The sequence below is a fragment of the Paenibacillus sp. FSL R5-0486 genome (genome assembly GCF_037975155.1).
GTDB lineage: Bacteria > Bacillota > Bacilli > Paenibacillales > Paenibacillaceae > Paenibacillus > Paenibacillus amylolyticus.
The window spans coordinates 6,516,870-6,574,540 of record NZ_CP150237.1; the positions used below are offsets into that span (position 1 = coordinate 6,516,870).

A 57,671-nucleotide genomic window follows, 5' to 3' on the forward strand; every position below is an offset into this window, starting at 1 on the left:
TGTACTATCCTTATCCGGGGTCAATGGATAATTCGTACCACCTGGTGTACGTAGAATCCACTTGATGTTTGGATTATCCAACAGCTTGTAACTGATATTATTCAGGTTTACGCCAACTTTGACGTATTGCTTTTTATTTTCACCCGGATAAACTTTAATACCAGAGACTTTAACCTTGACGGCTGAATCACTCAAACGAACCGTCTTCGTTTTGCCTACAGGTGTAGTGATGCTATATGAAGCAGGAACATTGAATTTCCCCAACGTGCTTTCATAATTTGGTTTACTGAAATCCCATTTTACAATCAGGAAGTTCAGATCACTTAATTTCACTTCACGTCCAACCTTCATAACATATGTGAGATCCACCGTGGAACCAGGTGATACTGTCTTCTTCTCTTGATCCTTGGCGATCAGTTTCGGAGAGAAGCTTGTTCCACCTTTTGTTTTCACTTTGCTCCAATAATCGAGCATCATCATTGGTGTGCTGTCATTATTTTTATACGTCAGTGTATACGTCACCGTATTTCCGTCGTCTTGCGACAAGATATTGACGTCTGTTAACTTCACGGTACTACGTGCAGTTACTTTGACCGCAGGTACCTTAGCCAGGGTATGTACGACTTTATTCGTGGTTGTTGTCTGTTGCTTCTTTGTTGTTGCGCTGTTATTTGTAGCAGGTTTACCTGAGTTAGCTGGTGTACTTGCTGCAGCTACTAAGCCTCCACTTGAACTGATGAATAACATACTAGTTATCAAAGTCGTTATGACCTTTTTATGATCCACTTCCAAACCTCCCATAAGTTGCTTGTTGCTTTATAGTATAAACGTTTGGGAAGGAAAGAAAGTTACGATGTTGTTGGATTTATTACAAAGCAATAGTTGCTTTTTTATTACTCTATTACCTGAACATTTCTAGTTGTTGTGAAGACTTCTGACTGTGAAGCTGGGATTCCATTGGCACGAATGAAACTAGAATCCTTAACTTGAACCGCATATTCATCCGTGTAATCTGCTAGAAAAGTGACAATAATACTATTGCCCTCAACTACTGTGGTGTAATCGATCATTGGAATTAATATAGGAACGTTCAATTGGGACAGTTTCCTGATAATCAAGTCATTTGCATATAGTTCTTGATTAGTTGTATCAAGGTCTTGTGTAAATGGTATTTCGATCTGTTTGTTGATTTGGGGAATTTTTGTTCCAACTTCAAGGCTAACCTTCGGGAGCTCTGTATTCACATGTGTGTTTCGTGTTGTAATGTACGTCTCTGACTGTGATGCTGCGTTGCCATTTGCGCGAATAAATAGAGAATCTCTAACTTGTACAGCATATTCATCTGTATAATCTACTAAGAAAGATACAATAATTCTCTTTCCTTCAACAACTGTAGTGTAGTCGATCATTGGAATCAACGTTGGTGTATTTGTTTTTCCAAGTTGTCTGATCACTAGGTCATATGCATATTGTTCTTGATTAACTGTATCCAATGCTTGTGTAAATGGTATTTCTATCTGCTTATTAATTTGGGGAATTTTCGTTCCAATTTGGAGATTTACTTCTAATGCATCGACGTTAACATTTTCTGCATTTGGTTTATTCTTTGATGCGATCTTACTCACAGAATAGGTTCTTGCTATGTTCTCAGATATCCTCAAGGTTGTACAACTATGTAATGAATCGTCCAATACGCTATTCGTATTCGCAGCTGCTTCGATAACTCCACTTGAACTGATCAACAACATGCTTGCCAACAAAGTCGTCACGGCATTTTTATTATCCATTTCCAAACCTCCCATAAGTTGCTTGTTGCTTTATAGTATAAACGTTTGAGAGGGAAAGAAAGTTACGATATTGTTGGTTTTAGCGTATCTTCACTTGTGCTCCGTACTCGTCTGTATAACTAGATCTTGTTACCTTTAAGTCCAATTTGACCCTAGTCATATTAAAATCATATTCATAATTTACTATCACATCAGCTTCATAAGCTTCTCTTATTTAATGTGTATTTAGTAATTTCACTTTATAATTCATTTCTTATAACAACCTAATAACACAAAAAAACCAGAGAACTAGGTTCTCTGGTTTTACTTTGTGAAGATTAGTTATTGATGACAGTGTTGATTGTGTGAACTTTACCAGCTTTATCAGTCACAGAAACTACAGCTGCTGAACCACCAGTGATGGTGTCAGATCCCGTTTCTACTGCAAACATAACTACAGGGCTGTTATTTGTTGCACTAAAGTCACTAGTAACGGATACATTATAAGTTTTAGAACCGATAGTTACTTTAGGTGCCAATTCAGCTTCTGTAACCGCAGTTGAAGTATTGAACGCACTGCCATTGATTGTCAATTTAATTTTACCATCAATTGCAGCCGCACCATCAGCAAGGTTTACAGGTGTAGAAGCAGTTACTGTTGGAGCAACATATTGTGTAGTACCTGCATCAGCAGTTACATCAGTCAGAGTTGTGTTGATTGCAGCTTTGATAGCTTGAACAGCATCAGCATTTGCAACATCTTGAGCAACAGTTACTAAGATGGCATTGCCAGTTTTAACAGCAGTTACACCACCAGTTGCACCGCCTTGTACAAAGCTAACAGTGAAAGCATTTCCTGCAGTTCCACCAAGAACTGAAGTCAGTTTAACACCATTAGTATCAACAGTAGATTTTACTGCTGCTTTGTAAGGTGTAACTTGAGTTGCAGTTACAGCTGTAGCGGAAGTTGCGCTTGATGGAGCTGTAACATTGTAGACATCAGAGTTAGCAACTTTAACAGCTGCTCCACTAGTGTCTGTTCCAGTTCCAGTTCCTTTTGCTGCAAGGTATTTAGCATCTTTAACTTGAACAGAGATTGGCTTGTTAAGAACAGAATCCTTTTTCAGAACCACTTGAAGCACATTTTCTGTACCAGTTTTAATATTAACAGAATAATCAGCATTTGGTGTCAAAGCTGGAATATCGTCAGTTGACAGATCTTTAATAACGATATCGTTAGCAATATCTGTTGCCACTGCGCCAGTAACTACACCAAGTTGGCTGTTGAAAGCAATCTCAAACGTTTGAGTTGCAGGCGTTCCAGTGCTTGCAGGACGAACACTATCAACAGAAGTAACACGAGGAGCAACAGTATTGCTCACTGGCATATTAACATTGCTTGTCAAGTTACTTCTACCATTTGAATAAGTCTCAAGAGAGTTATTCGCAAACAATGTGATAAATCCACCATTAACTGCATCAGCAGTTTTCAGTGTAACTTTTGTATCATCGATGCTAACGGATGTTGGGTAAACACCGTTGATTTGGAAGTCACTGATATTAGCATTAGCTACTACTTGATTGAATTTCAATTCAAAAGTTTTAGCATCTTTTTGTACTGCACCAGTGAATTTAAGTTGATTGTCTGTAGCAGATTTCAAACCACTGCTAGAGAGAGATACAACTTGACCAGTTTTAGATTTCAAACCTGTAGTCCATACAGCTGACACAGAACCAGATGGTCCAAATGTCACCTTAGTTCCATCAATCGTTTCTGGGAATTGAAGAACCACGGATTTACCACCGTTTACTGGGTTAACAGTAACTTCACTTGGAATTGCAATATTTTGTGCATTTGCACCTGTTTTTGCAAAATTGATATAGTAGTTAGATTTAGTACCCAGTGTTGCCAGATCCATTTCACGTCCAAAATTCAATGTGAGTTTGCGTGAAACTTCATTGTAATCTGTGGAAGTGATTTCTGGATTTGTAACATCACTTGCTACGAAAGTACCATTGTACTCTACCAGAGTGTTTCTCAATGCAGTTAGATCCTCAATATCTGCCACTTTCAAGTTGTAAGTTCCAGTAGCAAGTGTGTTAAAGAATTTAACATCGAAGATTTTATTTGAAGAGTCCACTGCGACTACACTGCTCACAGGAATTACTACATCACCTTTTTTAACAGTGAAGTATTTTTTATCAGTTGCGTTTACTGCTTTGTCAAAACGTACAGTCAATGTGTTTGTACGATCACCGAAAGTTGTTTCAACCACTTGTGGACGAACCAAGTCAACTGTAGCGTTGATTTTGTGTTCTTTCACAGCGTTAACGTTACCGGAGTAGTCTTTCACTTCTACGAACAAAGTGGACTCATATCCTGGCAAACGATTAGCAGAAGAGAATTGAACTTCGTATACATTGGAAGCAATTTGTGTTACAGTACCAGTCTTTTTGCTATCACCATTCTTCCAGTAGAAGCTGTCGTTAGTTACAGAAGCTGGATCGATCTCTTCATCGAAAGTTACAGTTACTTTTTCCAAAGTAGCGGAGATTTCAGTCACTTTAGGACCTTCAGTGTCAACAGCTACAGTGAAATCAGTAGTCGCTGCCAAAGATTTCAAACCAGCGAAGTCTTCAACCAAAGAAGTTGTCAATTTGTGTGCACCTTCGGAGATTGTTCCTGTGTAATCACGCAGGATCACTTCACGTTGGTTAGCACCTGGAGTTACAGATCCAACAAACGCTTTGTCATCCAATTGGAAGTTGCTGCTTGTAGGAGCAACGATTGGCTCAGAGAAAGTTACTTTGATAACTTTAGTTCCCAAAGCTTTAACTTCTGTTACTGTAGGCAGTACATTGTCAGCAGATGTGAAGGAAACTTCACCTTGTGGCAATACAGTACCTGTAGAAGATTTCACGTTTTTAACAACTACTTTGTAAGTTGTTCCTTGCGTGAATTTGCTGGATTCGTTCAACAACAGGCGAGCTGTTTTACCGTCAGCCAACAAAGTGATGGATTTGATTCCTTTGGAATTGCTATCCACAGAGTAGTTGTTTTTGTCAGTTGCAGTAGCTTTATCTACTTTACCATCAAAAGCAACGTCAACTTCTTTCAAGTTAACAGAAGAAGCGGATTGTACTTTTGTTGCAGCTTCTACAACATAAGTAACTTTTTCAGTGAAAGATTTTTCTTTGTAAGTAAATTTCACTTCAGTTTCTTTGTTAGCTTCAAGAGCTTTATCCAAAGTAACTTTTACAGTTTCGCCGTCGCTGATTTTGAATTCAACAACTTTTCCACCCTCAGTTACTGTGTAAGAAGATACTTTCAAGCTTTGTGCTTCGTCAATTGCGTAAGCAGCGCCTACAAGCAATTCACGGGAAGCGTTAGCTGTGAAGTTAGTGTTCGCATCAACCAAACCAGCGTTGATTGCTGCTTGAACATAACCTTTAGCCCAAGCTGGAGCAGTGTTGTTTGTTTCAGCTGGGATTTCAAGATCCAATGCACGAGTCAGGATTGTAGCCATCTCGGACACAGTCACTTTACCGTTGAAGTCGAAGATTTTCTTCTCAACGTTTTTACCTTCCATGATACCAGCAGCAGTTACTGCTTCGATGTAAGGTACAGCCCAGTTTTTAGCTGTGTAGTTTTTGTCAGTGTAAGAAAGAGTTCCAGTGATCTCTTTCAGACCCAGCAATTTAGTGATAACTTTTGCAAACTCAGCGCGAGTCATGTCTTTGTCAAGACCTGCTGTACCATCCGGATAACCGTTGAAGATACCTTTTGCTTTCAATGCATCAAACTGTTGTTGCGGGGAAACTGCTGTGTCACCGAATGCTACAGATGCAAACATTGAGAATGCCATTGCTGTAGACAATGCTACGGATAAAATTTTCTTCATAACCTTTTTTTCTCCTCCTTGGGCGTTCATAACATTTGAATTTTCTTTTTTAATAGGGTCGCTCGTATTCCTCATATATTGTTGCACCCCCTTTCCAGAGTTGTGAGCAAGTTAATATAAATGATGTCTGTGAGCATATCACAGAAACTTGTAAACTAGTTTGTAAAACAGAATCACACGTAAATAGAGTAGTTTCCTAATCCTACCTTACGTATTATACAATGGGTCTCTCGTGCCGTAAAGCAATTTTTTCTAAAAAATAGACAAGATTCTTCACGAGGTCATTCTTGGTAACAGGCCCAATGTTTTCGACTCTACACTTTAAACGCAGTAGATTTCAAAAAGTTGCGGATTGCACAAAAAAAGTTTTGATTTTTTTTATGTATAGGTACAGTGCGGGTATTGAAGCCAATCAAAACCTTTTCAAACCATTGATACACCAGTGAATTTGGAATTGTGATCTCTGGTTTGTCTGTGCTACCAACGTTTATTTATACCCGCAACTTCAACCTATGAAGCGACAAAATTCACAAAAAATAAAATAAAAAAGCACCCCTTTTGGGATGCTTTTGGTGCAGTTCTGGAAATATAAGTTATTTAATCTTCATCGCGAGTTCAATAATCTGAGCACGCATATTTGGATCACTGTTCAATCTCAGATACATATCGTCAATTGGTTGTCTGTTCTCACGGTACGTTTTCTCATGCTTCATCGTCGTGTGAGACCATTCAATCAACTCATTCTCAGCCAGAACCAGATTGTTATACGCATCATGGAAGCCAGTGGACTGTACAAGCCCTTCCATAACTTCCTGAGAGATCTCCTGAGTCTTGCGTGTATCTTCCAACTTCTTCTCCAGAATGACTGCCTGCTTCTCAAACTGTGTCTTTGCCTTCATGTAGCCCAGCTGGGCTTTCGAATAAATCGGTTTCATTAGCTAACTTCACCCTCTAGATCATTGTGTATTTACCGTTATTGTATCTTAAACTCTAGCAAATTACAAAAATAGTTATTGGTAAAAATTCTGTTTCTTCTATTATAAAAGTACTCTATGTCAATTCATTGACAGCCATGAAAAGGACCTGCCCCTTTAGAGTAAGGGACAGGTCCTTCCTAAATTGATTCCATGTATCAAATGAATTAACTCAAAGTTTTAGGGAATAATCCTGTGCTCTTTTTGAGCAATTCCACAGCAATCTTCGCTGCTTCTGCGCGAGTCATGTTCCCCTTTGGATTGAATTGATACGAAGGTTTCTTAGCCCCTGGAACAGTCACAGGGCTTCCTTCCATGATCTTCGCTTTTGTCACTGCTTGTACAGCTGGACGAGCATAATACTCAATTGAAGATGAATCCAGGAACGACTTACCTAGCGCTGAAGATAACTTGCTATCATTGGCCGCAAGTTTCGCGTTCATTGCACGTGCAATCATAACAGCCGCTTCTTCTCTGGAAACTGGTAATTGTGGCTGGAAGAATCCATCACTGCGTCCTTGTACAATCCCCACACGCGCTGCTGTCTCAATGGCTTCATAGCTCCAAATCTCAGCTCCAGTGCCTTTCCCTACGTCACTGAACGTTTGTTTGGTTGGATTTATCAATGGAATATCCATTCCCTTAACCAACAATGTTGCGAATTCCCCACGTGTTGTTTGATCATCTGCACCGAATGAATTACTCTTCAACGGCTTCATCAGCCCTTTGGAATACATCGCATTTAGTACATTTCTTGCCCATGGATGATTCGTGATATCCGAATAACTTCTGCTCTGCTTCATGACTTTGTAATAACCAAACTCATTAAACGGTACAGTAATCGTATGCTTCTTCGTATCTACTTTACCACCAATGGATACCCAGTTACCTGGATTTGTTTTATCTGAGTATTTGTAAACCGTAATTGTAGATCCTACATCATCTACAATAGATGGATCATAATTCAGAGTTAATGTTCCCCGCTGTGAAGGTGTCAGGATACGTTCTGCAGCATAATTAGTAAATGTCCCTTCTACGCTATAAGGAGCTAGACCGTTTGTACCAGGTTTGTATCCATTGTCGCTTTTGTTACCTAGCTCTCCTAAGCCACCATTGATCCAGTAGATATCCGAAATCAGTGCAAAATCACCTGTACTTAAAGTAGATGCGAAATTACCAGAAATCGTTGGAGACACTTGTATTGGTGTTTTTTGAACATTGGTACCTCTTTCATCCGAATCAACGCCGATTGAATTTCCATAATCATTAATTCGCTCTACAATACCTTTTGCTGGTTCTGCAATACCAAACAAAAGTTTGTTGTTAGGATAAAATTTCGTGATTCCTATCGAGTTCTCCGACTGAAGAACCGTCCCTTTAGGGAAGGACAACGTTAATTCTTTATTGAACACCGTGTATTTATTGGCTACTTTAGGAGCCATATACTGCGAATCTGTTGTAACCGCACTGGTGTAATACACAGTTACCGTATCATTCGTAGTCCCACCAGCACGCGTAATGCTAATCTTGATTTTGTTTTCTTTGTCGGCCTTCAATCCCACATAATCCAGTATGAAACGATTGTTATAGTCAGGCCGTTTAACCGCTGCTTCTTTACCAATAAGAACCTCCGTTGCTCCCTCTGCCTCGATATCGAACCGGATAAAGTTTTTATTTACGACAATTTGATTACCTACTGTTGGCTGAGGTGCAACAATTCGATAGGACGCAGGTTCACGGACAATCTCGATTCTCTGTGTAGAGCGGGCACCTGTACTATTAATTAATTCGAGTGTATAAACTTGGGTTCCCGGTGCATCGAACTTCAAACCGCGAATCCTCGCAATAAACTGATCTTCATTACCCGCAAAGTCAGAGCCAGTTGTTTCTCCTCCAACTGATCCACTGTTGATGATATCCAGAACCGGTGTTGTATTAACGGTTTTGCTGAAGATCACTTTTGATCCAGATGTCACATTAATGTTCTGTGCACCACTACCTCGGAATACCAAATCATATTCTTTTTCACTTGTTACGTATTTGTTATCTTTGAGCACAAAGTCTGGAGTGACGGCAAAGATTTTAGTCAGTTCATCTTCCGAATATGTCGATACTGTGTTTTTATCAAAAACACTTCTGGAGTCTTTAGGAATCAATGTAGGCATGAATGTAGAAATCGTTGAATTATTCGTATCCACTACATTAATTTTCAAAATCGTGGATATCGTTCTCGGTAGCCCACCCGCATCTTCTTCAATAGCCCGTATTTCGATAGTGTTCTCTCCATAATAGATAGGACCATTTCTCTGAATCGGTAGACTGAAGTTGAAGTCTTTAGTTTTAGGGAAAGCAAGAACTGGATCTTTCACCATACTTACATCTGTCGTTGCCTTTAATTGACCATTTACAATCAACTCAGCCTTGAGATCAGTCAAGGACTTAAAACCAAGTAGTTCCCCTTTAAGAGTCAGGTTTTGTGTGCCTTTAGATGAGTCAAATGTATATGTTCTACCATTCTGTAGGCTCTCTACATAGATCGAACTGATTGTAGCATAAGTCAGCTCAACAACTTTTGAGAGTTCTGGTGAAACATTCGTTCCAAATGAGAAGCGGATCTGTTGTTTACCGCTCGCAAGCTTCTTAATAACGTATACTTTTTGATTGGACTCTAAGCCACTAGCAGCCGGAGTGCCAGTATATTCTGTAATATCAAGCTCATTAGCCCCTGAAGGCAGATATACAGCTTTTAGCGTCTTTGTGATTGGTCTGCTGGACTCAACTAATATAAATACTTCATCATCCTGCAACATTGTTCCGTTAATTGGAACCTTGGAGTCGATAACTCCACCCTTGTAATTAGGTAGGTAGTAAATGTTAGTAATATCCTGTGCATCCGATGAATATACGTAATTCGCTGCATATTCTGCACTGAATGTTCCTTGGGTTACGTTAACTTTAAGGATTTGATTTTTCGCTATTATGGAACCATCAGGTGTTAAATCATAGGTTGGAACCCCTTGAAACTTAACCATTCTGTATTTCACAGATTTCCCGTCGGGACCTGTAATTAGTTTCTCTTCAGTTACCGTAACATCATAATCGTCAAAGGTTGTTTTTCCTCCAGGTTGTATTGTTACTTTTCCATCTGTAGCAAAATTATTACTACCTTCCTCATACGGAATCAATACTTCACCAGATAATGTTGCAGTTGTCTTATCTGGATCTGTGAACGTTGCCGGTTCGCTTCTGCTCAATACCGATTTCGTCTCACTACCGATATTTACATTAAGTTGAACGAACGGCTTAGTTTTATCAAAATAATAAACCACACGCTCTGTTTCGATCTGATTTGCTTCACTTACAATTTTGAACTTCAATATATTTTTTCCTGGCAACAATTTCATTTGTGCCGCAAAAAAGCTTCCATCTGGCCGTACAGGTGTATCAATGTCGTCCTTACCATTAACAGACACGATAACTTGAGTTGCATTCTTTACATTACCTTGAAAATCTACCCGTTCTGTGTCAACTACAGTCTCTGTACCTTCATTTAAATTGTAAGCTACACTACCTCCCTCAGCTGAAGGATCTGTGAAAAGAGTGAAATTTTCAATGAATGGGGCAGGATCATACAAAACATAGAATGTGTCTGAGCTTTCCACGGTACTCTGTCCTTGTGTCCCGATAAATGTAACTTTGTTAAATCCGGAAAACAAACCTACACTATTTGCTGTAAAACGATTGTTACCATTGTCAGTTATTGCAGTCGTAGTTGTACGTGTTTCATCAACTTTCCATTCTTGGACAGCTCCAGTCTGAGCAAGATTCAACTGCTCCACCTTCACTTTAAGCGATGTTCCATTAACCATAGCAAATGTGCCTGTTATCGTTAATGATGACGTTGGGCTTTTATACACATTATCCCGAGTGATAAACTCACCTTTGTTAGAAACTAACGAAAGTCTAGAGCTTTCACGAATCGTTCGATCGGATGGCGTAAAATAAGTCGTAAATGAATCCGCAGCCGAAGCAACGGAACCACCGAATAGACCTTGTGGGAACAATGAGAACACCATGGTGACCAACATGATCCAGACCAACGGCCGTTTCTTTTGTTGCATTAAATATCATCTCTCCTCTTTTAAGTCAGTTACCTTTATATATCGGCAAAAGGTTCCAATTATTTAGTAAAAATCTCAAAATAAACAAAAAACCTTATCCACAAGGGATAAGGTTGGGTCTGGAATAATATTCAAGAATAACTGTAACCATTACATTTATCTATTTATGATTTCGAACGGGTCTCCGGATTCAGCTTAACGCGCATGCGCATCAGGAAGTTAATAACCGGTCTTCTCGTTTTGCTAACAAGTCCGATAACTTCTGCTCCCACTTGGAGGAAGAACATCATGATACAGATGACCACAAATGTTACCCAATTCGCTTCAAACATGGCAGCAGAAGATTGGATAATCGCCAGAACTCCGAAGAATGCGGCAATTCCATAAATGATCAGTACCGTCTGACGGTGACTGAATCCAAGTTCACGCAAGCAGTGATGCAGGTGACCTTTATCCGGTGCGAAAATCGGTTTCCGTTGTACCGCACGACGGATAATCGCGAAGAAGGTATCCGAGAGCGGCACACCGATAATGATCAGCGGTGTAATAAAGGACACGATAGCAATTTGTTTGAATCCCAGCATGGACAGCATTGCCAGAGAGAAACCAAGGAATAGTGATCCGGTATCCCCCATGAAGATCTTGGCCGGGTGGAAGTTGAAGAACAGGAATCCGATAATACTACCCAGCAATACAAGACACATCAAGGCAATCATCATGTTACCCATGAGGAATGACATTACGGCAATGGTACCAATTGCAATACCAGATACACCGGCTGCCAGACCATCCAGACCATCAATCAGGTTAATCGCATTCGTTACACCAACGATCCAGAAGATCGTCAGCGGTATGGATACCCAAGCTTCGAGTGAAGAGTAGGAATCCTGAAACGGAATGTTAACGAAATCTACCCGGATATTAAATCCGAATACAACGACAGAAGCAGCAACGATCTGACCAAGCAGCTTCACTTTGGCCGATAGTTCAAACCGATCATCGAGTGCGCCGATCAGTACAATAATTGTTCCACCAATCAGAAACGCGCTGACAAAACTCATATCCCGAGTCGTGAACCATGCCGATACAAACGGAAGCAATGCAGCCACTGTAATAATAAAGGCCAGGAATATCCCCAGACCACCAAGACGAGGCATGATCCGTGTGTGTACTTTACGTGCATTCGGCGTATCCATTGCGCCAATGCGGACTGCGAACTTTTTGACAAGTGGTGTCAGGGCAAGAGCCAGTCCCATTGACACGATAAATCCAATGATAAAGATCGCTACCATTTGAACATTCGACCCCCAATTATAATACCTGTACGAAATTATAAATCCCCTGATCTCTTTTTATATATAAAAATTATTTGTTAGTCACTTTTGATGAAAAATGCAATTTGCACCAGAACGGAGAGGGCAGAAATAACCTGTAGAAGCGAAGCGTTCGCCTTTATCGCGGGATTTCAACCTTGTAAAGGTGGATAAAAGAAATCCAGAGATAACAGCGATCAAAAGGTTATTCTGACATCGAAGTGGCCGTATGCAACAACTTCCGTTTTTCATGGAGTGGCACACATGTAATCCGGAATGAATTATACGCTCATCACACCCGAAAAGCCATCCTCAATTTCTAGCAAAAACACGCATTTATCTCGCAATTACCTGTTTTTAACGGACTTTCGTCACGTTTTCTTTGTCACGCATCACCTTAACAGCGAATTTCGGAAGCGCAAGCATCCGGCCAGCCCGGCTTGGTTCACGCAATAAGCGATAGAACCACTCCAGTCTTAACTTTTGGAACAGGACAGGCGCACGTTTGGTTTTACCCGAAATCACATCAAAGCTTCCGCCAACGCCCATGGTTACGGGAACCTGCAGTGCATCTTTGTGCTTGTGAATCCACGGTTCTTGGGTGTCCGCCCCACGTGCTACAAACAACAGATCAGGTGCCGCTTCCCGAATGGAAGCGATGACCTGTTCATCCTCAGCCGGACCAAAATAACCGTCGCGATAACCCACAATTCGAATCGCCGGATATTGCTGTTGTAACCGAACTGCCGTTTCTTGAATCACCTCAGGGGTGGAACCCAGCAGATATACGCCCCATCGATAGTTTTCTCCAACACGCAGCAATTCATGTAAAAGCTCAAAACCCGGCACTCGCTCAGCTACAGGATCTCCACAATAGTTTGCAGCCCATACGACACCTGTTCCATCAGGAACAATCAATTCCGCAGCTTGCATAACTTCCATAATTGCGGGATTTTCCAATGCGGCCATAACCATAATGGGATTGGCTGTAATGACCTGATGTGGTGTCTGTTTGGACAGCACAGCTTCCTGGAGAACCTTTACCGTTTCTTTCATCGTCAGTTTGGAAAAAGGAATGCCGTAGATCGAAACGGTAGGTATTGATCCGGTCTGACTCATCTTTATCTCATCCTTTGCGGCCTAAATAGTTAATAATCTGCTGTGCAGGCACTCTGGCTTCCTGCTTCAGTTGGGTGATGCCTTCTTCATGTTCCTTCAACCACTGTGAACGTTGATCCAGCAGTCCAACAACAGTCTTGGCGAGTTTATCTCCATCGAGTGTATCCGTATTTCCTGCTGGTTCACTGTCCAGACGAAGCAGGAATTGATCAATTTTCGGATCATACGAGATACCCACCGGAGGCACATATTGCGAAGCTGCATAGATCAGACTGTGCAGACGCATACCGATGACGAGATCACACTTGCTGACTTCCTCCAGCATAAGCTGAGGATCGGTCATATCCTGTGTGATGCTAATCTCACTGCCTTTACTGGTCACATCACCGAGCATTTCCATAAGGAATCGTGAAGCCTGTTCATCAACTGGCAAATGAAATGGTAGAAAACGCAAGTGCACGGCTCTTTTGGAGCACAGCTTTTTCAATCCGGCGGCAATAGCCGTAAGTTCCTTCCGGTCTGACTCCCAAAAACGTACCGAAACGCCGATCACAGGAAGCTTCGTATGTCCTCCAGTTGAAGGTTCCACTCGATTAGCCTGGTTAGCAGCATCTGCTGAAGTAGCGCCAGCTACAGCCTTCGAATTTGTTTCAGGTAATGGCAAGCCCATTACTGGGTCGGGTACAACATGGATCTGATTCCACTGTAACCCGAGCCCACGCAGGTAGTCTGCAGATTGTTCATCCCGAACGGATACATAGGTGCAGGCCTTAAAGACCGATTTGATCATCGGATTAAAAATTTTACGATTCACAGGACCAATCCCCTGTGCATAGATAAACGTTGGTTTTTTCAGCCACTGGGCCAGCTTGATTACACCCAGATAATAAGGAATGGATTTCAGTCCAGTTGCATCCTGCAATAGACTTCCTCCGCCACTGATTAACCCGTCGCTCTCCTTGAGTGCTTCACGGACTTCCTTCAATTTCATGCGATGCACGGAGCGCACACCGTACATGGCGGTTGTCGACTCGGGATCACCTGAGAGAACAATAGGTTCAATGGTTATGTTCGACCTTTGGCTTTCCTCTTCCAGCGCTGTCAAAATCGACTTTAGCACCGCTTCGTCTCCGCTATTGCGGAATCCGTAATACCCCGAGATGACTAACTTTTGAGAAGTGGTGACCATTTTTTCCAACATCCTTCCGCTACTTGCCACACACCCACAGCAATGATACCGAAGATTAAGCCAAGTCCCAATCCCATCACTCCACGAATGAGTGACAATACAGCCGGCGTATGGATATGCGCGAACGTATCCACCATGGACAACTGTCCAATCGCTGCAATAATGAGCACAAAGATGACTTTACGATATTTTAAAGCGGCGAACACGCCAACGATAAACAGCGGGTGTCCCAGCATAAATTCTTTGAATCTCGGACGTACACCGAACGTATCTTCCAACACAACACGAAGGAACATCTCGAATGGTGTTACCGAACCCGAGTTGCCTGTACGGCTCAAATAGTAATATCCAACAACGGCAGCAACAAGTCCCAGCACAACCATCACAACGGTAATCGGTGTACGAAGAATATTCTTAATTTGTTTAATAGAGAACGATCCCGCACCCCGGTAAAACACAATATAGATCGCCACCAGTGCCATCGGTGCAAAGTGCAACAGACTCACGCCGCGGAACTGGTTAATCACCAGACTGTACGTAATACTGTTAAGCAATGCGATGACAAAAGGTACCGCCAGGAATGACAGAATCGAAGTTCTTACATATAAAACTAATGTCTGTTTCAAACGACGACCCGCAGATGCGTCGGGTTGACGCTGTTGCTGATAGTTCACTGTACGAACGGCCAGCACCATCGCTATGGTCGGCGCGGCGATTGCCACAAGCAAGGCGATTCCTTGCTCCAGCAGCATTGGTTTCAAGAGGAACAATCCTGCACTGCCCACCAAAGCGACCACAAATGCGATCAAGGTCAGTAGCGGGATAAAATAAGAAACCATAAGTGCAATCATGGCAATTGCACCAACAAGAGCAACCAGCTTGGCATAACGCTGAATCGAAGAATCCTTAACTGTAAATGCCTCAGCTTGTCCTAGCTCGAATCCATGCTTCGCCATGCGTTCTACGGCATGACCCGGCTCACCCAGGCTATTGATCAGATTCTCAATTGGATCTGTAATCATGGCCTTTGCTGTATTCCGGCTTGGTGATGCATTCATATAGAGCATACGAATGTTGCGATCCTTGGTTGCGAGAACAAAACGGTCAGCAATCGTGTCTACGTCCAGATTGGCATCTCCATCACTAAGCGAGTACAGACGCGTAACGTTGTAATCCGTTTTATACGCAAGAGTCTGGAAACCAGACTGTGGTTTCTTCAAGTTCTCGATGGCTGCAAGACCAATATTGTGCTTGTTCAGCAACTGTGCGAATTGGTCGAGACTTTTCATCTCTGCATTATCATTGTACCCTTTCACAGCATCACCATCAAACAAGATGCGCTTTACGCCATTCTCTTCGAAGAAGGTAAGCAAGCGCTCCATCGATTCTTGGCTGTATGGCACACTGTCCGAGATCCGCGGCAAAATGTAGAAACCTTTATCACGCAGCATCTTCACGGCAACCGGATCGGGTTGCAAAGGCTGCATGTTGGCATTCTCCGGAGGAGTCTGCAATATTAAGCCGCTACGACCTTCATATTCCCATGGTACTACCGGAATCTGCCGATCAGCGAACGTTTGTTCAATAATAGGGGTATACGTCTGTGCGTTTTCCTCTGATGTAAATAACACATACGTGTAATTTGCATTAGAAGGGATCACATCTTTGGTCAGGTTCGCGAGATCCTGGCCGTTATATACCATTAGTCGGCGTGTCTTTCTCAGCTCGTCCAATGTACTTTCGAACACAGCCATCGTTGTTACGCCTGCGTCTTTTAGACGAGTCAATTGTTCATTCATGAAATCTTGCGGATGTGCCTGATAGGCGGAAATATCCAGCAGACCTCGATAGTTGAAGACAAGCTCCACCTTTTTGGCAGAAGATTCTGTCTGCACCCGATCACTGATTACAGGGATGGACGCAACCAGACCGATGATAACGACGAGCCACAACCACTTCCGAGAAGCGTTATTCCAATAAAGCCATTTTTGACGCACTACATGTACCTCCTCAAGTGTTGGAACCAAATGCACGTTCAGCTCAAGTAATTCGTTCATTTAACATTCATACAATAGGTTACAAACAGCTTGTGTCAACAAGCCTTCTTATATGCTATATAGATTGAACTAAAGCATTATTTACACTCGCCACTTCGATGGCAGAACAACCTTCCGATCGCTGTTATCCCCCGATTTTTTTGATTCACTTTTAATAAAGGTGAAAATCTGGTGATAAAGGCGAACGTTTCACTTCTTCAGGTTATTTCTGCCCTCTACGTTCTCGTGTAAATGTTCAGTTCAATTTATATAGATCCATCTGTAATATTATTTCAAAGAAAAACCCCTCCGCCAACCAACCTTACGGTGCGGAGAGGCCTTCTCATGTTCTTGCTCATTGTTGCATTCGTATTATTGTGCGTCTACACGCGACATCACTGTAGTCACCAGACGCTCGATCCGGCTTTCCGCATCTTCCAAATTCTCTCCACGCACGGCGAAGTATACTTTGATCTTCGGTTCTGTTCCCGAAGGGCGCAAGCAGAACCATGAACCGTCTGCCAAGATGAACTTCAGTACGTTCTCCTTCGGAAGACCGTCCAGACCAAGGGAGTAGTCCAGTACATCTTGTACCGCAATTCCCGCTACTTCTTGTGGCGGATTGGTACGCCAGTCCGTCATTTTGGCTTGAATCTGAGCCACGCCGTCTTTGCCTTTCAGCGTACGGGACTCCAGCTTCTCCAAGAAATATCCGAATTGGTTGTACAGCTCTTGCAAGACATCATACAACGTCTTGCCTTGGCTCTTATAATACGCAGCTGCTTCAGCAATCAGCATCGAGGCAAGGACAGCATCCTTGTCACGGGCATAGTTACCGGAAAGGTAGCCATAACTCTCTTCATATCCGAACAAGAATGTATTACTGCCTGTTGCTTCGAACTGGTTCATTTTTTCACCAATATATTTGAAGCCCGTCAGTGTGTTCATCACTTCTGCACCGTAATGTTCAGCAATAACAGCACCCATCTCACTTGTTACGATTGTTTTGACAACCGCACCATTGCTTGGCAGTGTACCTGTCTCTTGCAGGCGACTGAGCAGGTAATGTACCATAATGGCACCAGACTGGTTACCGGACAAGACGAAATATTTGCCATCGTTGTCTTTCACCACAGCACCCATACGGTCTGCATCCGGATCTGTTCCGATCAGAATATCAGCGCCCACGGATTCTCCCAGCTTCATTGCAAGCGTAAACGCTTCGCGTTCTTCCGGGTTAGGGGATTTCACGGTAGAGAACTCAGCATCCGGCTGTTCCTGTTCAGCCACAATGTGCACTTGCTCGAATCCGATCTGCTCCAGTACGCGACGTACAGGGATGTTGCCTGTTCCGTGCAGCGGTGTGTAAACGATTTTGAAATCACGGCCTATGCCGGATTGGATCAGTTCGCGGCTCAGACTGCGGCTTGCTACGGTATCCACAAACGCTTGATCTTGGTCTTCACCCAACCAGATCAGGAGCCCTTGAGCTTCTGCTTCTTCTTGCGTCAGTTTTTTCACATCAGCAAGGGAAGGTACTTCCTGAATGTACTGAATGACCTTTTCCGCTTCAGCCGGTACCAATTGACCGCCCTCATGATTGTAAACTTTATAGCCGTTATATTCCGGTGGGTTATGGCTCGCTGTTACAACGATCCCGCCAGTTGCCTTCTGATGACGCACTGCGAATGACAACTCAGGAGTTGAACGCAGGGATGGGAACAGCTTGGCTACAATGCCGTTTCCAGCCAGTACAAGCGCAGCATCCAGTGTGAATTCAGGTGAAAAATGGCGGGAATCATGAGCAATGACAACAGAAGGTTTGCCTTCTTGGTCACCATGCTGCTCAAGCAAATAACGCGCAAATCCTTGCGTTGCCCGACCTACGGTGTAACGGTTCATCCGGTTACTTCCCGCACCAATGACCCCGCGCAATCCACCTGTACCAAACTCCAGGTTTCTGTAAAAACGTTCCTCCAGCTCTTTCGGCTGATCCTGCAAGTCACGAAGCTCCTGTTTCGTTGCTTCATCAATCGAAGCATCCTCCAACCATTGCTGCAACGTCTCTGCTGCTGCTGTGCTTAACTGTTCCATTCCGATAAACCCCTTCCGTCTATATAAATTCAGGTGTGCTGAGTTACTTCAACATCTTGCATCATTCGGTCCGTCTACGTTCCTGCATGATGTCAATGCTCACGTATGTAATCAGCTTGGGTCAGACAGTGCAAACATGATCTCGCCTTCAGCGACCACTTTGTCGTTCACTCGGGCAGTTGCTTTACCTTTACCGATAGAACCTTTCAGACGTGTAATCTCCACTTCCAGAATCAACGTATCTCCGGGCACAACTTGTCCACGGAATCGGAAGTTGTCCAGTCCCGCCAAAAAGCCGATTTTGCCTTTGTTGCCTTCCAAATTCAGAATGGCTACCGCACCAACTTGAGCTAGCGCTTCTGTAATCAGTACACCCGGCATTACGGGATACTCTGGGAAATGACCAATGAAGAAAGGTTCGTTAATGGTTACGTTTTTCAAACCAACGGCACGTTTGCCATCCTCAATCTCTAGAATCTTGTCCACCAGCAGAAACGGGGGGCGGTGCGGGATGATTTCTTGAATCTGTTTGATATCGAGCACAGTGTAATCTCCTCTCGGGATGTTTATATGAGCGTTCTTCATCATGGATTTTTCATGTGCGCATAGGTGACCGTTACGGTTACGGATCGTTCTTTCGATCGCTGTTGTTTCCTAATGTTTCTGAACTATTTTTCAGATGGATAACATTAGGAAACAAAGGCGAGCGCTTCGCTTCTTTCGAACGATTCCGTTCCCTTCACTGACTTTAGTGCGGACATGGAAAACCTGATTATGACAAAGTCGAAGCTCATATAAAAGGTTTTTAATTTTAAATTTTGTATGGAAAGCATATTTTCGGTTAACACTAGTTATATCCTTCATGACTGCAGTAGTGAAGGTTAAGATAAGGGGTCTCTCTTCGCGATGACGAATGTCTTTCGCAGGGGAGGCCTCTTTTGTGACGTCAAACGTCATCCATCATTATACTGTTTTCAACGTCAAAAAGAAAACTCCTGCCTGCGCAGGAGTTTTCGCTTAACTCGTTACATTATGGAGCGAATACCAGATTATATACATGTTCCCATGTACTCCATTGCCATACGGAACCGATATCCTGTTTGCCCAGTACCACATATCCAGCTACCATTCCGCCAGCGAGGGCAAGAACAAGCAGGACCGGAACCAGGAACCATCTTGCGATGCGCCATCCACTCTTCTTCTTCTTGACTTCCTTTTTCTCCGGCTTACTGTTCTGCTGCTGTGTTTCTGTCATCACATTCACCTTTTACGCTCTCATATTGTTGGCAAGACCCAACATGGAATCACTTGAAGTTAGCGCCTTTGCCGCCAGCTGATATGTCCGCTGTCCTTGCATAAGCAAAGACATCTCCTGTGTCAGATCAACGTTGGATTGCTCCAGAAATCCTGGTCGGATCAAGGCCGCTGCTTGACGTGTAGCTGCATTAGCGCCAAATACATCATCTTCGGTTAATCCCGCATCCAGACCAAACAGGTTATCCGCAAACTGCACCAGCCCCTCAGGACGTTCAATGTCTACCACTTGCAACTGTGCTCCAATGGTTGCGTTTGCCGCATTACCGCGTCGGATTAACAGGTTGCCATTTTCATCAAAAGCAACTTTGCTATTATTCGGTGCCGTAATACGATTGCCTTGACGATCCAGGGCAAAGTGGCCTTCGCCATTGACCATTACCATCATATCAGGTGAATTCGGAGTAGGCTTAGGTCTTGTATCAGGTACAAAATGAAATGCACCCTGACGTGTCCACATTTTCTCCCCATTCGCTTCAACTGCAAACATCGCATTTCCTTCAATGGCCAGATCGGTCGGAAGACCAGTCTCGTTCAAGGGGCCTTGAGACATATCCTTCGTTACATCTGCCAAACGAGCACCAAAACCGAGGTTATATCCCATCGGTGTGGAACGTCCATCCAGTTTGTACTTGTCCGGTTGTTGTTGAACCCGGGTCAGCACATCCTCGAATGCCGCCTGCTTGCTCTTATAGCCTGCCGTATTCACGTTGGCAATATTATCGGAAATGACATCCAGACGCTGCTGTATGGCAGTCATGGAAACCTTGGCACTAATCATGGAATTATTCATTGGTGGTATACCCTCCCTTGTGTCCTGTCCACCCTCCCAAACCCTCCCTAGTAGGGAGGGCCCCAGATGGCGCTGCCCTCTGGACTCCCGAAACAGGCGGATTAGGTAAGTGGGGTACGATCTTGCTAAGTGACGGTGGTGTGTGTTCGCCGCGACTGCCCGACTATGATTCCCGCCATCGTTTCACATGGCTGAATCATAGTCGGGCACGCTCTTTATGCGGCGTGTAGCTCCGCGTGGTCTCTTCCCTGCTTTGCTTCGCAAAGGGCTGTCGAGACCGTCGCTTCGCTCAGGTATTGCTACGTATTCCTCGCATAGGCTCGGATGCGATTGGTTTGCGCTTCGCGTGGTCTCTTCCTTGCTTTGCTTCGCAAAGGGCTGTCGAGACCGTCGCTGCGCTCAGGTACTGCCACGCATTCCTCGCATAGGCTCGGCTGCGTCTAGGCTCTTGCGCTCCGCGGGGTCTCTTCCTTGCTTTGCTCGGCAAAGGACTGTCGAGACCGTCGCTGCGCTCAGGTACTGCTACGCATTCCTCGCATAGGCTCGGCTGCGTTTGGTTTGCGCTTCGCGTGAGCCTCTCTGCTTTGCTACGCAAAGGGCGTTTGGCTCTCCGCTGCGCGGTTATATTTAAACGTCGGCGTTATACACGCCCGACTTCATTGACGGCTTTATCCAGACTGCGGTCGTAGAATTGTACGATCTTCTGGTTTGCTTCATACGCACGGAATGCGGCGTTCATATCAACCGTTGCCTGTGAGGCATCAACATTGGAACCTTCCAGGTATCCCTGACGGATCTGCACATTATCACCAGCAGCCATCATCCGGGACGTTGCCCCGTTTGCATCGCTGAGACTGAAATTGCCATTACCTTGACGAACCAGTTGATTCGGCTGGTCAATGACACTAATGCCAAGAGTAACCCCTGTTGGTGCACCCGTTGCTGCATCTACCAAACGGCCTTGCTCATCCACTTTAAATTGCTCCACAGAACCTGTCAACACTACAGGTTGTCCATTATTATCCAACACTTGTGAACCTGTTGAACTCAGCAATTGTCCCGTTCCAGTGATCTCGAAGTGACCATCGCGTGTGTATCCGGTGTTACCTTCTGCATCCTGAACTGTAAAATACGCCTGAGGCTGGTAAGTCACCGTGCCGTCGGCCCGTACAAATTTGCCTGATGCGTCAAACGGGACAGGTTGTCCAGTCTGCGGATCATTGACAGTCATATTGGATGAAATGGAAAAATCATTTTTCTGCCCAGTCTCCATAATGGTTCCCTGCAAATTCATGGACAAACTCTCTTCCGCGAACACCCCCGTGTTCAGCTTGCCCAGCCGCTTTGTTGGAAGATTTGCATCTCCGCCTACCAAAGTAATGAGCATTTCCGGGAAGGAACGGCTTACGCTGTTCACCTGTTTATATCCCGTGGTGTTCATATTTACGATATTCTGTGTTGCTGTGTCATGGCGGCGTTGTTGCGTAATCATTCCCGCAGTAGCGGTGTACAGACCTCTTAACATGAATTAACCCCTCTCCTCAAGCGCTTGACCTGTCACAGGTTGGCTGCTTGTCCGTTCTGCTTTCCGAGCATGGCGAACCTTTGCTATTTATATCGGCAGATTAGAACTTTTTCTTAACCACCTGATCCAAATTATTAAGCATTATGCCTGTCCCCTTCACGACACAGTGCATCGGATCTTCCGCAACCCATACCGGTACATGCAATTCATTGGACAAAAGCTCGTCCAGTCCGTTCAGCAACGCACCTCCGCCAGTCAATACAACACCACGGTCGATAATGTCCGCTGACAATTCAGGCGGTGTACGTTCCAATACCGATTTGGCTGCCACGATGATGGATTGTACGGAATCCCAAAGTGCTTCCTGTACTTCATTTCCCGATATCGTTACAGTAACAGGAAGGCCGGATACCATATCGCGTCCGCGAATGTCCATCTCCGTTTGATGTCCACCCGGATGTACGGTACCAATCGCAATTTTGATATCTTCAGCGGTCCGTTCACCGATCATGAGCTTGTACTTGGCTTTGATAAACTTGATAATGGCTTCGTCGAACTTGTCCCCTGCGACTTTAATAGAAGAGGCGGTGACCACGTCGCCCATAGAAAGGACTGCAACGTCAGTCGTACCGCCGCCGATATCCACGACCATATTGCCGCTCGGCTGAAAAATATCCATTCCCGCACCGATCGCTGCCGCTTTCGGCTCTTCTTCCAGAAACACTTCTTTGGCACCGCTGCGTTCTGCCGCCTCACGGATGGCCTTCTGCTCCACGGAAGTAATGTTCGTTGGTGCACAGATCAGAATTCGAGGGTGGCTGTACCAGCTTCTTGCACCCACACGATTAATGAAATGTCTGAGCATCGCTTCTGTAATCTCGAAATCCGCAATAACGCCGTCACGCAGCGGTCTAATGGCAACAATGTTACCTGGAGTACGCCCCACCATACGACGCGCTTCTTCCCCAACAGCAAGGACACGCTTCGTATCTCTTTCAATGGTCACGACGGAAGGTTCATCGAGGACAACCCCACTTCCTTTCACGTGAATAAGCACGTTGGCCGTGCCAAGATCAATACCGATATCCTTGCTAAACATAAAAGAGCCCCCAAAGTGATATTATTTGGTCAGCGTATCCTGTGAAAAAGAGTCCCTTATCACGTCACCGCTCGTTCGACAAAGTGCAACATATATATGTAAAAATCGGGCTGATAAGATGTCATAATTCGATCCTGTACCAGCATTTAACATATCATACTTCAGGGGAGGGATTCAATGCATGTGTGAGCTTTTTGGCCTACGTCTTTGTGAAGATGCTTACGATTTGGCGGAAGCCAACACCTCACGTTTCTTGCCACTCGTTTTTTTGTATTTAATTTTGGTCGCTTCACCGCCCCGCAAATGGCGGATCGACTTGTGATACTCCAAAATGTGTTTCACCTGGTCAGCAAGATCAGGGTTGATTTCCGGCAGACGCTCCGTCAGATCCTTATGCACAGTACTCTTTGACACGCCGAATTCTTTGGCTATGGTACGGACCGTATTCCTCGTCTCAACAATGCAGCGACCAATTTTGATGGTCCGTTCCTTGATGTAATCGTGCACGCTCCCGCCTCCCTACTGTGTGGATAGTTTGGTACATTATATGAGGAGCATGCCTATATATTCGCGGTTTAGAGGTGTGACAAGCTTCGAAGGTCCCATTATTTTCTGAAAAGCACAAAAAGAGCAGAGGTTTAACCCCCTGCCCGTCATGTTGCTGCGGTAAAATTCATTTATTTTTCCGGAAGATATCCTTGAGGGTTAACCGGCTGTCCGTCTTCGTACACTTCAAAGTGAAGATGGTTGCCAAGCGTTTTACCCAATTCATTGACGCCAGCGGATGCAATCGCATCTCCCTGTTTCACTTCGTCGTCCTGTTTCACTTTGACGTCTGCCAAGCTTTGGTACACCGTCTTCAGGTTATTGCTATGTGTGATTTCCACAACTTGACCTGTGAGCGGATTTTGCTCAACCCGGGTAACTTTACCGGCGAGTGCTGCTTTGACTTCAAACGTTTTGTTATCCCCACGTGCCAGATCCACACCCGTGTTCGGGATGAATGTATCATTGTACTGCACCATTGCCGCTTCATGTTCCTCGGTTGAAGCTTCGCTATCATAGAAAGGTTTCACTACCGAAATTTCGGACGGTACCGCTACCGGCCATACAAAATTCTCCGACTTTGCAACAACTTCCACACTTTCTTCTTCTCCACCTACTGCTGTTCCTTCTGTACCCGCCGATGCGCCTGTTTCTACTACCCCGCTAGCAGGGTCCGAGTTTAGCGTTTTGTCGCCTGTGCCCTGATAGACCCACACTAAGGTTAGTATAATGCCTGCTGCTGCGATGTAGGCTGCCGGGAAGACCCAGCGTTTGGACATTGCTCTTTTCCATGAAGAGGGCTGACTAGCCGGTACTCCTTGAGTTGTTTTAGGAGTTTCTTCTTGGTTTGTTTTTTTGTTTTGTTCATTCATGTTAATCACCTCAGTAACAAGTGTTACCGGGTGCAACTCTTTTATACACGCGCGACTCTAATTATTTTCACGGAGGTTTCAGAGAGTGCTATATATGTGAAGGGTGAGTGGTTAGTGCGTGCGCCGCTTCGGGGCCAGAAAACCTTTCGACCGGCTGTTATCCCCGGATTTCCTGATTATTTCTCCCAATGGAAAAATCCGGTGATAAAGGCGGCCGCTTCGCTTCTACAGGTCTTTTCTGTCCCCTGCGCTCCCCATACGCTAGCACTCTCCTCATATATAGCCGAATCTCGAAAGCTCCGGAATGGTGAAATCCGGTAGTAAAGGCGGACACTTTGTTTCTAAAGTCTTTTCTGTCCCCTGCGCTCTCCATACGGCTAGCACTCTCCGCATATATAGCCAAATCTCGAAAGCTCCGGAATGGGTGTTGGTAGACTGGTCTGGATTGGCTGTAGGGGTCAATCTTTCTATGAAGTGCATTTATCGGTGAGAGAAAGGATATAGGATGTGACTGGATAATGCAGATTTAAACCACCCAGGTTCTTTGAAAGTGAGATGTGAGATTAGAGATAGACAAAGCGCGCCAATACTGAATGTTCCATCTAACATCTTGATTTAAAAGAAACTGGATCATGAATGGTTACAGTATAGTTAGAAGTTGCTTGGTAGACAGGGAACATAAATCAATTTTTTAACCTTAGGGCTTGGAAACTTAATTTCAACGTTCTGGTTCTGGTTCGGCTTGCTTATTGCGAATGAGCATGTAGTGAATGGCAGTATCCTCAATTTTGTTAATGATTAGATTATAAAATATTTCTAACGAACTCAGACGGCCTTATGGGCGGGGAAATCGCGGCTTAGGAATTCTAACGAACCGTAGACACGCTAATTACTCTTTTGGGCGCTATTATCGGATCAATTCGGTGGTATGTCGTGATATAACGTGTCTGAGATTCGTTAGAATTTCCATTCGTTGTAATATCGCCTGATAAGGCCTCCCAGGTTCGTTAGCGTGCAACTGCTCTCATTCACATACATTTGTATACATTCGCACATACTCCTACTCATTCGAATTGTTTCGCTTTATCCATCCGTGTTCATCTCTCCTACTTCGATGCAAGCATCTTGGATGCCTGTCCGAATGAAATGCCGGTATAGTAGTGTTTGAGAATTTGGGTGGCCGTGTGTCCCTCCTGCGCCATGCCGTTTGCTCCCCATTGGCTCATGCCAACCCCATGACCGTAACCGTACGTTGTAATCTGGATTTCGTCACCTGTGGTCTTCCAACTGAACTGGCTGGATCTTAATCCAAGCAGTTTACGAACCTCGGGTCCGCTGAATGTCTCACCTGCGATCTGCATTTCCTTAATCCGATGTCCTTTGGTTGTAGACAATACTTCCATCCACGATCCACCCTTCTGGCCGGTAACCGGAATGGCATCCAAGTTTAACTTCTGCAGAATCTCGTTACGCTTCATGGTGACGGTCTGCTTGAATCCTGGTGCCAGGTTTTTGTCCCACGGACTGTCTACACTTTGCAGATACGGCACGGCGTTCCCCCATACATCCTCAGCATTCTCGGTATACCCATTACTTGTGGAAAAAAAGGATGCGGTGATTGCCTTGCCCTGATATGTCATCACCGTATCTCGACTTTCGCGCACAGCCTGTTGCAGCTTCTCCCATTCCTTCGCCTTCCCTAGACGCGTCCAATCCGATTCCACCTGATCTGGCGGAATAAACACCTGATGGCTGACCGTATCCGTCACATCCGCCGCACCTGATGGAACACCGCTTGTATCACTCGCAGCTAACCTACGCACGATAAATGTACGAGCAGCTATTGCCTGCGCCTTTAACGCCTCCAGTCTGAATTCCGCTGGCATCTCAGCTGCCACAACCCCGGTAACATAGTCTTCCAATGGCAGATTCATCGTTGTGCCCGTTGCAGACAGGTATACGCGCACTTTAGGTTCAGGGTACGTAACAGGAACGGCTGGCGCAGGAGCTGGGGTTCTTGTACTGCTTGAATCTGTTGGAGCAGGGATCGGCTTTGGTGATTCACTTGTCCGCGGCCATACCAGAATTACCGGAATCAGTAACGCCATTGCCAATAAGGCAGATACAGCGGCAGCAGGTTGCCATCGCGTCGTATTACGTCCCCATCGGGGTTTTCGTCCAAATGTCCGCATTCGGCGACGCTTCACTCGGCGGAACTGGTCCAGCTCAATAACAGGTATATGAATATGCTCGGTTGTCTGTCGGTTCAGTTCATCTGCCGACACCCGTCCTGGATTGGATAATCTTGCAGGCTGTGATGGAACAGTCCTCAGGTTCAATGGGGCAGGCTTGTCTTTTTCCACTCCAGAAACGATATTTCCCTCCGGCTCTTGCATACCTGGACGAGGGACAAGGGGTACCTTTACCTGTACACGAGCTTCTTTCATTCGAATATAACCCTCCGTTATCTATGGCCGGTCATGTGCCGGTCGTGTTGTTCAAATCCATAGTTTAGGTTATGAGCTGGCTTGATCTGATAGAACCTGATTTGAGAGAAACGAGGCCCTTTTCGTTCTGTTCAATTTCTTGTTTTCTTTTGCTATCTACATCTTAGAAACGTTGACCTGTCGCTGTATACCGGTGTTTAGCTGGATCCGACACCCATATAAAGTATGCTCTTTCATTTGGTTCAGAATCGATACAGAATACGATGTTATGCTATACAAGTTAGGACCAGCTATTAATAGAATCAGGTATCAAATATCTCGTTGTCTTCTTAAAAGTAAACACAAAAAAAGCCAAGCCAGATGGCTTAGCTTTATCATTTTTGACAATCACGTTCCATCGCATTCATAATCCACACAACTGTGTGACTTATAATAGAGGGACCATATTTTTTCTATTCAATCCAGTGTTAAGCCAAAGTTGGTTGCACCTTAAACATCGGTACTTCTTTCTCCACTTTTTCACTAGGTGCTTTGGTTGCTTCCAGCTTAGGCTCATCAACCGAGATCCGATAGATGTCAGCGCCAAGTCCATTAAGCTTCTCAGCGAGATGTACATAGCCACGGTCGATGTGATGAACACCGCCCACTTCCGTTGTACCTTCAGCAACAAGACCTGCAATAATGAGTGCGGCACCCGCACGCAGATCGGTAGCCGTTACTTTGGCACCCTTCAGTTTGGCATTACCTGTGACGATGGACGAACGTCCTTCAACTTTGATCTCCGCATTCATCAATTGGAATTCATCCACATGCATGAATCGGTTTTCAAAAACAGTCTCTGTCACGACACTTGTTCCTTCAGATGCAAGCAAAAGTGCCATCATCTGGGATTGCATATCTGTCGGGAATCCTGGGTATGGTAATGTTTTCACATCCACAGCCTTAAGAGGGCGATCTGCGATTACACGCACGCCATTCTCATCCGGTTGGATTGTAACACCCATCTCTTCAAGCTTCGCGATAACGGAGCCTAAATGATCAGAGATTGCACCTTCAATGTACACGTCACCACCCGAAATTGCAGCAGCAGCCATATACGTACCAGCTTCTACCCGATCCGGAATAACGGTGTGTGTAACACCTGTCAGTTTCTCCACACCTTCAATGCGGATCACTCCAGTACCAGCACCACGTACGATGGCACCCATCCCATTCAGGAAGTTGGCAAGATCCACAATCTCAGGTTCTTTTGCCGCGTTCTCCAGAACAGTTACACCTTCGGCCAATGTTGCAGCCATCATAATATTTTGAGTGGCACCTACGGAAGCCACATCCAGATAAATTTTCGCGCCACGCAACCGACCTTGGCTACGAGCTTCGATATAACCTTGGCCCAAGCTGATCTCTGCGCCCATGGCTTCAAAACCTTTCAAATGCTGATCAATAGGCCGTGTACCGATGGCACATCCACCAGGAAGTGAGATTCTTGTATGACCCATACGAGTCAACAAAGGCCCCATGACCAGGAAAGACGCCCGCATTTTACTTACCCATTCATACGGGGCTTCACAGGAAGTAAGTTTCTCCGCATTTACGGTAATCACTTCGTCCCGGTATGTAACTCCCGCTCCCAGCGATTCCAACACCTTGTTAATCGTCATCACATCGTCTAGAGGAGGCGCGTCAATAATAACGCTTTGTCCTTCTTCCCCTAAGAGAGAGGCAGCGATGATCGGAAGAACAGAATTTTTAGCGCCGCTAACTTTGACACTTCCGGTCAACCTTTTGCCACCGCGGACGATAAATTTGCTCATCATGGTTCCCTCCGCGCTTTTATTCCCTTTTCTTCATTCCGGAATACGTAAGCCCCACTATGCTAGAAAGGACTGTTGCTGTGTGTGGAATTTCGACATATTCTGGCATATTGCCACAGATGTCTGTTCAGAAAAGAATTGGTTTTTATAATCCATATCAATGATACCATGTGCCGTGCATCTTGCTATTCAGCATGTAAAAATCAGTGTCTTACAAGCCAGCAGAGCATCAGAACAGACAGAGTGGGATGGTTATTAGCCGGCATGAACCGGATATCCCGTTTATAACTACAAAATAAGTGAACAATTGTGAATTCCCTAACTTCCATCATAACATTGTTGAATTGTACGATACAAGCATTTTTACATAAAACATCTCAAATTCATCCAATTTTACGTCACATTTTTTTCTTAATTTCTTTACCGACAACTCATACTCTAATTGTTAACACAATTAATCGATGTTATTCGACAATGAGCAGCTTGAAGAACCTAACAGATGATTAACCAACCATCTCAACATTAAAACAAATTACGCAACATTTGAGTCCAGGACAAGTAGTCAATGACAAAGCCAGCAACGGCATGCCCCAAAATGATGGCGAGCAACAAATGCAACAGTCTTCCCTGAGCACCTCGTGGTTGCCTGATGATTAAATCCAGTTTGAGATTTGTCAAAGCCCACCAAGACAACGCAATACATAACAGGGAGACGATGATTGAGACCAAGCCATTGGTGCTTAACGCTTGGTTCACCTGATTCGTCAGATCAGTATCCATATATTCTTTACCTCCACATTTGTTGCAGCGATCAGCATATCATATGCCCGGCACCCATAACTTGTTAGTATACTGGAATGTCTTAAGCACAACATACTGAGCGTACTGTCAGATTTACTCCTGCCAGGCAGGAATCTCCTGATGCCCAATCACCGAGCAGCAACAATGCGGCTGTGCATGACTATGGAATCTACTACGCAGCTTCCTGCTTCTGCTGACTCTATGGAATATAGGCTCTTTCATCATACATTGTCAATTACATTGATTTCCACTTCTAAAATATTTTAATTTTAAAATGCCGGGATTTTGTGACTAAAACGACATAAAAGAGCGCTATTTCGATATCGATTCTGTCATTTCCTCGGAAATAATTTAAATTTACTCATGAAAAAAATGGTTCTCTTAGTGGTAAATGCGCCCACTACTTTAGTCCTACATTCTATTCAAATAATCATAATCGGTGAATATTTTGCTTAAAATACTTCTGTTTACTGAAGGGATAGGATGGATTTGTGGTCAGCCCTTTTGATATATTCGATAAAACAATTCTATTAAACAAACTCAAAAAAGCCCGGCAGACTAAGCCGCCAGGCTTCAAAGAATCGTTTATTTGCCGAACACATTAATCCGGTTAACCGCTTTTTGCAGCGCAATCTCTGCACGACGGTGATCAAAGTGGTCCTGATTGCTTTGGCTTGCAAGCCGACGTTCTGCCCGCTCTTTCGCCGCACGCGCACGATCCACATCAATGCTTTCCGGGAATTCAGCACTCTCTGCGAGTACAACAACCTTATCTTTACGAACTTCGATAAACCCGCCACCGATAGCAACTCGTTTATTTTCTTTTCCGTTATGGATATAGATTGGTGCAATCTGCAAAGGTGTAACCATAGGAATATGACCTGGCAGAATGCCCAGTTCCCCTTCAATACCACGAGCCGTAATGCTATTCACCTGTTCTGAATAGACCAAACGCTCGGGTGTTACGATTTCCAACAAAAAGGTGCTCAATTCCATCCCTCCTGAAATATCCGAAGGATAGCCCGCTTCATAAGGACAATCCTGGATTCAGACTAAACCAGTGTTTTGGCTTTCTCCACTGCCTCTTCAATTGTACCAACAAAGAGGAAAGCTGCTTCCGGAAGATCATCATACTTACCTTCGAGAATCTCTTTAAAGCTGCGCACCGTTTCTTTAACTGGAACGTATTTACCCGGAATACCGTTAAATGCTTCAGCAACGTGGAAAGGCTGGGACAAGAAACGTTGGATTTTACGAGCACGGTATACAAGCGCTCTATCTTCTTCACTCAACTCGTCCATACCCAGGATTGCAATGATATCTTGCAATTCATTGTAACGTGCCAAGATACGTTTAACGCCTTGAGCTACGCTGTAGTGTTCTTCACCTACAACTTCAGGGGACAAGATCCGGGAGCTGGAAGCCAGTGGATCTACCGCAGGGTAGATACCCATCTCGGAAATTTTACGCTCCAAGTTCGTCGTTGCATCCAAGTGGGCAAACGTCGTTGCAGGAGCCGGGTCAGTGTAGTCATCCGCAGGCACGTAGATGGCCTGGATGGATGTTACAGAACCTTTTTTCGTTGATGTGATACGTTCTTGCAGTTGACCCATTTCTGTTGCCAGCGTAGGTTGGTAACCTACCGCGGAAGGCATACGTCCAAGCAAGGCAGATACTTCTGAACCCGCTTGGGTGAAACGGAAGATATTATCGATAAAGAGCAACACGTCACGGCCTTCTTCATCACGGAAGTATTCCGCCATCGTCAGACCTGTGAGGGCTACACGAAGACGTGCGCCTGGAGGCTCGTTCATTTGTCCGAAAACCATTGCTGTTTTGTTGATAACGCCGGAATCACTCATCTCGTGATACAAGTCATTACCTTCACGTGTACGCTCACCAACACCCGCAAATACGGAGATACCGCCGTGCTCTTGTGCGATGTTGTTGATCAATTCCTGAATGGTTACCGTCTTACCTACACCGGCACCACCGAAGAGACCGATTTTACCACCTTTAGCGTAAGGAGCGAGCAAGTCGATAACTTTGATTCCTGTCTCCAGCATCTCTGCTTGGGTAGTCAGTTCATCAAATGCAGGTGCTGAACGGTGAATCGGGTTCTTGTGCTCAGCAGCTACGGCACCGCCAGTATCAATCGCTTCGCCGAGTACGTTAAATACACGACCCAGTGTTGCTTCTCCGACGGGTACAGAGATTGGTGCTCCTGTATCTAAAGCTTCCATACCACGAACAAGTCCATCCGTGGAGGACATCGCAATACAACGTACTCGGTTGTCACCCAGATGTTTCGAAGCTTCGAGTGTAAGGTTTACACTAACGCCGCTCTCACTTACTGTAGTGATCGTAATGGCATTGAGGATTTCCGGCAGACCGCCGCGATCAAACTCGACGTCAACAACCGGACCCATGATGCTCACAACGCGTCCTTTGTTCATCTTAACGTTCCCCTCCTACAAGCCTGCTACTTTTGCAAAAATAATGTACCGTTCGTTTATCTTTGCTCTGCAAGCCTTCATTAATAAAAAAACGGTTAGCCTTGTGCTGCGTTGGCACCTGCCACAATTTCCGTAATCTCCTGCGTAATCGCCGCTTGACGGGCACGGTTGTATGTCAATGACAAGTCGTTAATGAGTTTGGATGCATTTTTGGTTGCATTACCCATTGCCGTCATTTTCGCGCCGAGCTCACTTGCCTTACCGTTCAGAAGTGCACCATAGATCAGCGTTTCCGCGTAACGCGGAAGCAAGACCTCAAGTACAGCTTCAGCAGACGGCTCGTATTCGTAGCTTGCCGTTGGTCCTTCCGCAGCAGTTACCTCAGGTGTTTCCATCGGAAGAAGTTTTTCTACCGTAGGAATCTGGGTCAACGCATTCACAAAGCGGTTATAACAAATGTACAATTCATCAAATTCAGCCAGTTCAAACCCATGAACAGCCTCGTGTGCGATGGATTTGATGTCTGCAAATGAAGGCGAATCCGACAGATCCGTTGTTGTGGATGCCATCGCAATTTCACGACGTCTGAAGTAATCGCGTCCTTTACGTCCAATGACGAACAATTCGTAGTCATCCTGGGAGTTGTGGCGTTCTTTGAGCGTCTGATTAACCTGACGCAAAACGTTCGCATTGTATCCACCTGCAAGACCACGGTCCGATGTAATGATCAGGTAAGCTGTCTTTTTGACCGGACGGCTCTCCAGCATCGGATGCTGTATACCTTGCGTGCTTGATGCAATACTAGCTACAACTTCTTTCAGTTTCTCCGAATAAGGACGGGCTGCTTCCGCTTTTTCCTGCGCTTTACGCAGTTTTGCAGCAGCTACCATCTCCATTGCTTTGGTGATCTGCTTGGTGCTTTGTACGCTTTTAATTTGCCGCTTAATTTCGCGCATGCCTTTTGCCATGATTTCACCACCTTAAAGTTTTGACAAAGTCAAAACTACATCGTAAGCATCATCTTTTTTTGACAGAGTCAAAGTATTACATGCAGACATGCGGAATCGGTTAGACAACTCCGCACCTGCAATCATTTATTTAGACAGAGACAGCAAAGCTCTTTCTGAACTTCTCAATTGCACCTTTCAGTGCATTTTCGTTGTCTGCAGTCAATTCTTTAGTATCACGGATGGATGCAAGAATCTCCGGATGGCTGCTCTCCATGAACGCGAGGAACTCACGCTCGAAACGAGTAACATCACCTGTTGGAATCTCATCCAGGAATCCTTTAACCGCAGTGTACAAGCTGACAACCTGTTGTTCTACAGGCAGAGGCTGGTTAACACCTTGCTTCAGGATTTCCATCATACGCGCACCACGATTCAGGCGGGCCTGAGTCGCTTTATCCAGATCGGAACCGAACTGGGAGAACGCTTGAAGCTCACGATATTGAGCGAGGTCGAGACGCAGGGAACCTGCAACCTTTTTCATCGCTTTGATCTGAGCAGAACCACCGACACGGGATACGGAAATACCTACGTTGATCGCCGGGCGTTGTCCAGCATTGAACAAGTCAGCTTCCAGGAAGATTTGTCCGTCCGTGATGGAGATTACGTTCGTTGGGATGTATGCAGATACGTCGGAAGCTTGTGTTTCAATAAACGGCAGTGCGGTTAAAGAACCACCACCAAGTTCATCATTCAGCTTCGCAGCACGCTCCAGCAAACGGGAATGCAGGTAAAAGACGTCACCCGGATAAGCCTCACGGCCCGGTGGACGACGAAGCAACAAGGAAAGCTCACGATATGCAGAGGCTTGTTTGGTCAAGTCATCATAGATAACCAGAACGTGCTCGCCTTTGTACATGAAGTACTCACCCATCGAACAACCGGAATACGGTGCGATGTACAAGAGTGGTGATGGATCGGAAGCTGCTGCAGTTACAACTATTGTGTACTCCATTGCGCCTTTACGACGAAGAGTTTCCACAACTTGAGCAACCGTAGACTGTTTCTGACCAATAGCCACATAGATACACTTCATGCCGCTACCTTTTTGGTTCAGGATCGCATCAATCGCGATGGATGTTTTACCTGTTTGACGGTCACCGATGATCAACTCACGTTGTCCACGACCGATTGGAACCATTGCATCAATGGCTTTGATCCCTGTTTGCATCGGCTCATGAACCGATTTACGATCCATTACGCCTGGTGCTTTACCTTCAACCGGACGGAATTCCGTTGTAGCGATTGGCCCTTTGCCATCTACAGGAATACCGAGCGGGTTCACAACGCGTCCAATCAATGCTTCGCCTACAGGCACTTGCATGATTTGACCAGTACGTTTCACTTGGTCACCTTCACGAATATCGTAGTAAGGTCCCAGGATAACGACACCGACATTGCTTTCTTCGACGTTCATGGCGAGTCCCATAACACCGCTTGGGAATTCAACCAACTCGTTGGACATGACGTTCTCAAGTCCGTAAACACGAGCGATACCATCACCAACCTCGATTACCGTTCCGACTTCGACTACATCGATATCGGTCTTGTATTGTTCGATTTGGCTCTTAATTAATGTACTGATTTCTTCTGGTTTGATACTCAAGTGTCCTCACCCCAATCTACTGTACTCGTCTGTTAAAAGACTGCTCAAGACGTTCGAGCTTGCCAGCCAAGCTGCCGTCATAGATCGTATCGCCAATGGCGACTTTCAATCCGCCCAGCAGAGTCGGATCAACAATGTTCTCGATACGAATCTTTTTATTCACACGGCCACCGAATTCACGGGCTACCGCTTCTTTTTCTTCATCATTCAACGCATAAGTCGAGTAGACACGCGCATCAGCGATGCCCAGCGACTCACCTTGGATCTTCCGATAATCATTCAGCAAGTCTCCCAGCAATTCAACGCGTCCGCGCTCAATCAACAACAAGACTGTACGAAGGACTGAATCGGATACCTTGCCATCAAGACTTGAGTGAATCACGTTCTGCTTCGCTTCATCAGAAATGTTAGGGGATACGATAAATTTCTCGATATCTGCATCTCCGGTCAATGCACTGACTACTGCAACCAGTTCCTGTTCAACCTCAAGCACCTGCTGTTGCTGAAGAGCAACTTCGAACAATGCTTTCGCATAACGCTTGGCAACTATCGTATCGCGGCTCATTGTCGGCCTCCTACCTCATTGAGGTATTGGTTCACAAGCTCTTCTTGTGCAGGACCGTTCTCAACTTCTTTTTTGATCAACTTGGATGCAATCTGAACGGAAGCTGTACCCAGTTCGCTGCGAAGTGCTGCGACTGCTTTGTTCTTCTCGCTCTCGATTTCGCGTACTGCATCGTCTTTCAGACGATTAGCTTCAGCTTTTGCATCAGCCAAAATCGATTCAGCTTGTTTGCCACCTGTTTGTTTGGACTGTTCAATGATGTCGTAAGCATCTTGGCGTGCTTGTTCAAGAGCTTGTTTTTGTTCCTCCACATAGGCAATGGCCTGTTCCCGAGTCTGTGCAGCCTCATTCATCTGCGTCATCACGAGTTCACGACGTTTTTCCATAATGGAGAACAAAGGCCCGAAGGCATAACGGCTAAGCAGCCAATATAAAATTGCAAATGCAACAATCGCAAGAAGCGTATTTTCCCATATGAAACTCAATCTGTTCACTCCTTCCTGGAGGTATCCTTGAAACGTCATCCGTTAGAACGGACATTACCTAAAAAGAAGGCGCGGATGGCTATGGCCTTCCCCGCCAAACCTTTAAAATTTGATTAAGCCATACCGTAGAACATGAACGCGAGTACCACACCGATGATCGGCAATACCTCGATCAAACCTACACCGATAAACATTGTTGTTTGAAGAGTGGATTTTGCTTCCGGTTGACGGGCAATACCTTCCACCGTTTTGCTGATTACCATACCGTTACCAATACCTGCGCCAAACGCGCCCAGTCCTGCAACAATTGCTGCTGCGATTAATGCCATTGCTCCCATTTGTATATCCTCCTTAAAATGATAAATCGAATTTTTTATTGTTCAGCCTGGTGAAGAAATCTTCGTAGGGCTTGAAACTTAATGCTCGTCATGCGTCTCGATGCTCTGTGAAATGTACACCATCATCAAGATAACAAACACAAATGCCTGGATCGCGCCGATAAAGATACTAAAGCCTTGCCACACCATAAGTAGCGGAATCGCTGCAATAGCACCAAACACTTTGAATGTGGTCAGTTTCAGGATCGTTGCGATCAGTACCTCACCTGCAAAGATATTCGCGAATAAACGCATACCGTGTGTCAACAGCTTGGATGCCGTCTCAATCAAGTTGATTGGCAAGAACAAGGCGAATGGCTTGAAGTAATGCTGGAGATACCCTTTCGTGTTACGGAACAATCCAAGTCCATGAGATACAAGGAACGCTACGAGAGCAAGTCCCATCGTTACAGACAAGTCGGCTGTTGGTGATTTCCACCAGGCCAGTTCAACGTGTGGGTGTGCTTCAGGGTCCTTGGCATGCGCTTTTTCAAACGCCTCCACCGCTGTAACAATCGGCTTACCGAATACCTGTGCCTGATTAACATCTGTTACCTCAGATACAGCCACGAGCGGAAGGCCGAGCATGTTCCCTACAAAAATGAACATAATCATGGAAAGAGCGAGAGAGATAAAATGTTTACCTTTCTTCATATCCATTGTACTGGAAATCAGATTGCGGACGAATTCTACTGCCCACTCCATAAAATTTTGCAGCTTGCCGGGATTTTCAACGGATAATCTCCGTGTTGCCAGTACAGCAAAAATAAAAACAATTGCACCTGTAACTACCAGCATCAACAGAACCGATAGATCCAGTCGAAATCCGCCAAGCATAATAATTGGAGCTTCATGCATATTTTTCTCACCCCTTTCTCGACTTGAAAGCTGCAGCCCTTAACATCATTCTGCTCTGCGGGAATAGACAATCCCTATAATCAATAAGGAATATTGTGCAATGACGAGACCGCCTGCAACCGCATATGTATTGAAGTACTGCGGAAAGCGCATCGATATGAATATACCGAGCACAGCGAATGCCGCTCTTGTCAAAAATCCCAAGTTGACACGCTTCAAGTTACCTTCTGCCGCATCATCAGACATTTTCCTTACTTTGTAGCCCAGGTAAAATGCATTGATCCAGCTAACTCCTGTACCCAGGGCCAGTCCCAAAGCAATTGTCTCCACACGTGGCATAAAGGCCGCTGCGAGAAAACAAATCATAAGAAAGTACATGACGAAAACAGTCATCGATCTGCGGTATCTGGTTAGTTCACTCATCACTTTCCCCCATGATTTTTTTCGCGATAAAGTAGATGCTTACACCGCCTGCCGCAAGAAAAAAGAGAACGCTTACGGCGATCCATATTCCGTTACCTCCGATGGTCTTGTCCAACCAGGAGCCAGCGTAATATCCGGCAACAGCGAGAATGGCAATCTCGATCCCAAAAGCTGTCACGAGTCCCATCGCTTTCCATACATTATCGTCATGGTTACGGGATGAATTTGGTTTGTTCGAATCGGCCATTTTCCACGCCACCCTTGCAATCCCAGTTAATTTTACTGAATGATGAGAGCCTTTGTCAATTGAATGATTTTAGCGTTTTAAAGGGGGAAACGACGGGAATACAGACCCTCAAAGCCCATAAACCCGCGTAAACCGTACAGTTTAACTGTATGCTTGCCCTTTATAAATCCGTCAGAAAAAATGTATTATTTTTTGAATTTTCTGTGAAATGATTCCGGACGCTCACTATTTACACCGAAATGATGCAAAATCGCATTGACAATTCTTTCCGAAGCATGTCCATCACCGTATGGATTGGCAGCCTGGCTCATGCTTGCATACAGGGTTTTGTCTGTAAGCAGAGCTTTGGTCCGTTCATACACACGTTCCTCTTCGGTACCTACCAATTCCAGCGTTCCGGCTTCAATACCTTCCGGGCGTTCTGTTGTATCGCGCAATACGAGCACAGGCACACCAAACGAAGGTGCTTCTTCCTGCAAACCGCCTGAATCGGTCAAAATCAAGTGAGTGTGCGGGTAAAAGTTATGCAAATCCACCACGTCTAGTGGATCAATTAATTGAATACGGGGATGATTCCCCAAGATCGCGTGAGCCGGCTCCTTCACAGCAGGACTTGGATGCACCGGGTACACGATGGCAATATCTTCGAATTCGTCGGCAATCCGTTTGACGGCCTGGAAAATGTTGCGGTGAGGCTCGCCTTGAGATTCACGGCGATGAGCTGTCATCAGCACAAGGCGTTTGCCTTGGGCCCAATCAAGTACCGGGTGTGTGTAGTCCTCCCGTACAGTATATTGAAACACATCTGTTACCGTGTTGCCTGTGACGTACGTACTAGACTCCGATTTATTTTCTTTGGCAAGATTGGAAGAAGACCAATCCGTAGGCGCAAAGTGTAGATCAGCCAGTACTCCCGTCAGCTGACGGTTCATCTCTTCCGGATATGGAGACAGCTTGTTCCATGTCCGCAGCCCCGCTTCCACATGTCCTACCTGAATCTGTTGCAAGAATGCTGCATAGCTCGCTACAAAGGTAGTTAATGTATCCCCGTGAACCAGTACAATATCCGGCTTAGCTTCGGCTAACACTGGCTCCAGACCGCCAAGCACACGAATTGTGATTTCATTCAATGTCTGACGGTCCTTCATCACATCCAGATCATAATCGGGATGAATGTCGAAAACTTCAAGTACCTGATCCAGCATCTGGCGATGCTGCGCAGTTACGCAAACAATAGATTCAATAGACTCAGGGTGTTTCTGCAATTCCAAAATAAGCGGAGCCATCTTGATGGCTTCCGGACGCACCCCGAAGATCGTCATGACTTTAATTTTGTTAGACATTCGAGCAAGCCTCTTTTCTACTCCGCATGCAATATGCTTATTTAGTGCCGTATAGACGGTCTCCTGCATCTCCAAGCCCTGGAACGATATAACCATGATCATCCAGACGGTCGTCCAATGCTGCTACATAGATGTCCACATCGGGATGTGCATCTTGCACAGCTTTTACGCCTTCCGGTGCCGCAACCAGGTTCATCATCTTGATTTGGGTACAGCCACGTTTTTTGAGCACGTCAATAGCTGCAATTGCCGAACCACCGGTTGCCAGCATCGGATCAATTACAATCAATTGACGCTCTGTTACGTCTGTAGGCAGTTTGGTGTAGTATTCTACCGGTTGCAGTGTTTCCGGGTCACGGAACAGACCCACATGTCCAACTTTTGCCGCTGGCAACAATTTCACTACGCCATCCAGCATTCCGAGTCCTGCGCGCAGAATCGGCACCAGTCCGAGCATACGTCCAGAGATAACTTTACCTTGTGTTGCAGCTACAGGTGTCTGTACATCAATCGTTTCCAGTTCAACATCTCTTGTAATCTCATAAGCCATCAACGTTGCTACTTCATCCACCAATTCACGAAAATCTTTCGTATTCGTACGCATGTCGCGTATAAACGTCAGTTTGTGTTGAATCAAAGGGTGATCACATATTACTAATTTTCCCATCTAATTTGTCCCTCCGGTAAGTTCTTCATGTTCAGCATTTCCAAATATACCTAGCCACCATTCATGGGCTCGATAAATCCTGTATATTATATCATCACCAACAACGAATTACACCATCAAAGGGCACCCAATCATTACAGATTACCGAATCCTATAAAAAACAGGACCGGAAAATGATCCATCCGGTCCTGTTTTGCTCCTGCTGTTATGTCGTTAAGAAAATGAAAATGATGAATACAATGGCACTCCGCCTACAGAATGATCCTTCGATCGCTGTTATCCCCAGATTTTTTTTATTCTCCTTTTAACAAGGGAAAAATCCGGGGATAAAGGCGAACGCTTCGCTTCTGCGGTCTCATTCTGTCTGCTTCGTTTTTTTGTATCCCATTTTAAGAACATCTCAAATACAAACAGCATGAGCAACGTTTTTTAGTATTTAAGATCGGTATAGAGCGGGAATTGGTCTGTCAGTGCAGTCACTTCTGCACGGGCTTCATCCAGCTTCGCTGTATCTTTTGGATTTTTCAGCGTTTTAGCAATGATCTTACCGATGGCTACCATCGCTTCTTCGTTCATGCCACGGGAAGTTGCAGCAGGTGTACCAATTCGAATACCACTCGTTACAAACGGGCTTGTAGGGTCGAATGGAATGGCATTTTTGTTCACGGTAATACCGATGGAATCAAGCACATGCTCAGCTTCCTTACCTGTGATGTTCACACTGCGTGTGTCGATCAGCATCAAGTGGTTATCTGTACCACCAGATACGATGTTCAATCCTTCAGCGATCAGTGTTTCAGCCAGAACCTGTGCGTTTTTCACAACATTCTCAGCATACGTTTTGAACGATGGTTGCAAAGCTTCACCGAATGCTACCGCTTTGGAAGCGATCACGTGCATCAAAGGTCCACCTTGGGAACCTGGAAATACGGCTTTATCAATCGCTGCTGCCCACGCTTTGCGGCACAGAATCATACCACCACGAGGTCCACGCAGCGTTTTGTGTGTAGTTGTTGTTACGAAATGCGCATGTGGAACCGGGTTTGGATGCAAACCAGCAGCAACCAGTCCTGCGATGTGAGCCATGTCCACCATGAACAAAGCGCCTACATCATTGGCGATGGAAGCCAGCTTTTCAAAATCAATGGTACGCGGATATGCACTTGCACCTGCAACGATCAGACGAGGACGGTGTTTGAAAGCCGCTTTGCGTACTTCATCATAATCAATCAGGAATGTATCTTCCTGTACGCCGTATGCTACAAAGTTGTACAGCAAACCAGATGCGTTAACCGGGCTACCGTGTGTGAGGTGTCCACCATGGGCAAGGTTCATACCAAGTACAGTATCACCAGGTTTCAACGCTGCAAGATAAACTGCCATGTTCGCTTGTGCACCGGAGTGAGGTTGAACATTCACGTGTTCTGCTCCGAACAATTCTTTTGCACGATCACGCGCGATGTCTTCAACGATGTCCACATGCTCACAACCGCCATAGTAACGTTTGCCTGGATATCCTTCAGCGTACTTGTTGGTCAGAACAGATCCCATTGCTTCGATTACTGCTTCACTTACGATGTTCTCGGATGCGATCAGTTCGATGTTGTTCTGTTGACGTTTCAGTTCAAGATTCATCGCTTCCAGTACTGCCGGGTCATTCTTGCGCAATTGTTCCATGATTAAATTCCTCCCAGTTATAAGTGAAGTTATAAAGTGAAACTAATGTTTACACGAAAACGGCGAGTGCAACACCAATCTGAAGAAACGAAGTGGTCGCCTTTATCACCGGATTTCCCCTTTTAAATAGGGAATTAAAAAATCTGGGGATAACAGCGTTCGGAAGATGGTGATGCAATCAAAGTCAGGAGTGTAACCCAATTAGTCTCGCTTTATATGTTAGTCACAAAATGTCGAATCTGGTTGTTCTTCCATACGATACACCGCGCGTTCGCCGCCAATCAACTTCGGACGGGTCAACGCTGTGGTTACACGAGCATCTCCAACATAGCGAAGCGCTGTACGATAGGGTACGGCTACATGCCGGAGATGCATCCCAATCATCGTCTCCCCAATGTCCAGTCCCGCATGGGCCTGCACATGTTCAGCCAGGCATGGATCGGTCAGCGAACGATATGCTGCGGATGCCATTGAACCTCCGGCCTTGGGCACGGGTACTGCACCAACCTCGGTCAATCCAAGTCGAGTAAGCACAGAACGTTCCATTACCAGCGCACGGTTCAGATGCTCACAACATTGGAATACCGTGTCAAAACCGAACTCTTCCTGCACCTCGCGTATACCCGCAAGAAGCTGCTGCGCCACTTCAATGGCACCACTCGTACCAATCCGAGCGCCTGCGACTTCACTTGTGCTTGTACCGATCACAACGATCTGTCCAGGCCCAAGCTGTCCGGCAAGCGCCAGTTCATGCAGAATAGACGCGGTCTGTTCCTGCAATCCGGGTTGTTCCGAATCTAACTCTATAGTCATCCTATTATCGCCTCCCGATAAAATCATGCCCGCTGTCTCTTGGTTGTCCTTCGTATTCTTGCACGGCATCTCAGGTACTATTATAGCGAATAATCAGATGAAAGACGAAAAAAAGAGCAGTCTGCGGGTAACGCAGAATTGCTCTTTTGCCCAGGCGACCGGCCGTTTGTTCCGGTGCTCCATCGTGGTTATGCCCACTTCGTCGCCAGTTACACCGGATCCCTGTTTTCCCCTTCATCATAAAACAACCCGCGGCTAAAATCAACGGTTAATTTACATCACGTGTCCTATTTCTATAACCTGCCTCGCAGGATCAGAATTATCCCAGCTTATCCAAAAGCCGGTCCAATGCCGTCCGAATCTCAGCTGCAGCTATATTGTAATCATCACGACTTCCTCCAAACGGATCGGAGATGTCGAAACTTGGAATTCGTTGTCTAATCTCAATGGCTCGCTCACGCTCCGATGCCAGGATCTCTTGGCCAAGGGCACGTTTCATCTCAAGCGTTGCAAACAGGCTGTCCAACTCCTGAACATCACTTAATACCTGTTCATCATCCTCCACATATTCTTTCAATGTATAGGTTTTGTGGACTGAATCGGGAAAAACCTGCATGACATGCTGCTTATGACTCCGTGTTAATGTAAGAACCAGATCGGCCCAACCTACCAGGTTAGAGCTAAGCTGTGTGGAATGAGGTGGACCTTCAACGTTATGATCTCTCAAAACCGCTTCAGCATGTCGGGAGATCGGCATACCCGACGTTGCTGCCACACCTGCGGAGCGAACCTCTACCTGAATGCCACGCTCCGATGCCAGTTTTCTCAAAAGCCCCTCTGCCATGGGGCTGCGGCACGTATTTCCTGTACACACGAATAAAATATGTTTCATTGTGTTAGCCTCCCCATTTTACATATGATGCGAATGATATGATATTTCAAGTTTTATTCTAAAATATAAACAAAAGTCCAAACGCAAGCAAGATTGCGCCACCAATGGCTTCGCCGTAATCCCCGAGATTCTGGCTCACCCGACGGCCTAATAGCAGACCCATAACCGACATCACCCCGCCACACACACCGAAAGCAAGTACAGTTAAGATCAGATCACTGCTAAACATCCCTAAGGAAACGCCAACGGAGAATGAATCCACACTTACGCTGAGGGAGAACAAAACAACGCCGAGCAGGGAACGGTGGTCCACCAGCTTTGTATCGCCTTCACGGAATGCATTCAGAATCATATGAGCACCCAGCAAAACAAGCAATCCACCTGCCGCATACGTCGTAATGTCACCGAGCAGGGAGCTGACGTATTTGCCCATATACATGCCGATGAGCGGCATGATGATATGAAATAGCGCCGTTACAATACTGATTCGCAATACATCCCGCAGCCGAATGCCCTTCATGCCAATTCCGATCCCGAGTGAGAACGCATCGAGGCCAAGCGCAATAGCCATGATCAAAATGGTTACCAACTGCCCTACATGGACAGACACATCCCACATCCCCATACCCCCAAGTCACGTAAAGGTTCTTGTACACGATATGCGGACAAGGACCTAAACATGACCGATGAAAGGCAAACGGCGACGGATCTACTCGATATCCATGGTGCATAAAGCTAGCTTGGCGTGAAAGTGGATATGGTGGTTTATTGATTGTTTTGAAAAAGAGTACGTAGCTCTCCTGACTGTATGATCAGGAGAGGTTATGAGGGTTGCTGGTTGCCAACTTGTATGAGTTGGTTCCCCGCAGCCTTGAGCAGCCGATTCATGACGGCTGCTCCCAGCCCTTCGCGTGAGCAGGCTTCAGCCACAATATATGTGGCGCCTTGCTCATCGCAGCTGCGCAGCGCGGCGTATAGCCGGCGCGCTGCTTCTTCCAGCTCGCTGGCGTCGCCCAGCGAGAACACGGCATCGGCGCGGTACTGCTCCGCGTGCTCGGCGAACGCCAGCACCGCGGTGCGCTCTCCGCGCTGCGCCGCCTCTGCGAGGGCGGCGCTGATCCAGGCCGCCACCGCTGCGGGCGGCCCCTCCACCACGCACAGCGCCCCTGCGGGTGCGTAGTGCGTGTACTTCATGCCCGGCGAGCGCGGCGCCGGGCTACCCACGCCATCGGCCCCCTCCGCGAGTAGCGCGGGGTCCGTGGCGACACGGGCGGCAACGGCGGACAGTTGTTCCGCCGTAATGCCGCCAGGGCGCAGGATGGTGACGGTACCGTCGTCACCGACCTGCACAACCGTGGACTCGACGCCCACCCCGGTGGGGCCGCCGTCCACAATGCCGCCGATGCGGCCATCCAGATCCTCGCGTACATGAGACGCGAGTGTCGGACTTGGCCGCCCGGAGCGGTTGGCGCTTGGCGCAGCCACAGGGCATGCCGCCGCGGCGATTAACTGCAAGGCCACCGGGTGGTCCGGCATGCGCACGGCCACCGTGTCCAGACCGGCGGTGACACGTGGGGACACCGCTCCCAGCCTAACCGGCAACACCAGCGTCAATGGTCCCGGCCAGAAGGCCGCCATCAGCGCTTCCGCCGTTTCATTCACTTCCGTGACCAGCGCATCCAACTGGTCACGGTGCGCGATATGCACAATCAGTGGATTGTCGGAAGGTCGGCCTTTGGCGACAAATACAGCCTCCACGGCTGCTGTGCTACGCGCATCAGCACCCAAGCCATAGACCGTCTCGGTCGGAAAGGCCACCGTCTGACCTTGACGAATGCAGGCTGCGGCAGCCTGCAAGTCGGCGAGCGCCTGTTGATCGGCGCTCCCCTTTTTCACATCCAACATTTCAATATTACCCAATCCGTGATCATTCTCAGCGCTCACCAAGAGGCGTACATCCCACATCTCAGTGACCAGCTCTGCCGGAGCTTTCATATCACGTTCTTCTCTATCATCCCTCATCTCAGAGGTGTGTTGCACTGGTTCGTTTTCTCTGCTCATATATCATCATTCCTAAATTCAAGTAGGTTAGTTCATATCCATATTCAATATAAGAGGTTGTTCAAAAAGTACGCTTTTGATTACGATAGATGCCTAGCGGCATCATTAACGTCGAATATGAAATTCAGCCGAAATAAGCGGGAGGCTTACGAAGTATGTTTCCAAAGGAAACATTTTGGTTGCTCACGTAATTTTCCTACGCTCCGCTACTCCATTTCTAGCTCCATTCCATCTTCTTGGTACTGAAAAACCAGACTTTTTGAACACGCACTATAAGTAATTATAACATACCTGTCCCAACTCGGATGCCCTTCATACTTCGCTCGGAATTTCACCACTAATTCATATTAAAAGGGCAGCTCCCTGAATCGAAGTCGCCCTCTACTGTATTATAAATACGTTGTTATGCGAACAAACTAGTCACCCAACTCCATAGTTTCACAGCCATATCCCACAGAAAGAATCTCGCTTCCGGTGTGTCTCCCTGCACAGATGCCTCTACATCTCCTGGTTCAGCCGCTGCGGCTGATACCGTTGAATGTTTCGCCAGTGCATCCCCGGTCCCTGCATCAATGAAGCACAACGGCGGGAACAACACACACCACCAGTTCTGACCTTTGCCTTCCCCCAGCGTGATCCGAACCGCTTCATAATCTCCGGCAGGATACACAGTGCCACCATATAGTTTGGTCGGGAACGGCACGGAACCCAGCTCCACCTGATACTCATAATTTAAACCGCGACTGGCCAACTCTTCTCCTACTCTATTCTCAATCTCGGACAAATGCTCACGAATAACCTTGCGCGCTTCATCCAGACTTTGCGGATTCTCCAGTTCGGCTACCCACTCGCCCATCTGAGCAACGACAGCATCCCGAATCTCACGTTTCACCAATTGATCTCCCGGTGCATCCGAGTTTGCTAGAATACGCAAGCGAATCGATTGTTCCGGAATTGCTGTGGCCGCCACAGCTGCATCCGTTTTCTGACCTTCCCACATCATGATAATCATCATAAGACATACAATAATAAGTCCAATTTGCTTTACAATTCTTCTGCTCATTCCGTTCTCCCCCTCGGCTCTCTGATCACGCTACCTGCAACTCTCTCATGTCTATCAGTATGCCCGGTAGAGACGGAAGTAAACCTAGCATTTGCAATAAATCTACTAGAGGTTGTTCAAAAAGTCCGCTTTGATTACGAAGAATGCCCAGCTCCATCATCAACGTTGAATATGAGGTTCAGCCGAAATAAGCGGGAGGCTTACGGAGTATGTTTACCAAAGAACCATTTTGATTGCTCACGTAGTTTATCCTACGCTCCACTACTCCATTTCTAACCTCATCCCATCTTCTCGGTACTGAAAACCCAACTATTTGAACACGTACTACTAGAATGTGTGGTTAAACCCAGGCAAGTTATACGAAGACAGAATGTCAGCGTCCAAGAAGCCTTGAAGAGTGTACTGGCGACCCTAGGCGAATAACTCTCGCGAATGACCAGTCGATGCTCTAAGGAACCGAGGACGTCTTATTTGCCCTTCAGGTCTTCTTTTGAAATTGTAAGGAACATGAGGCACGTTATTTCCCAAAATCATCTAATCAACACGCTACAAAAGGCTGTTTATGTTGATATAACGTGTCTCAGATTCATTAGCTTTCTCCGGACACTTCAAATCCCCGAATAAGACGTGTGTGGTTCGTTAGCTCCTAACACCACCTAACTCTTAACTCCTAACCCCCAACAGCTAGCACTTGAAGCTTCACATCATGCCCATATACGCTGCTCCAGATTCTTTCAGGTTCGCCTCAGCCTACAGCAGGCTCGAAGACACCTATGCATTGCTTCTTTCATCTCTCATTCACACTTTCTCACCCATCATGTTAAAAAGGCTGATCCGCACCTGGTTACAGGGCAAATCAACCTCTTTATTCCTACGAACGATCACGTTATACGTCTCACCGCTTTACTTTTCACTACACCGACTCAACAGTTACACAGCACTTTTCTCTTTCTTGAGCATATTCCATAAACGTTCCGACAACCGAGGTTGCTGCTCCCCCATCAGAAGTTCATCCTCCTCTTCTTGCCCGTATAACTTAATGCTCATGACTACACCGATGCAAGCCATATTAATAAGCAAAGAGGTGCCGCCGTAACTGATGAACGGTAACGTAATACCTGTGAGTGGCATCAGTCCGAGGAACGCCCCCACGTTCTCAAACACCTGATACAACAACATTCCGATAATACCTACAATGATGACAGGTCCCGCGCGATCTCTACATGCCAGAGCAATCAGCACCATGCGGTGGATCAGGATAAAGTACAACAGAATCAGTACGGATGCACCAACAAACCCAAACTCCTCTGCGATCACAACAAAAATGGAATCAGAATACGTATAGGGGACTCGTCCACTCTGAACGGATGTTCCTTGCAAATAACCTTTGCCGATGATGCCCCCAGAACCGATGGCTAAACCTGCATTTTTCGTATGCCAGGAAGCCTTTGAGGTAGCCTTTTCTGGTACAAGCCAGGGATCAATCCGCTCCGCCCAATGCTCACGTTTTATCTTTTCAAGAAAAGTGAAAACTTCACCATGGTAGAAGGTATAGGCTTTAACAAAACCAAAGAACGCCACTCCCACAATCGCCAGTGTAATCAATGCGTGCTTCAGCCTCATATTCCCGATCCAGAATACCGCAGCCAAAATCACCACATACCCCAGCGCATTCCCCAAATCATTCTGAGCCATAACAAGGGCAAACGGAATAAACGCCCAACAGCCAATCGGCACAATATCTCTCCAAAATTTCAGCGTGCCTCGTTGTCTCTTCACGATCAAATGGGCGAGAAACAGAATCAGAATCATCTTGAACAGCTCTGCCGGTTGAAAAGAAAAGTTCTCGCCCAGCTTCAGCCAACCGTTGGCGTTATTGATTGAACTTCCCAGGACATTGGCCAGGATCAGTAGTATGATCCCCAAGCCATACAAATAAAACGCATATTTCACGTATAACTTGTAATTCACAAGCCCGATCACAAACACCGCAATGAACCCGGCCACATAGAAATACATCGTTTTGACATGATGATTCGCCAGGTTGGCATCTGTCTGCGTTCCGCTATAAATCGCAAATACACTAATAATCATGAGCAACAGCATTACAAAAAGAATAACACCGTCCATCTTTTTCAACATTCTCAACATGACTCTGTCCATCCCCCTGAAATCTAGCATTCTATGATTTCCAATTGAACTCAATATTACCATTGTATATAATTGGATAATAAAATGGAAATCAGGGTCGTTTCAGGTTAAAAAACGAACTATTCAACGGCCTGAATTACGCCGTAAAAACAATAAAAACCCCAAAACATCCACCCAATGTAACTTGGGTTGGTCTGTTCCAGGGTTCTATAGTTATCTAGCTTATATACATAAATCGTACGTGCTATTTCACGGTTTGACTCAAAAACGTTATTGCTCCTGCTGGGATGGCTTGCGTCTTAGCAATTTCCTCACCAGATCTGTAATACTCGGTTGTTCCGCAGAGCCAAGAATATCCTCGTTCTCTTCCGTGTGGACCTTAATACTCATCACAAGACCCATGCTGATCATGTTGATCATAATGGAGGTACCACCCGAACTGATAAACGGCAGCGTAATTCCTGTCAACGGCATCAGACCAATGAATGGACCAATATTAACAAAGATCTGGTAAAGCAGCATCGCTATGATCCCAACAATGAGATAAGGCCCCGCGCGATCCTTACACTCCAGTGCAATCAGCACCAGCCTGTGAATCAGGATAAAGTACAGGAGAAGCAGTACCGAGGCACCGATGAAACCAAATTCTTCCCCAATCTGCACAAAGATGGAGTCAGCATAGGCCAGCGGCACCCGATTCGACTGAATCGTTGTGCCTTCCATATAACCTTTGCCTGTAATCCCACCAGAACCAATCGCAAGCTTTGCATTATACGTCTGCCAGAGTACATCTCTTGAGGTCAGCTCTGGTACAAGCCAAGGGTCAAAACGATCCGCCCAGTGCGAACGTCCAATGTCATTCAGAAATTTAACAATCTCATCATGATAATGAATATACGCCTGTGTACCACCGATAAAAGCAGCCACTGCGATCATAAAGCCAATGAGGGCATGCGTAAATTTAATGTTACCAATCCACAGTAGGCCCACAAGAATGACTACATAGCTTAATGCATTTCCCAAGTCATTTTGAAGCAATACGAGTAGTAACGGCGGCAGAACACAGAGCGAAATCGGAATAACGTCACGTCCAAAATAGAGCGGACGGTTCTTCTTTCGGGCCAAAAAGGCCGATAAAAACACAATCAGGCATAACTTGAACAATTCAGCAGGCTGCAAACTGACCCCGAAAATGGACAGCCAACCTTTTGCACCATAATACTCCTTACCAAAGAACATAACGAATATGAGCAGGAGCATCCCCACGCCATAGATATATAAATAATTTTTGATTATGAATTTATAGTTGATCATCGACATCCCAAAAAAGACTACGAAGCCCAAAATATAAAAGATCACTGCGCTTTTCGGGAGTCCCTCCAGCTTTGGACGACCAAACGTTGTACTGTAAATCGATAAAATACTGATACCCATCAGAATAACGAGTATAAAGACAATAGAATAGTCTATCTTTTTAAATTTGTGCAGCATGTAATTATGTTCCCCCAAGCATTCAGAAATCTTCGGTATATCTCATTGTAGAGGATTTCACGGCAAAAAGAAAACCCGCGGAACCTTACATTTTCGTCACCTGTTCCGAAGTACGAACACCCAGGACATGCCGCTCGATTCCGGCAAGGTCCGGTACAATGATAATTTCCGGCCAATGTCCCGCCGTTTCAAGCAAAGCTGCGATGTCGCGAGCCTGCCCTTGGCCCAGCTCAAAACCAATGATCTGCGGCGGCGCAGGCAACAGCGCCAACTGCTCCAGCATGATACGGTACGGTGCAAGCCCGTCCGGACCGCCGTCCAATGCCATGCGCGGCTCATGATCGCGCACCTCTTGCTGTAACCCGGCGATATCCGCCGCCGGGATGTATGGCGGGTTGGACACCAGGATGTCCACCCGTGCCCCGGCGAACGGGGCCAGCAGATCGCCTTCACGGAAGTCGATCTGTACCCCGTTCGCGGCCGCGTTCCGCGCGGCCACTTGCAGGGCAGCCCCCGAGAGATCCCCGGCGCCAACCTGCCAGCGCGGGCGCAGTGAAGCCATCGTCACCGCGATGGCGCCACTGCCCGTGCCGATATCGACGGCGAGCGGAGCGCCGTCGGGAAACACGCGGTCGGCTTCGCGCAGCACAGCCTCGACCAACAGCTCGGTCTCCGGCCGCGGAATCAGCACGGCCGGCGTGACCTCGAACGGCAGCCCATAAAATTCCTGGCTGCCGATAATGTATTGCGCCGGCTCACCCGCAGCCTTGCGCGTGACGGCGTCCTCCCAGCGGCTGCGATGCTCGCTGGGAAAAGGCTCCGGCTGCATCATGTAGTACTGGGCGCCATAGACGCCGAGTACATGTTCCAACAGCAGCCGGGCATTGTTTTGCGGCTCGTACACGCCGCACTTCTCCAAAAAAGAGGAAGCCTCCACGAAGGCTTCCCGACAGCTCTGTTCCGGCGTCATGACAAACTGCGCGCGGGTCACAGATTATTCTCCTCTATCCATCAACTCGGTCTGCTGAGCAATCGTCAGTGCAGACAAGATATCTTCAATCTCCCCGTTCATGATCTGATCCAGCTTGTGCATCGTCAGGCCGATACGGTGATCCGTCACACGGCTTTGCGGGAAGTTGTACGTACGAATACGCTCACTGCGGTCGCCCGTTCCCACTTTGCTCTTCCGCTCAACAGAGATCTTTGCTTCCTCTTCCATACGTTTCATATCGAAGATACGTGTACGCAGAACCTGCAACGCTTTTTCCTTGTTGGAGTTCTGTGATTTTCCATCCTGACATGTCGCCACGATTCCCGTTGGAACGTGCGTTACCCGTACTGCGGATTTCGTGGTATTAACCGATTGTCCACCTGCACCACTGGAACAGAACGTATCAACACGGATGTCTTTATCATGAATTTCGATATCAAAATCTTCGGCTTCAGGCATAACCGCAACCGTTGAAGTTGACGTATGAATACGTCCGCCTGACTCAGTTGTTGGAATACGTTGCACACGGTGTGCGCCGCTTTCGTATTTCATTTTGCTGTACGCGCCGCGTCCGTTGATCAGGAAAACAACCTCTTTGAACCCACCGAGATCATTTGTGTTAACGTCCATCAGCTCTACACGCCAGCCTTGTGCATCTGCATAACGTGTGTACATCCGGTACAGATCTGCTGCAAACAACGCTGCCTCATCTCCACCAGCTGCTCCGCGAATCTCAACAATAACGTTTTTGTCGTCATTCGGATCTTTTGGCAACATAAGCACACGAATCAATTCGTCCAGTTCCTTCTGGCGAGTGCTCAGTTCGTCAATTTCCATTTTGACCATTTCGCGCATCTCATCATCCAGTTTCTCACCCTGCATTTCCTTTGCAGCTTCGAGATCCTGACTTACCTGTTTGTATTCATTGTACGCTTCATAAGTCGGTTGCAGATCGGATTGTTCTTTGGAATATTCCCGCAACTTTTTGTTGTCACTTGCCACATCCGGGTCACACAAAAGCTCGCTCAACTTGTCATAACGGTCGGCTAACGCCTGTAATTTATCCAACATGTATAGTCACCTCACACATTATTTTGTCCATGCAAATATCGTTTTTAATAATTATTTCGGTTTCATTATTCATAACATCTATAATCTATATTCCACAACGCACAGGATTCTCACCGAATCCCCTGACCGCAGCATGTATTCACATTCCTGTATGATCGACGTATAACATCGCTACAACGTCATCAAATCCTTTACTTTTAAAGTGAAATCAAGAAATCGCGTACCCTGTATGAAACACGCTTAAGCTCATCTGTTACAGCGCGAATTTTAACGTGGTATACGACTCTTAATTATAGCATATTCTTATGGTTCTGAATAGTAACTGTTCCGCATGCGGATGAACTAATTTTCAGTTCTGCAAAATACAAAATGAAATTATTGTTCGATGTTGTTCCGTAATGTAAAATAAACAAAAGCCACGATGCGCTAACATCGTGACTTCTCTAACAAAGGCCGGTGGGCGACCACGGCGAATTTCAATCAAACGAATGAAAAACCACCGGATTGCAAGGCAACCAACCTAATCCCGGTGGTTTTTCTTGTTCCTCATCTGCAAAACTCTAAGTCAAAGACCCCACGAACTTCACGAGAAGGTCGCAGGGTCATGTTATTAAATCTACATATAAAGGTGTAACAACCTATACGTTGAAACGGAAGTGCATAACGTCGCCGTCATTTACAACGTACTCTTTACCCTCAAGACGAAGTTGTCCGCGCTCTTTGGCACCGTTCATGGAACCCGCTGCAACCAGATCGTCGTAGGAAACCACTTCTGCACGGATGAATCCACGTTCGAAGTCGGTGTGAATGACACCCGCTGCGCCAGGCGCTTTGGTACCTTTGCGGATTGTCCACGCACGAACTTCCTGTACACCTGCTGTGAAGTATGTGTACAGACCGAGCAATTTGTAAGCCGCTTTGATCAACAGGTTCAGACCGGAATCCTCGATACCGAGTTCTTCCAGGAACATTTGTTTATCTTCGCCTTCCAGCTCAGAAATCTCTTCTTCAACCTTTGCACTGATTGGCACCACTTCTGCGTTCTCAGCAGCTGCGAATTCTCTTACTTTTTGCACGTAAGCATTGTTCGCCACGTCGCCGATTTCGTCCTCAGCTACATTGGCTGCGTACAGAACAGGCTTCAGGGTAAGCAAGTGCAGATCGCGCACGATCAGAAGCTCATCATCCGTAAGTTCCATGCTACGTGCCGGCTTGTCATCGTACAGAACAGCCTTCACTCTCTCCAATACTTCTACTTCTTGAGAGGCAGTCTTGTTGCCGCCCTTCATGTTTTTCTTGGAGCGATCGATTTTCTTCTCAACACTCTCGATATCGGCCAGGATCAGCTCCAGATTGATTGTCTGGATGTCGCTTACCGGGTCAATTTTGCCATCGACGTGTGTAATGTTCTCATCTACAAAGCAACGTACCACGTGTACAATCGCATCTACCTCACGAATGTGGGCAAGGAACTTGTTACCGAGACCTTCGCCTTTGCTCGCACCGCGAACAAGACCAGCGATATCTACAAACTCAAACGCCGTTGGTACTGTTTTCTTAGGTACAACGAGTTCTGTCAGTTTGTCCAGACGCTCATCTGGTACTTCAACGATCCCCACGTTAGGGTCAATTGTACAGAACGGATAGTTTGCCGATTCGGCACCTGCTTGTGTGATTGCGTTAAACAATGTAGATTTACCAACGTTAGGCAAACCCACGATTCCAGCTTTCAAAGCCATGTATATGACAACTCCTCATTGATTACTTGTTCGGTATGGATAATCCTATACATTATATATGACAAACCTCAAGGCATCAAGGATCTTCGCCAATTCGACCAGAGTCCCTTCCGCTTCCCGAAATCCCCAGTTAATGCTGATAATTCGTTTTGCGCAGATCTTAAGTTTGGCCTAGAATATCCGCTATTAGGTTTACCCTTTGATTTCCTTGTACATGGTTAGATCCGTTACCTCATATCCCATCTTGCGATATAGGCTGCTCGCCCGCACATTATGTCCAAAGACATGCAAACCAATGCGATCCACGCCAAGACTCAAGGCCGTCTGTTCAAGCGCCTGCATCGTCTCTGTTCCGTATCCCTTACCACGGTGCGCTTCTTCAACCACAATATCCAGCAAAAAAGCATCTTTCCCGCGACGATTATCCGTGATATTAAACCAGATATACCCTACATTGCCGTCCACAGGATGCACCAGATTGTAGAGATACGCTCCGGGTGTGTTCAAGCCTTCTGGCAGATAACGTTCATAAGATTCCTCCGCCAGTTGCTGTGCCTCTTCCTCAGCCCAGGTGCCCGCTTCTACTTTTTCCTGTGCAAAATCCTTAATCGATCGAATGCAAAAACTCGCATAATCTTCCTGATTCATTGGAGAAAGTTTCAACTTTTCCCCCTCCTTATTTCGAATGATCTTGATTATGTATGATCTCTGTGCAGCCCTTTTTGCACTACTAGTATCTTATTGTATCCTTTTCTCCTATTAAGCGCATGAAGTTATTCTGACGATTCGAACTTCAATTTTCATATTCATCCATTTTATTTATAACTTTTGATCTCTTCCCATCGTTTATACCTCATGAAGGAAAGGAGTGGATCATATTGAACACACGTCGCCGATTCTCCAAAAAGAAAACAATTATCTTATCCGCTATCATACTCGGAATCGCCATAGTCGCTTTTATGAGCTTTCTGAATGCAGTGGATCCCTTTCGCCACTTAAGGATCACGATCTACAATCAGTCCGACTATGACCTCACCCATATTCAGGCTAGTCTAGTTCAAGGCGAAAACTCATTTAACAACAATGAGAGTGGCTCCATCTACGTATTCAAAAAAGATATTCCCAGCGGAGCAAACGTGAAATTCGCCCCGCAGCTGAAACGTTCCGGGGAGGGGGCCGTCTCCTTGGCGTTTACGGACAGCCGCGGAAAAACCTATAACAAAACAGTATGCGGTTATACCGAATACTTGTCCGGCAATTCCTACGTCACTGTAACCAATGAGAATGTCACCGTGAAAGATGAATGTATGTAATAGCGATACTTCGCTCTGTGGACTTATGTTAAAATATAGGGGCGAGCGACCCGCCAAAGTTTCTCGCCCAAAGTCGATTGAATTATTCAATCGGCTTATTTATTTTAACCTGATTGTATTGATTAATTAGATCATCCAGGACCATAGATTGCTGTATAACATGAGGATGAAGCAGATTTCCATAGTCCATCTTGAGTTGATAGAGCTTTTGTCTCGCTGCTTCGATCTGCAACTTGAGCTCACCACAATCCATATTCACCCCTCCCTGTTGTAACATTCTAGTCCATTCTGCTAATTAGTAGGAAATCAGGCGAACTCCAACACGAAAAAGCTCCCTTCAACGTAGACAATTCACCATTCTACTTGAGGGAGCAGCTCATATTCAAAAAGCGTATTTTCAGAAATGCTGGTTAACTCCCTGTGCCGTGGCCATTAGTTGTCACGATTACTGGACGGTCTTTTTCAACGGGGATGGGTTGAGTAGTAGGAAAAACAACGCCTACTGTGATACTGCATGTAACTATCAATATTGCCAATTTCATCTTCATTCGTCATCAAACCTCCCGAATCATTTTTTTGTATCGTAGTTTAGCTTCTTCGACTGCAAAACACCGAAATTCTTCAAATATTTTTATACACTCTAGAATACTATCTTTATTCTTAATTTTATTTGCAAAATCCAAACCGTTAAGAATCAACTCAAATCCTCTGTTATAATCTTGATGTTTTAAATAGTATGTACCTAGGCCCACAAGCAAAGTACCATATTGATCATTCGTATATTGCTCGCTGATTTTTCCAATACGACTGCTTTGGTCCTGATACATGAAATAAGATTGATACTTTTCAAGAATTGAAGAAATGTTCATATCATACCGATTCGCTGCATTTACAATCGCACATAAAGCAGGAAAGATCTCATTTTTTCTCTCCGAGATATAGTTCATATAACTTTGGATAACCTCTGTTTTACCTGACATTAGTTCATATAGATATCGATTGCCTTCTGCCCATTCCTCGAACTGACGAATAACAACGGTTTCCGCTTCGCTCGGATCATTTATCCAACTATAATCGGTGTACAACGAAACATACTGAAGTGCTTCTCCATATTCTTCATAATAAAAACAAGCCTCTCCAAGCATCAAATAAGCGTATAAAACATAAAATATAATTTGCTTTTTAGGGTTATCTTCCGCTACATTTACTTTTTTCTTCAATTCATAATGGATCATTGCTTTTAACTTTAACTGATCAGCAAGGCTCCTCACCTTATCCCATCGGCGCAATGAAGCATACACATTCATCAGATCGTTCAGTCCATCCAGCTGGTAAGGCTCGTCTAGCCGATCTACAAAAAACTCGAACTGGGTAGCAAGTGCAAGATTACTCATCTGATCCTTGGAAAGCCCGATTGTGAACAAACGATACTGACTTAGAGCCAACCGTTCAGAATGTTGCATTTTCTCACCCTCGGCTACACATACATACAAGGGCTTGGCCGCTTCTAACTTCCCTTCACGATATAACTGTTCAGCCAACTCGAACAAAAGCGGTGCATAGGAAAGATTATCCATAATTAGATTAACGGCTTCTTCCATATAATCGACCTTACCGAGTTCGGCACAACGGTATAAAAAAGGCCCCAGTCTTCGCCAATCCGGGCTCGTATGTACAAAACACTCATGTATGTATAATTCATAGAAGTAACCCTCTGTTAAACCCATCCCGGCAGTTAGTCGATCCAACTGCTGCATGCCAATGGTACGCAGCCCGTTCAGCGTACCACTCAACGTCCCTGAGTTGATTCCCGATATCTCAGAGAATTGGTTGAGTGTCATATGGTTCGTTTTTAAGTAGTCTGCTAAATGATCACGTATTGTGGCTACTGAGTTCAAAGGTACACCACCTTTCCAAGCAAAATTAAGCAATGGTCAATTAAATAATACTATATTTTTGAATTTAATATCAATATTTTACTTGTAAATAATTTACTTTTATTATAAAGATATTTATCTGCTTTGCTTAAAATGTTGTAAAAAATAGCCTGGAAGAGGGCTGGAGAGTCTTGTCATAGTATGCGATCAAGCATCAAATTCATATCCACACGGTCGGGAGTCCACAATAAGACATCCGTGAGAAATGTCATCGCATCCATACCACTCAATCTGTCCACGATTGACTCTAGCATCTCTCTTGCATTTCCTGTGATATGCTCAGCCAGGACTAACCCTCCAGTATATTTAACGTTAGGTTATCATTAAAGTGAAAGGTGGAATTGGTATGTCTATAAAAATAAGATTGGGCGATACTTTAGATGCAGCCAGCGTCACTAAAAATGCACTGGCTAGAGAAGCAAAAGTTAGACCGAACCTTATCTATGATCTGTGCGAAGGAAAAACGAAAAGGCTTGATTTAGATACCTTAAATAACATCGTGAACACTCTACGGGCAATGACAGGAAACGACTATACTCTTATAGATGTGTTAGAGTACATACCTGACGATGATAAGGTGTAATAAAACAAACTGGGCTGAGCATTCTCAAAGAAGCCATCAAATTCTCACTTTCAAAGAGAAACACAAACAAACCGTCCATGTTTTACTTTGGACGGTTTGTTTGGCTTACTTCTGACTTCTGGTTATGTTA

At 45.7% G+C, this 57,671-nt stretch carries 48 protein-coding genes and 1 riboswitch (1 of these 49 only partly in view); of the genes, 2 read left to right on the top strand and 46 right to left on the bottom strand.

Annotated elements, in window-relative coordinates; genetic code table 11:
* From MKY01_RS28890 to MKY01_RS29105, 44 genes are all read right to left on the bottom strand, one after another.
* On the bottom strand, positions 1–786 hold the 5' end (the start) of the coding sequence (locus MKY01_RS28890) for a hypothetical protein (protein WP_339284465.1). 1,863 nt of this gene lie to the left of the window's left edge; the window shows 786 of its 2,649 coding nt (coding positions 1–786); its start codon is at positions 784–786; its stop codon lies off the left edge, out of view.
* 107 nt (positions 787–893) lie between these two features.
* Positions 894–1,787, bottom strand: coding sequence for a hypothetical protein (locus tag MKY01_RS28895; RefSeq protein WP_339284467.1), 894 nt, complete (start codon positions 1,785–1,787; stop codon positions 894–896).
* A 317-nt stretch (positions 1,788–2,104) separates the two neighbouring features.
* On the bottom strand, positions 2,105–5,743 hold the full coding sequence (locus MKY01_RS28900) for an S-layer homology domain-containing protein (protein WP_339284469.1): 3,639 nt from the start codon (positions 5,741–5,743) through the stop codon (positions 2,105–2,107).
* A 518-nt stretch (positions 5,744–6,261) separates the two neighbouring features.
* The gene (locus MKY01_RS28905; RefSeq protein ID WP_036612519.1) at positions 6,262–6,603 is read right to left on the bottom strand and encodes a hypothetical protein; all 342 of its coding nucleotides are present in this window, start codon (positions 6,601–6,603) and stop codon (positions 6,262–6,264) included.
* A 206-nt stretch (positions 6,604–6,809) separates the two neighbouring features.
* Positions 6,810–10,472, bottom strand: coding sequence for an S-layer homology domain-containing protein (locus MKY01_RS28910; protein ID WP_339284471.1), 3,663 nt, complete (start codon positions 10,470–10,472; stop codon positions 6,810–6,812).
* 455 nt (positions 10,473–10,927) lie between these two features.
* A complete protein-coding gene (locus MKY01_RS28915; RefSeq protein WP_036667762.1) occupies positions 10,928–12,055 on the bottom strand; it encodes an MraY family glycosyltransferase in 1,128 nt (375 codons plus the stop codon).
* 378 nt (positions 12,056–12,433) lie between these two features.
* Entirely contained in the window at positions 12,434–13,195 is a 762-nt protein-coding gene (locus tag MKY01_RS28920) for a WecB/TagA/CpsF family glycosyltransferase (RefSeq protein ID WP_076254027.1), read from the bottom strand.
* A gap of 7 nt (positions 13,196–13,202) precedes the next feature.
* Positions 13,203–14,384 (bottom strand): polysaccharide pyruvyl transferase CsaB, encoded by a 1,182-nt coding sequence (csaB, locus tag MKY01_RS28925; protein ID WP_339284473.1) that lies wholly within the window; start codon positions 14,382–14,384, stop codon positions 13,203–13,205.
* Entirely contained in the window at positions 14,360–16,381 is a 2,022-nt protein-coding gene (locus MKY01_RS28930) for a DUF5693 family protein (RefSeq protein WP_339284475.1), read from the bottom strand. The genes csaB and MKY01_RS28930 overlap by 25 nt, the downstream gene beginning before the upstream one ends.
* Positions 16,382–16,792: 411 nt before the next feature.
* On the bottom strand, positions 16,793–18,514 hold the full coding sequence (locus MKY01_RS28935) for a phospho-sugar mutase (protein ID WP_339284477.1): 1,722 nt from the start codon (positions 18,512–18,514) through the stop codon (positions 16,793–16,795).
* A 111-nt stretch (positions 18,515–18,625) separates the two neighbouring features.
* A complete protein-coding gene (gene fabZ, locus MKY01_RS28940; RefSeq protein WP_036613058.1) occupies positions 18,626–19,057 on the bottom strand; it encodes a 3-hydroxyacyl-ACP dehydratase FabZ in 432 nt (143 codons plus the stop codon).
* Between the two features lie 487 nt (positions 19,058–19,544).
* Positions 19,545–19,769: a DNA-directed RNA polymerase subunit beta gene (locus MKY01_RS28945; RefSeq protein ID WP_017691949.1), complete on the bottom strand. Its 225-nt coding sequence runs from the start codon at positions 19,767–19,769 to the stop codon at positions 19,545–19,547.
* Between the two features lie 12 nt (positions 19,770–19,781).
* Entirely contained in the window at positions 19,782–20,621 is an 840-nt protein-coding gene (locus MKY01_RS28950) for a flagellar hook-basal body protein (RefSeq protein WP_076319216.1), read from the bottom strand.
* Positions 20,622–21,261: 640 nt separating this feature from the next.
* Positions 21,262–22,146 (bottom strand): flagellar hook-basal body protein, encoded by an 885-nt coding sequence (locus MKY01_RS28955; RefSeq protein WP_105600129.1) that lies wholly within the window; start codon positions 22,144–22,146, stop codon positions 21,262–21,264.
* A gap of 100 nt (positions 22,147–22,246) precedes the next feature.
* On the bottom strand, positions 22,247–23,245 hold the full coding sequence (locus tag MKY01_RS28960; RefSeq protein ID WP_036612542.1) for a rod shape-determining protein: 999 nt from the start codon (positions 23,243–23,245) through the stop codon (positions 22,247–22,249).
* A gap of 219 nt (positions 23,246–23,464) precedes the next feature.
* On the bottom strand, positions 23,465–23,752 hold the full coding sequence (gene spoIIID, locus MKY01_RS28965) for a sporulation transcriptional regulator SpoIIID (RefSeq protein ID WP_024632710.1): 288 nt from the start codon (positions 23,750–23,752) through the stop codon (positions 23,465–23,467).
* Between the two features lie 170 nt (positions 23,753–23,922).
* Complete coding sequence (locus MKY01_RS28970) at positions 23,923–24,663, bottom strand: M23 family metallopeptidase (RefSeq protein ID WP_339284479.1); 741 nt, start codon at positions 24,661–24,663, stop codon at positions 23,923–23,925.
* 1,106 nt (positions 24,664–25,769) lie between these two features.
* Positions 25,770–27,110 (bottom strand): stage II sporulation protein D, encoded by a 1,341-nt coding sequence (gene spoIID / locus MKY01_RS28975; RefSeq protein WP_339284481.1) that lies wholly within the window; start codon positions 27,108–27,110, stop codon positions 25,770–25,772.
* Between the two features lie 467 nt (positions 27,111–27,577).
* A complete protein-coding gene (gene murA / locus MKY01_RS28980) occupies positions 27,578–28,924 on the bottom strand; it encodes a UDP-N-acetylglucosamine 1-carboxyvinyltransferase (RefSeq protein ID WP_017691942.1) in 1,347 nt (448 codons plus the stop codon).
* A gap of 522 nt (positions 28,925–29,446) precedes the next feature.
* On the bottom strand, positions 29,447–29,704 hold the full coding sequence (locus MKY01_RS28985; RefSeq protein ID WP_017691941.1) for a DUF1146 family protein: 258 nt from the start codon (positions 29,702–29,704) through the stop codon (positions 29,447–29,449).
* Positions 29,705–30,310: 606 nt separating this feature from the next.
* On the bottom strand, positions 30,311–30,715 hold the full coding sequence (locus tag MKY01_RS28990; protein WP_036612555.1) for a F0F1 ATP synthase subunit epsilon: 405 nt from the start codon (positions 30,713–30,715) through the stop codon (positions 30,311–30,313).
* Positions 30,716–30,777: 62 nt separating this feature from the next.
* Positions 30,778–32,181: a F0F1 ATP synthase subunit beta gene (gene atpD / locus MKY01_RS28995; protein WP_047840699.1), complete on the bottom strand. Its 1,404-nt coding sequence runs from the start codon at positions 32,179–32,181 to the stop codon at positions 30,778–30,780.
* Between the two features lie 95 nt (positions 32,182–32,276).
* Positions 32,277–33,149: an ATP synthase F1 subunit gamma gene (atpG, locus tag MKY01_RS29000; protein ID WP_036612560.1), complete on the bottom strand. Its 873-nt coding sequence runs from the start codon at positions 33,147–33,149 to the stop codon at positions 32,277–32,279.
* A 130-nt stretch (positions 33,150–33,279) separates the two neighbouring features.
* Positions 33,280–34,794, bottom strand: coding sequence for a F0F1 ATP synthase subunit alpha (gene atpA / locus MKY01_RS29005; RefSeq protein ID WP_047840700.1), 1,515 nt, complete (start codon positions 34,792–34,794; stop codon positions 33,280–33,282).
* 16 nt (positions 34,795–34,810) lie between these two features.
* Entirely contained in the window at positions 34,811–35,359 is a 549-nt protein-coding gene (locus tag MKY01_RS29010) for a F0F1 ATP synthase subunit delta (protein ID WP_036612565.1), read from the bottom strand.
* Entirely contained in the window at positions 35,356–35,844 is a 489-nt protein-coding gene (atpF, locus tag MKY01_RS29015; RefSeq protein WP_036612568.1) for a F0F1 ATP synthase subunit B, read from the bottom strand. The genes MKY01_RS29010 and atpF overlap by 4 nt, the downstream gene beginning before the upstream one ends.
* Before the next feature lie 113 nt (positions 35,845–35,957).
* Entirely contained in the window at positions 35,958–36,182 is a 225-nt protein-coding gene (atpE, locus tag MKY01_RS29020) for a F0F1 ATP synthase subunit C (protein ID WP_017691934.1), read from the bottom strand.
* A gap of 78 nt (positions 36,183–36,260) precedes the next feature.
* Positions 36,261–37,079: a F0F1 ATP synthase subunit A gene (atpB, locus tag MKY01_RS29025; RefSeq protein WP_017691933.1), complete on the bottom strand. Its 819-nt coding sequence runs from the start codon at positions 37,077–37,079 to the stop codon at positions 36,261–36,263.
* A 45-nt stretch (positions 37,080–37,124) separates the two neighbouring features.
* The gene (locus MKY01_RS29030) at positions 37,125–37,502 is read right to left on the bottom strand and encodes an ATP synthase subunit I (protein WP_017691932.1); all 378 of its coding nucleotides are present in this window, start codon (positions 37,500–37,502) and stop codon (positions 37,125–37,127) included.
* Positions 37,495–37,749: an AtpZ/AtpI family protein gene (locus tag MKY01_RS29035; RefSeq protein ID WP_017691931.1), complete on the bottom strand. Its 255-nt coding sequence runs from the start codon at positions 37,747–37,749 to the stop codon at positions 37,495–37,497. Before MKY01_RS29035 ends, MKY01_RS29030 begins: the two co-directional genes overlap by 8 nt.
* A gap of 185 nt (positions 37,750–37,934) precedes the next feature.
* Positions 37,935–39,092, bottom strand: coding sequence for a UDP-N-acetylglucosamine 2-epimerase (non-hydrolyzing) (wecB, locus tag MKY01_RS29040; RefSeq protein ID WP_036667768.1), 1,158 nt, complete (start codon positions 39,090–39,092; stop codon positions 37,935–37,937).
* Between the two features lie 37 nt (positions 39,093–39,129).
* Positions 39,130–39,759 (bottom strand): uracil phosphoribosyltransferase, encoded by a 630-nt coding sequence (upp, locus tag MKY01_RS29045; protein ID WP_017691929.1) that lies wholly within the window; start codon positions 39,757–39,759, stop codon positions 39,130–39,132.
* Positions 39,760–40,188: 429 nt separating this feature from the next.
* The gene (gene glyA / locus MKY01_RS29050; protein ID WP_164783303.1) at positions 40,189–41,436 is read right to left on the bottom strand and encodes a serine hydroxymethyltransferase; all 1,248 of its coding nucleotides are present in this window, start codon (positions 41,434–41,436) and stop codon (positions 40,189–40,191) included.
* Positions 41,437–41,655: 219 nt separating this feature from the next.
* Entirely contained in the window at positions 41,656–42,249 is a 594-nt protein-coding gene (locus tag MKY01_RS29055; RefSeq protein WP_076254013.1) for a TIGR01440 family protein, read from the bottom strand.
* Between the two features lie 141 nt (positions 42,250–42,390).
* Positions 42,391–42,472: riboswitch (ZMP/ZTP riboswitch) on the bottom strand.
* A gap of 96 nt (positions 42,473–42,568) precedes the next feature.
* Positions 42,569–43,141 (bottom strand): low molecular weight protein arginine phosphatase, encoded by a 573-nt coding sequence (locus tag MKY01_RS29060; RefSeq protein WP_036612575.1) that lies wholly within the window; start codon positions 43,139–43,141, stop codon positions 42,569–42,571.
* A 58-nt stretch (positions 43,142–43,199) separates the two neighbouring features.
* On the bottom strand, positions 43,200–43,760 hold the full coding sequence (locus MKY01_RS29065) for a manganese efflux pump MntP family protein (RefSeq protein ID WP_036667772.1): 561 nt from the start codon (positions 43,758–43,760) through the stop codon (positions 43,200–43,202).
* A gap of 203 nt (positions 43,761–43,963) precedes the next feature.
* The gene (locus MKY01_RS29070; RefSeq protein WP_339287283.1) at positions 43,964–45,046 is read right to left on the bottom strand and encodes an L-threonylcarbamoyladenylate synthase; all 1,083 of its coding nucleotides are present in this window, start codon (positions 45,044–45,046) and stop codon (positions 43,964–43,966) included.
* A gap of 559 nt (positions 45,047–45,605) precedes the next feature.
* On the bottom strand, positions 45,606–46,265 hold the full coding sequence (gene spoIIR / locus MKY01_RS29075) for a stage II sporulation protein R (RefSeq protein WP_339284484.1): 660 nt from the start codon (positions 46,263–46,265) through the stop codon (positions 45,606–45,608).
* A gap of 930 nt (positions 46,266–47,195) precedes the next feature.
* On the bottom strand, positions 47,196–48,416 hold the full coding sequence (locus tag MKY01_RS29080) for an FtsW/RodA/SpoVE family cell cycle protein (RefSeq protein ID WP_339284485.1): 1,221 nt from the start codon (positions 48,414–48,416) through the stop codon (positions 47,196–47,198).
* Between the two features lie 270 nt (positions 48,417–48,686).
* Entirely contained in the window at positions 48,687–49,907 is a 1,221-nt protein-coding gene (locus MKY01_RS29085) for an FtsW/RodA/SpoVE family cell cycle protein (RefSeq protein ID WP_076254008.1), read from the bottom strand.
* Between the two features lie 85 nt (positions 49,908–49,992).
* Positions 49,993–50,877, bottom strand: a complete 885-nt coding sequence (gene prmC, locus MKY01_RS29090; protein ID WP_339287284.1) for a peptide chain release factor N(5)-glutamine methyltransferase — start codon at positions 50,875–50,877, stop codon at positions 49,993–49,995.
* A 24-nt stretch (positions 50,878–50,901) separates the two neighbouring features.
* The gene (prfA, locus tag MKY01_RS29095; protein ID WP_017691918.1) at positions 50,902–51,969 is read right to left on the bottom strand and encodes a peptide chain release factor 1; all 1,068 of its coding nucleotides are present in this window, start codon (positions 51,967–51,969) and stop codon (positions 50,902–50,904) included.
* A gap of 638 nt (positions 51,970–52,607) precedes the next feature.
* A complete protein-coding gene (gene ychF / locus MKY01_RS29100; protein WP_017691917.1) occupies positions 52,608–53,708 on the bottom strand; it encodes a redox-regulated ATPase YchF in 1,101 nt (366 codons plus the stop codon).
* Between the two features lie 192 nt (positions 53,709–53,900).
* Entirely contained in the window at positions 53,901–54,371 is a 471-nt protein-coding gene (locus tag MKY01_RS29105; protein ID WP_339284488.1) for a GNAT family N-acetyltransferase, read from the bottom strand.
* 215 nt (positions 54,372–54,586) lie between these two features.
* Between MKY01_RS29105 and MKY01_RS29110 the strand changes: the two genes are divergently transcribed.
* Complete coding sequence (locus MKY01_RS29110; RefSeq protein WP_339284490.1) at positions 54,587–55,021, top strand: hypothetical protein; 435 nt, start codon at positions 54,587–54,589, stop codon at positions 55,019–55,021.
* An 82-nt stretch (positions 55,022–55,103) separates the two neighbouring features.
* Here MKY01_RS29110 and MKY01_RS29115 read toward each other — a convergent pair whose 3' ends face one another.
* Both MKY01_RS29115 and MKY01_RS29120 read right to left on the bottom strand, forming a co-directional pair.
* Positions 55,104–55,274 (bottom strand): aspartyl-phosphate phosphatase Spo0E family protein, encoded by a 171-nt coding sequence (locus MKY01_RS29115; protein ID WP_339284491.1) that lies wholly within the window; start codon positions 55,272–55,274, stop codon positions 55,104–55,106.
* A gap of 301 nt (positions 55,275–55,575) precedes the next feature.
* Positions 55,576–56,919 (bottom strand): transcriptional regulator, encoded by a 1,344-nt coding sequence (locus MKY01_RS29120; protein WP_339284492.1) that lies wholly within the window; start codon positions 56,917–56,919, stop codon positions 55,576–55,578.
* Positions 56,920–57,304: 385 nt separating this feature from the next.
* Here MKY01_RS29120 and MKY01_RS29125 point away from each other — a divergent pair, with 385 nt between their 5' ends.
* A complete protein-coding gene (locus tag MKY01_RS29125) occupies positions 57,305–57,541 on the top strand; it encodes a helix-turn-helix domain-containing protein (RefSeq protein WP_339284494.1) in 237 nt (78 codons plus the stop codon).
* Positions 57,542–57,671 lie beyond the last annotated feature (130 nt).

Bases quoted from the DNA above. Each gene is read 5' to 3' on its own strand.
- ychF (WP_017691917.1), bottom strand. From the start codon at position 53,708: ATGGCTTTGAAAGCTGGAATCGTGGGTTTGCCTAACGTTGGTAAATCT.
- MKY01_RS28920 (WP_076254027.1), bottom strand. From the start codon at position 13,195: ATGAGTCAGACCGGATCAATACCTACCGTTTCGATCTACGGCATTCCT.
- MKY01_RS28970 (WP_339284479.1), bottom strand. From the start codon at position 24,663: ATGAATGAACAAAACAAAAAAACAAACCAAGAAGAAACTCCTAAAACA.
- glyA (WP_164783303.1), bottom strand. From the start codon at position 41,436: ATGGAACAATTGCGCAAGAATGACCCGGCAGTACTGGAAGCGATGAAT.
- MKY01_RS29060 (WP_036612575.1), bottom strand. From the start codon at position 43,141: ATGAAACATATTTTATTCGTGTGTACAGGAAATACGTGCCGCAGCCCC.
- upp (WP_017691929.1), bottom strand. From the start codon at position 39,759: ATGGGAAAATTAGTAATATGTGATCACCCTTTGATTCAACACAAACTG.
- atpD (WP_047840699.1), bottom strand. From the start codon at position 32,181: ATGAACAAAGGACGCGTTGTGAGCATCATGGGTCCGGTTGTTGACGTC.
- MKY01_RS28960 (WP_036612542.1), bottom strand. From the start codon at position 23,245: ATGTTTAGCAAGGATATCGGTATTGATCTTGGCACGGCCAACGTGCTT.
- MKY01_RS29035 (WP_017691931.1), bottom strand. From the start codon at position 37,749: ATGGCCGATTCGAACAAACCAAATTCATCCCGTAACCATGACGATAAT.
- MKY01_RS29085 (WP_076254008.1), bottom strand. From the start codon at position 49,907: ATGCTGCACAAATTTAAAAAGATAGACTATTCTATTGTCTTTATACTC.
- MKY01_RS28945 (WP_017691949.1), bottom strand. From the start codon at position 19,769: ATGACAGAAACACAGCAGCAGAACAGTAAGCCGGAGAAAAAGGAAGTC.
- MKY01_RS28985 (WP_017691941.1), bottom strand. From the start codon at position 29,704: ATGGATACTGATCTGACGAATCAGGTGAACCAAGCGTTAAGCACCAAT.
- MKY01_RS28915 (WP_036667762.1), bottom strand. From the start codon at position 12,055: ATGGTAGCGATCTTTATCATTGGATTTATCGTGTCAATGGGACTGGCT.
- MKY01_RS29030 (WP_017691932.1), bottom strand. From the start codon at position 37,502: ATGAGTGAACTAACCAGATACCGCAGATCGATGACTGTTTTCGTCATG.
- MKY01_RS28900 (WP_339284469.1), bottom strand. From the start codon at position 5,743: ATGAGGAATACGAGCGACCCTATTAAAAAAGAAAATTCAAATGTTATG.
- MKY01_RS28895 (WP_339284467.1), bottom strand. From the start codon at position 1,787: ATGGATAATAAAAATGCCGTGACGACTTTGTTGGCAAGCATGTTGTTG.
- MKY01_RS29125 (WP_339284494.1), top strand. From the start codon at position 57,305: ATGTCTATAAAAATAAGATTGGGCGATACTTTAGATGCAGCCAGCGTC.
- prmC (WP_339287284.1), bottom strand. From the start codon at position 50,877: ATGACGCCGGAACAGAGCTGTCGGGAAGCCTTCGTGGAGGCTTCCTCT.
- MKY01_RS29080 (WP_339284485.1), bottom strand. From the start codon at position 48,416: ATGTTGAGAATGTTGAAAAAGATGGACGGTGTTATTCTTTTTGTAATG.
- MKY01_RS28955 (WP_105600129.1), bottom strand. From the start codon at position 22,146: ATGTTAAGAGGTCTGTACACCGCTACTGCGGGAATGATTACGCAACAA.
- atpG (WP_036612560.1), bottom strand. From the start codon at position 33,149: ATGGCAAAAGGCATGCGCGAAATTAAGCGGCAAATTAAAAGCGTACAA.
- wecB (WP_036667768.1), bottom strand. From the start codon at position 39,092: ATGTCTAACAAAATTAAAGTCATGACGATCTTCGGGGTGCGTCCGGAA.
- csaB (WP_339284473.1), bottom strand. From the start codon at position 14,384: ATGGTCACCACTTCTCAAAAGTTAGTCATCTCGGGGTATTACGGATTC.
- MKY01_RS28950 (WP_076319216.1), bottom strand. From the start codon at position 20,621: ATGAATAATTCCATGATTAGTGCCAAGGTTTCCATGACTGCCATACAG.
- MKY01_RS28935 (WP_339284477.1), bottom strand. From the start codon at position 18,514: ATGGAACAGTTAAGCACAGCAGCAGCAGAGACGTTGCAGCAATGGTTG.
- spoIIR (WP_339284484.1), bottom strand. From the start codon at position 46,265: ATGAGCAGAAGAATTGTAAAGCAAATTGGACTTATTATTGTATGTCTT.
- MKY01_RS29115 (WP_339284491.1), bottom strand. From the start codon at position 55,274: ATGGATTGTGGTGAGCTCAAGTTGCAGATCGAAGCAGCGAGACAAAAG.
- atpB (WP_017691933.1), bottom strand. From the start codon at position 37,079: ATGCATGAAGCTCCAATTATTATGCTTGGCGGATTTCGACTGGATCTA.
- prfA (WP_017691918.1), bottom strand. From the start codon at position 51,969: ATGTTGGATAAATTACAGGCGTTAGCCGACCGTTATGACAAGTTGAGC.
- MKY01_RS29070 (WP_339287283.1), bottom strand. From the start codon at position 45,046: ATGTTGGATGTGAAAAAGGGGAGCGCCGATCAACAGGCGCTCGCCGAC.
- atpE (WP_017691934.1), bottom strand. From the start codon at position 36,182: ATGGGAGCAATGGCATTAATCGCAGCAGCAATTGTTGCAGGACTGGGC.
- MKY01_RS28905 (WP_036612519.1), bottom strand. From the start codon at position 6,603: ATGAAACCGATTTATTCGAAAGCCCAGCTGGGCTACATGAAGGCAAAG.
- murA (WP_017691942.1), bottom strand. From the start codon at position 28,924: ATGAGCAAATTTATCGTCCGCGGTGGCAAAAGGTTGACCGGAAGTGTC.
- MKY01_RS29010 (WP_036612565.1), bottom strand. From the start codon at position 35,359: ATGAGCCGCGATACGATAGTTGCCAAGCGTTATGCGAAAGCATTGTTC.
- MKY01_RS29055 (WP_076254013.1), bottom strand. From the start codon at position 42,249: ATGACTATAGAGTTAGATTCGGAACAACCCGGATTGCAGGAACAGACC.
- spoIID (WP_339284481.1), bottom strand. From the start codon at position 27,110: ATGAAAGAAGCTCGTGTACAGGTAAAGGTACCCCTTGTCCCTCGTCCA.
- MKY01_RS29065 (WP_036667772.1), bottom strand. From the start codon at position 43,760: ATGTGGGATGTGTCTGTCCATGTAGGGCAGTTGGTAACCATTTTGATC.